This is a genomic window from Micromonospora sp. NPDC049559, assembly GCF_040676675.1.
GTDB lineage: Bacteria > Actinomycetota > Actinomycetes > Mycobacteriales > Micromonosporaceae > JBFAPK01.
Genome location: NZ_JBFAPK010000026.1, coordinates 1 through 57,671 on the forward strand (window position 1 = coordinate 1; position 57,671 = coordinate 57,671).

At 74.4% G+C, this 57,671-nt stretch carries 46 protein-coding genes and 1 pseudogene (1 of these 47 running past the window's edge); 18 read left to right on the forward strand and 29 right to left on the reverse strand.

What is annotated here, in order from left to right:
- Window positions 1–303: 303 nt before the first annotated feature.
- Both AB0J86_RS24920 and AB0J86_RS24925 read left to right on the forward strand, forming a co-directional pair.
- Window positions 304–1,284 carry an LLM class F420-dependent oxidoreductase gene (locus AB0J86_RS24920; protein WP_363860112.1) on the forward strand — a complete coding sequence of 327 codons (981 nt, stop codon included), beginning with the start codon at window positions 304–306 and terminating at the stop codon, window positions 1,282–1,284.
- Complete coding sequence (locus AB0J86_RS24925; RefSeq protein ID WP_363860021.1) at window positions 1,284–2,087, forward strand: SDR family oxidoreductase; 804 nt, start codon at window positions 1,284–1,286, stop codon at window positions 2,085–2,087. The genes AB0J86_RS24920 and AB0J86_RS24925 overlap by 1 nt, the downstream gene beginning before the upstream one ends.
- A 254-nt stretch (window positions 2,088–2,341) precedes the next feature.
- Here AB0J86_RS24925 and AB0J86_RS24930 read toward each other — a convergent pair whose 3' ends face one another.
- From AB0J86_RS24930 to AB0J86_RS24965, 8 genes are all read right to left on the reverse strand, one after another.
- Window positions 2,342–4,678 carry a transglutaminaseTgpA domain-containing protein gene (locus AB0J86_RS24930; RefSeq protein ID WP_363860113.1) on the reverse strand — a complete coding sequence of 779 codons (2,337 nt, stop codon included), beginning with the start codon at window positions 4,676–4,678 and terminating at the stop codon, window positions 2,342–2,344.
- Between the two features lie 41 nt (window positions 4,679–4,719).
- Window positions 4,720–5,874, reverse strand: a complete 1,155-nt coding sequence (locus AB0J86_RS24935) for a DUF58 domain-containing protein (protein ID WP_363860022.1) — start codon at window positions 5,872–5,874, stop codon at window positions 4,720–4,722.
- 12 nt (window positions 5,875–5,886) lie between these two features.
- Window positions 5,887–6,882, reverse strand: coding sequence for a MoxR family ATPase (locus AB0J86_RS24940; protein WP_363860023.1), 996 nt, complete (start codon window positions 6,880–6,882; stop codon window positions 5,887–5,889).
- 61 nt (window positions 6,883–6,943) lie between these two features.
- On the reverse strand, window positions 6,944–9,541 hold the full coding sequence (locus tag AB0J86_RS24945) for a fibronectin type III domain-containing protein (protein WP_363860114.1): 2,598 nt from the start codon (window positions 9,539–9,541) through the stop codon (window positions 6,944–6,946).
- Window positions 9,542–10,049: 508 nt separating this feature from the next.
- Entirely contained in the window at window positions 10,050–11,477 is a 1,428-nt protein-coding gene (locus AB0J86_RS24950) for a tetratricopeptide repeat protein (RefSeq protein WP_363860024.1), read from the reverse strand.
- A gap of 61 nt (window positions 11,478–11,538) precedes the next feature.
- Window positions 11,539–11,877 (reverse strand): YciI family protein, encoded by a 339-nt coding sequence (locus AB0J86_RS24955; protein WP_363860025.1) that lies wholly within the window; start codon window positions 11,875–11,877, stop codon window positions 11,539–11,541.
- A 159-nt stretch (window positions 11,878–12,036) separates the two neighbouring features.
- Window positions 12,037–12,816: an SDR family oxidoreductase gene (locus AB0J86_RS24960; RefSeq protein WP_363860026.1), complete on the reverse strand. Its 780-nt coding sequence runs from the start codon at window positions 12,814–12,816 to the stop codon at window positions 12,037–12,039.
- Between the two features lie 245 nt (window positions 12,817–13,061).
- Window positions 13,062–13,562, reverse strand: a complete 501-nt coding sequence (locus AB0J86_RS24965; protein ID WP_363860027.1) for a helix-turn-helix domain-containing protein — start codon at window positions 13,560–13,562, stop codon at window positions 13,062–13,064.
- Between the two features lie 196 nt (window positions 13,563–13,758).
- On the opposite strand from AB0J86_RS24965, the gene AB0J86_RS24970 reads away from it, so the two are divergent.
- Complete coding sequence (locus AB0J86_RS24970; protein WP_363860028.1) at window positions 13,759–14,931, forward strand: thiolase family protein; 1,173 nt, start codon at window positions 13,759–13,761, stop codon at window positions 14,929–14,931.
- A gap of 10 nt (window positions 14,932–14,941) precedes the next feature.
- Here the strand turns inward: AB0J86_RS24970 and AB0J86_RS24975 are convergent, their stop codons facing one another.
- Both AB0J86_RS24975 and AB0J86_RS24980 read right to left on the reverse strand, forming a co-directional pair.
- Window positions 14,942–16,039: a Gfo/Idh/MocA family oxidoreductase gene (locus AB0J86_RS24975; RefSeq protein ID WP_363860029.1), complete on the reverse strand. Its 1,098-nt coding sequence runs from the start codon at window positions 16,037–16,039 to the stop codon at window positions 14,942–14,944.
- A gap of 196 nt (window positions 16,040–16,235) precedes the next feature.
- A complete protein-coding gene (locus tag AB0J86_RS24980) occupies window positions 16,236–17,669 on the reverse strand; it encodes an endo-1,4-beta-xylanase (RefSeq protein WP_363860030.1) in 1,434 nt (477 codons plus the stop codon).
- Window positions 17,670–18,202: 533 nt separating this feature from the next.
- On the opposite strand from AB0J86_RS24980, the gene AB0J86_RS24985 reads away from it, so the two are divergent.
- The 3 genes from AB0J86_RS24985 (at window position 18,203) to AB0J86_RS24995 (ending at window position 22,669) form a co-directional block, all read left to right on the forward strand.
- Window positions 18,203–20,797: a polysaccharide lyase family 8 super-sandwich domain-containing protein gene (locus AB0J86_RS24985; RefSeq protein WP_363860031.1), complete on the forward strand. Its 2,595-nt coding sequence runs from the start codon at window positions 18,203–18,205 to the stop codon at window positions 20,795–20,797.
- A gap of 192 nt (window positions 20,798–20,989) precedes the next feature.
- Entirely contained in the window at window positions 20,990–21,391 is a 402-nt protein-coding gene (locus tag AB0J86_RS24990) for a YciI family protein (protein WP_363860032.1), read from the forward strand.
- A 3-nt stretch (window positions 21,392–21,394) separates the two neighbouring features.
- Complete coding sequence (locus AB0J86_RS24995; RefSeq protein WP_363860115.1) at window positions 21,395–22,669, forward strand: sigma-70 family RNA polymerase sigma factor; 1,275 nt, start codon at window positions 21,395–21,397, stop codon at window positions 22,667–22,669.
- Window positions 22,670–22,693: 24 nt separating this feature from the next.
- On the opposite strand, the gene AB0J86_RS25000 is transcribed toward AB0J86_RS24995, so the two are convergent.
- From AB0J86_RS25000 to AB0J86_RS25025, 6 genes are all read right to left on the reverse strand, one after another.
- Window positions 22,694–25,093, reverse strand: a complete 2,400-nt coding sequence (locus AB0J86_RS25000; RefSeq protein ID WP_363860033.1) for a sugar-binding protein — start codon at window positions 25,091–25,093, stop codon at window positions 22,694–22,696.
- 453 nt (window positions 25,094–25,546) lie between these two features.
- Complete coding sequence (locus AB0J86_RS25005; RefSeq protein ID WP_363860034.1) at window positions 25,547–26,404, reverse strand: hypothetical protein; 858 nt, start codon at window positions 26,402–26,404, stop codon at window positions 25,547–25,549.
- Window positions 26,405–26,556: 152 nt separating this feature from the next.
- Window positions 26,557–26,967 carry a VOC family protein gene (locus AB0J86_RS25010; protein ID WP_363860035.1) on the reverse strand — a complete coding sequence of 137 codons (411 nt, stop codon included), beginning with the start codon at window positions 26,965–26,967 and terminating at the stop codon, window positions 26,557–26,559.
- Window positions 26,968–27,018: 51 nt separating this feature from the next.
- On the reverse strand, window positions 27,019–29,409 hold the full coding sequence (locus AB0J86_RS25015) for an excinuclease ABC subunit UvrA (protein WP_363860036.1): 2,391 nt from the start codon (window positions 29,407–29,409) through the stop codon (window positions 27,019–27,021).
- 76 nt (window positions 29,410–29,485) lie between these two features.
- Window positions 29,486–29,875 (reverse strand): VOC family protein, encoded by a 390-nt coding sequence (locus AB0J86_RS25020; RefSeq protein WP_363860037.1) that lies wholly within the window; start codon window positions 29,873–29,875, stop codon window positions 29,486–29,488.
- A gap of 5 nt (window positions 29,876–29,880) precedes the next feature.
- On the reverse strand, window positions 29,881–30,330 hold the full coding sequence (locus AB0J86_RS25025; RefSeq protein ID WP_363860038.1) for a helix-turn-helix transcriptional regulator: 450 nt from the start codon (window positions 30,328–30,330) through the stop codon (window positions 29,881–29,883).
- Between the two features lie 160 nt (window positions 30,331–30,490).
- Here AB0J86_RS25025 and AB0J86_RS25030 point away from each other — a divergent pair, with 160 nt between their 5' ends.
- On the forward strand, window positions 30,491–32,350 hold the full coding sequence (locus AB0J86_RS25030) for an ABC transporter ATP-binding protein (RefSeq protein ID WP_363860039.1): 1,860 nt from the start codon (window positions 30,491–30,493) through the stop codon (window positions 32,348–32,350).
- Entirely contained in the window at window positions 32,347–34,107 is a 1,761-nt protein-coding gene (locus AB0J86_RS25035) for an ABC transporter ATP-binding protein (protein ID WP_363860040.1), read from the forward strand. The genes AB0J86_RS25030 and AB0J86_RS25035 overlap by 4 nt, the downstream gene beginning before the upstream one ends.
- A 15-nt stretch (window positions 34,108–34,122) precedes the next feature.
- Here AB0J86_RS25035 and AB0J86_RS25040 read toward each other — a convergent pair whose 3' ends face one another.
- The 7 genes from AB0J86_RS25040 to AB0J86_RS25070 form a co-directional block, all read right to left on the reverse strand.
- Window positions 34,123–34,446, reverse strand: coding sequence for a plasmid stabilization protein (locus AB0J86_RS25040; RefSeq protein WP_363860041.1), 324 nt, complete (start codon window positions 34,444–34,446; stop codon window positions 34,123–34,125).
- A gap of 224 nt (window positions 34,447–34,670) precedes the next feature.
- Window positions 34,671–35,504, reverse strand: a complete 834-nt coding sequence (locus tag AB0J86_RS25045) for an S-methyl-5'-thioadenosine phosphorylase (protein WP_363860042.1) — start codon at window positions 35,502–35,504, stop codon at window positions 34,671–34,673.
- Between the two features lie 2 nt (window positions 35,505–35,506).
- Window positions 35,507–36,064 carry a hypothetical protein gene (locus AB0J86_RS25050; RefSeq protein WP_363860043.1) on the reverse strand — a complete coding sequence of 186 codons (558 nt, stop codon included), beginning with the start codon at window positions 36,062–36,064 and terminating at the stop codon, window positions 35,507–35,509.
- Complete coding sequence (locus AB0J86_RS25055) at window positions 36,061–37,284, reverse strand: molybdopterin-dependent oxidoreductase (RefSeq protein WP_363860044.1); 1,224 nt, start codon at window positions 37,282–37,284, stop codon at window positions 36,061–36,063. The genes AB0J86_RS25050 and AB0J86_RS25055 overlap by 4 nt, the downstream gene beginning before the upstream one ends.
- On the reverse strand, window positions 37,281–37,868 hold the full coding sequence (locus AB0J86_RS25060) for a methyltransferase domain-containing protein (protein ID WP_363860116.1): 588 nt from the start codon (window positions 37,866–37,868) through the stop codon (window positions 37,281–37,283). The genes AB0J86_RS25055 and AB0J86_RS25060 overlap by 4 nt, the downstream gene beginning before the upstream one ends.
- Window positions 37,869–38,047: 179 nt before the next feature.
- Window positions 38,048–38,767, reverse strand: coding sequence for a DUF2064 domain-containing protein (locus AB0J86_RS25065; protein WP_363860117.1), 720 nt, complete (start codon window positions 38,765–38,767; stop codon window positions 38,048–38,050).
- 56 nt (window positions 38,768–38,823) lie between these two features.
- A complete protein-coding gene (locus tag AB0J86_RS25070) occupies window positions 38,824–39,501 on the reverse strand; it encodes a glycosyltransferase family 2 protein (protein WP_363860045.1) in 678 nt (225 codons plus the stop codon).
- A 149-nt stretch (window positions 39,502–39,650) separates the two neighbouring features.
- Between AB0J86_RS25070 and AB0J86_RS25075 the strand changes: the two genes are divergently transcribed.
- Window positions 39,651–41,147, forward strand: coding sequence for a hypothetical protein (locus AB0J86_RS25075; RefSeq protein WP_363860046.1), 1,497 nt, complete (start codon window positions 39,651–39,653; stop codon window positions 41,145–41,147).
- Here AB0J86_RS25075 and AB0J86_RS25080 read toward each other — a convergent pair.
- A complete protein-coding gene (locus tag AB0J86_RS25080; protein WP_363860047.1) occupies window positions 41,127–42,200 on the reverse strand; it encodes an NAD-dependent epimerase/dehydratase family protein in 1,074 nt (357 codons plus the stop codon). The genes AB0J86_RS25075 and AB0J86_RS25080 overlap by 21 nt on opposite strands.
- A gap of 172 nt (window positions 42,201–42,372) precedes the next feature.
- On the opposite strand from AB0J86_RS25080, the gene AB0J86_RS25085 reads away from it, so the two are divergent.
- Together AB0J86_RS25085 and AB0J86_RS25090 are read left to right on the forward strand one after the other, a co-directional pair.
- The gene (locus tag AB0J86_RS25085; RefSeq protein ID WP_363860048.1) at window positions 42,373–43,068 is read left to right on the forward strand and encodes a response regulator transcription factor; all 696 of its coding nucleotides are present in this window, start codon (window positions 42,373–42,375) and stop codon (window positions 43,066–43,068) included.
- Window positions 43,061–44,083 (forward strand): ATP-binding protein, encoded by a 1,023-nt coding sequence (locus tag AB0J86_RS25090; RefSeq protein WP_363860049.1) that lies wholly within the window; start codon window positions 43,061–43,063, stop codon window positions 44,081–44,083. The genes AB0J86_RS25085 and AB0J86_RS25090 overlap by 8 nt, the downstream gene beginning before the upstream one ends.
- Before the next feature lie 69 nt (window positions 44,084–44,152).
- Here AB0J86_RS25090 and AB0J86_RS25095 read toward each other — a convergent pair whose 3' ends face one another.
- Complete coding sequence (locus AB0J86_RS25095) at window positions 44,153–45,427, reverse strand: hypothetical protein (RefSeq protein ID WP_363860050.1); 1,275 nt, start codon at window positions 45,425–45,427, stop codon at window positions 44,153–44,155.
- Window positions 45,428–45,625: 198 nt separating this feature from the next.
- Between AB0J86_RS25095 and AB0J86_RS25100 the strand changes: the two genes are divergently transcribed.
- Both AB0J86_RS25100 and AB0J86_RS25105 read left to right on the forward strand, forming a co-directional pair.
- On the forward strand, window positions 45,626–46,162 hold the full coding sequence (locus tag AB0J86_RS25100; RefSeq protein ID WP_363860051.1) for a VOC family protein: 537 nt from the start codon (window positions 45,626–45,628) through the stop codon (window positions 46,160–46,162).
- Complete coding sequence (locus AB0J86_RS25105; RefSeq protein WP_363860052.1) at window positions 46,155–46,958, forward strand: MerR family transcriptional regulator; 804 nt, start codon at window positions 46,155–46,157, stop codon at window positions 46,956–46,958. Before AB0J86_RS25100 ends, AB0J86_RS25105 begins: the two co-directional genes overlap by 8 nt.
- A gap of 48 nt (window positions 46,959–47,006) precedes the next feature.
- On the opposite strand, the gene AB0J86_RS25110 is transcribed toward AB0J86_RS25105, so the two are convergent.
- Window positions 47,007–48,128 (reverse strand): HoxN/HupN/NixA family nickel/cobalt transporter, encoded by a 1,122-nt coding sequence (locus AB0J86_RS25110; protein ID WP_363860053.1) that lies wholly within the window; start codon window positions 48,126–48,128, stop codon window positions 47,007–47,009.
- A 202-nt stretch (window positions 48,129–48,330) separates the two neighbouring features.
- Entirely contained in the window at window positions 48,331–49,551 is a 1,221-nt protein-coding gene (locus AB0J86_RS25115; protein WP_363860054.1) for an ROK family transcriptional regulator, read from the reverse strand.
- A 196-nt stretch (window positions 49,552–49,747) separates the two neighbouring features.
- Between AB0J86_RS25115 and AB0J86_RS25120 the strand changes: the two genes are divergently transcribed.
- Window positions 49,748–50,401 (forward strand): maleylpyruvate isomerase N-terminal domain-containing protein, encoded by a 654-nt coding sequence (locus tag AB0J86_RS25120; protein ID WP_363860055.1) that lies wholly within the window; start codon window positions 49,748–49,750, stop codon window positions 50,399–50,401.
- Between the two features lie 38 nt (window positions 50,402–50,439).
- Here AB0J86_RS25120 and rho read toward each other — a convergent pair.
- Both rho and AB0J86_RS25130 read right to left on the reverse strand, forming a co-directional pair.
- Window positions 50,440–51,633 (reverse strand): annotated as a pseudogene (gene rho, locus AB0J86_RS25125) (transcription termination factor Rho); the annotation flags it as partial.
- A gap of 667 nt (window positions 51,634–52,300) precedes the next feature.
- Entirely contained in the window at window positions 52,301–52,888 is a 588-nt protein-coding gene (locus tag AB0J86_RS25130) for a TetR/AcrR family transcriptional regulator (RefSeq protein WP_363860056.1), read from the reverse strand.
- Between the two features lie 55 nt (window positions 52,889–52,943).
- Here AB0J86_RS25130 and AB0J86_RS25135 point away from each other — a divergent pair, with 55 nt between their 5' ends.
- The 4 genes from AB0J86_RS25135 to AB0J86_RS25150 all read left to right on the forward strand — a co-directional run.
- Window positions 52,944–53,579: a GNAT family N-acetyltransferase gene (locus AB0J86_RS25135; RefSeq protein ID WP_363860118.1), complete on the forward strand. Its 636-nt coding sequence runs from the start codon at window positions 52,944–52,946 to the stop codon at window positions 53,577–53,579.
- A gap of 189 nt (window positions 53,580–53,768) precedes the next feature.
- Window positions 53,769–55,184, forward strand: coding sequence for a condensation domain-containing protein (locus AB0J86_RS25140; RefSeq protein WP_363860057.1), 1,416 nt, complete (start codon window positions 53,769–53,771; stop codon window positions 55,182–55,184).
- 594 nt (window positions 55,185–55,778) lie between these two features.
- The gene (locus tag AB0J86_RS25145) at window positions 55,779–56,771 is read left to right on the forward strand and encodes an ABC transporter ATP-binding protein (RefSeq protein WP_363860058.1); all 993 of its coding nucleotides are present in this window, start codon (window positions 55,779–55,781) and stop codon (window positions 56,769–56,771) included.
- Window positions 56,768–57,671 carry the 5' portion of an ABC transporter permease gene (locus AB0J86_RS25150; RefSeq protein WP_363860059.1) on the forward strand. 458 nt of this gene lie beyond the right edge of the window, so 904 of the gene's 1,362 nt are visible here — the first part of the coding sequence; its start codon is at window positions 56,768–56,770; the stop codon falls past the right edge of the window. Before AB0J86_RS25145 ends, AB0J86_RS25150 begins: the two co-directional genes overlap by 4 nt.

Below are 57,671 nucleotides of genomic sequence, written 5' to 3' on the forward strand. Positions count from 1 at the left end.
TCGGTGTCGGGTAGCGCCTCTAGTGTTCAGGTGACGGCACCGCACCACGCCCAGCGGCCGCGAGGTGGCGCAGCCGGCCGACGGAGGCAGCCGTGACTGGTACGCCAGAGACGTTGTCCGCCGCCTCGATAACGTCTCCGGCGTACCACCGACGCGGCGCCAAGCCCGACGGAGCGCGCGTGCGGCCGGGCGTGCCGAAACGACCCGGAAACGACGGCGGAAACGACCGGGGACACGGACCGGGAGATCTTGCACCTCGGCCGGATCGACAGGCACGATCGACCGGTGACAGCACGCTGGGGGATGACCGTGCCACTGAGCGGGGTGCCGCTCGCCGACCATGCCAAGGTCTACGCGGCCCTCGCCGACGCCGGCTTCACCGACCTGTGGTCCAGCGAGGTCGCCGGCACGGACGCGTTCACGCCGCTGGCGCTCGCCAGCGTCTGGCAGCCGAGGATGCGCCTCGGCACGGCCGTGGTGCCGGTCTACACGCGCGGCCCCGGGCTGCTGGCGATGAGCGCGGCGGCGCTGGCCGAGGCCGCCCCGGGCCGGTTCGCCTTCGGCATCGGCGCCTCGTCGCCGGTCCTCGTGCAGGACTGGAACGCGAGCCGGTTCGCCGAACCGTACCGGCGGACCCGCGACATGCTGCGGTTCCTGCGCGCGGCGCTGCGCGGCGAGACCGTCGACGAGGTCTACGACACCTTCACGGTGCGCCGCTTCCGGCTGGAACGCCCGCCGACCGTACCGCCGCCGATCCTGCTCGCCGCGCTGCGCCCCCGGATGCTGCGGCTCGCCGCCGCCGAGGCGGACGGCACCATCCTCAACTGGCTGGCCGCGGCCGACGTACCGCGGGTCCTGGCCGAGTTGGGGGAGCGGCGGGAGGGCTTCGAGGTGACCGCCCGGGTCTTCGTCTGCCCGACCGAGGACGCCAGGCACGCCCGCACCATCGGCCGGCGCCTGATCACCACCTACCTCACAGTGCCCGCGTACGCCGAGTTCCACCGCTGGCTCGGCCGGGAGCCGGTGCTCGCCCCCATGTGGCAGGCGTGGGGGCGGGACGACCGGCGCGCCGCCGGCGAGGCCGTACCCGACGAACTGGTGGACGCCCTCGTACTGCACGGGGCGCCGGAGGACTGCCGGGCGCAGGTGCAGCGGTACGTCGACGCCGGGATCGACGTACCGGTGATCGCCCTACTGCCCACCCCGGAGTTGGCCGCCGGCGGTGCCGCCGCGCTCGCGACGGTGATCGCCCGACTCGGACCCACGCCCGCGCAGGCCCTCTGATGCGCCTCGGAGGCAAGGTCGCCGTCGTCACCGGCGGTGCGGGTGGCATCGGGGCCGCGCTGGCCCGCCGTTTCGCCGCCGAGGGCGCCGAGGGCGTGGTGGTGGCGGACCTGGACGAACCGGCGGCCGCCCGGGTCGCGGCCCGGATCGGCCCGGTCGCGGTGGCCGTCGGCGTCGACGCCGCCGACGAGGAACAGGTACGCGCCCTGGTCGCCACCGCCGAGCGGCGGTACGGCCGGATCGACCTTTTCTGCGCCAACGCGGGCATCACCGTCGGGGCGGGACTCTCCGCCCCGGACGCGGACTGGCGGCGCGCCTGGGAGATCAACGTGATGGCGCACGTCCACGCCGCCCGTGCCGTGCTGCCCGGCATGCTCGCCCGCGGCGAGGGCTACCTGTTGCAGACCTGCTCGGCGGCGGGGCTGCTCACCGCGATCGGCGACGCGCCGTACACGGTCACCAAGCACGCCGCCGTGGGGCTGGCCGAATGGCTGGCGATCACGTACCGGGACCGGGGCATCCGGGTCAGCGCGCTCTGCCCGCAGGGCGTGCGTACCCCGATGCTCGACGACGGGCTGGCCGCCGGCCACGCCGGCGCGGTGGTGACGGCGGCCTCCGGGCCGGTCCTCGAACCCGAGCAGGTGGCGCAGGCGGTGGTCGACGGGCTCGCCGACGAGCGGTTCCTCATCCTGCCGCACCCGGAGGTCGCCGAGTACGCCCGCACCAAGGCCGCCGACCCGGACCGCTGGCTCGCCGGCATGCGTTCGCTGGTCCGCCGCCTCACCGGCAACCAACCGGGATAGCCGAATGATCCGAGCAACCCCGGATCATGTCGGGGTCGGCGGCCGATCGCTCCGGTCAAGCCTGGTCCAGGTCGGGGCTGGTGGCCGACCACTCCGGTCGCGGTCCGGCCCGGTCCAGGTCGGGCTTGGTGCCGTAAGTTCCGGTCGCACCCGGCCCAGGTCCGGGTTGGTGGCCGGATTGCCCGCGACGGGATCAAGCCTGACCGCCCAGAGCGGGTAATCCGGCCACCAACCCTCCACCGCAAGTGCGACGCTCAGCGGCGCCAGCGCAGCGGCCCCGGATGCAGCGACCAGACCAACCGCCGCCACCACGACCGCCGCGCCCGCAGCGCCGTCGCGTACGCCACCGCCTGGCTCCCGGCCCGACGCGCCTGCTCCTCGTCGGTGCCCCCGGGCGCGAAGGTGGCCAGGTTGACCAGGCTCGCGAGGTCGTCGATGGGCGGTACCGGCGGGCGGGGCGGCTTCACGGGCTCCGCCCCGACCTCGCGGGCGTGCTCGGCCACCTCGCTCGCGGCCAGGTGCTCGGCGGCGGGCCGGCCGGCGAGCCGCAGCGCGTCGGTCACCTCCCACCAGGCCCCGACGATGCGCTGCCCCGGCGGGCCATCGTCGAGGCGCCGCCGCCGTTGCGCCCGGCGCAGACCGGTGACGGCCAGCACCAGCCCGCCGAGGAGCAGCAGCAGGAGTCCGCTGCCGCCGCCGGCCAGTACCGGTCCGGAGAGCCCGCCGCGTCCGCGCGGTGCCGGTGCGGCCTGGGCGGAGGCGGAGGCGGCCGGGGTGGCGCTGGGGGTCTGCTCGTCCGGTGACGGCGGCGGGTCGTCGGGCTTGGGCTTGAAGTCCTCCTCGACCGGGCGCGGCTGGGTGTTGGGGCGCGGCAGCGGGTCGAACGCGACCCAGCCGAGGCCGTCGAAGAGCACCTCCGGCCAGGCGAAGGCGTCCGCGGCGCGGACCGGGCCGTCGCCGGTACGCGACTCGAAGCCCACCACCACCCGGGTCGGCAGCCCCATCAGCCGGCCGAGCACGGCGAAGGTCGCGGCGAACTGCTCCGAGGTGCCGCGCTGGCCGCCGCCGTTGCGCGGTCCGAAGAGGAAGAAGTTGAGGTTCGGGTAGGCGTGCCCGCTGGGGGCGTCGGCGACGATCCGGTAGTGCTCGGAGAGGAACTCCTCGATCGCCAGCGCCCGCGCGTACGGGGCGCCGTTGTCGGCGGCGAGCTGCTCGGCGAGGCGCTGGATCTGCTCGGGCGCGCCGTCGGCGACCCGCAGCACCCGGGCCACCTTGTCGCCCGCCGGTACGTTCGCCGTGGCGAGCAGGTTCAGGTCGGGCTTCTCCTGCGCGGAGCTGACCGTGTAGCGCACCCCGGCCGCCAGGCCCTCGGGCCGGATCAGCGTGCCGCTGCCCGGGTCGTACGCGATGCGGGCCCCCGTGACCTCCTCGGGGGTCGCCACCGCCGGCAGCAGCCGCCCGCTCAGCTCCTCGATCGTGATCTCCTGCCGGATGTGCTCCACCGAGGAGTCGGGGTTCACCGGGGCGCTGGGCAGGATCCGGCCGGCGTTGCGGTAGGTGGCCCCGACCCGCCAGGTCGCCCCGTCGTAGTCGTTGAGGACGGCGAGCCGGATGCGTACGCCCTTGTCCGCCTCGGCCGCGTCCGGCGGCGGCGCGCCGTCCTGGCCATCGTCGTCGGCGCCGTCGTCCGTACCGTCGCCGGTCCCACCGTCCAGGTTGCCGTCGCCGGTTCCACCGTCCGGGTTCGCGCTCGGCCCGGCCGCTCCGGCGCCGGTGCCGCTGCGGCCGGTGGTGCGGACCTGGAACAGCTCCTGGTTCGGGTTCAGCGCCCAGCCGGAAATGCGAATCAGCGGGTTCTCGTCGAGGCTGTCCACCTGGGGCGGCTGCACGTACCGCCGGGGGTCGACCGGGCGGCTGCTGACCTGCCGGGCCACCACCGGCGCCACCACGGCGGTCGCCGCGATCACCAGGGTCAGCCCGATCGCCGTGGCCGCCAGCAGGCGCAGCCGGGCGGCGGCGGGCAGGCCGTCCGTGCCGGCCGGTCCCGTGCCGGCCGGCGTGGTCACCGCGGCCGGCCGGCGGGTGGTGGAGGCCAGCCCGACCGCGGCCGCGGCGGCGAACGCGACGGCCGGCCAGAGCGCCGGGTCGGCGTTCGGGCCGACGACGTAGAGCGCCCCGGCGAAGAGCACCGCCGGCGGCAGGTAGCCGAGCAGCACCCGGTTGGCCCGGAGGATCACCTCGGCGCCGGCCAGTCCGGCGAGCCAGGCGGCCACCACGGGAACCAGCACGGTGTCGGGGGTCGGCTCGACCGGGATCATGGCGGTGAGCAGGCGTGGGATGCCGTTGCGGGTGGCGTCCACGACCACGTCGCCGAACGGGTCGGTGAGCTGGGCGCGGCCGGCGGCCAGCCACATCGCCAGCGCCGCGTAGCCGGCGAGCGCGACGGCCGACAGCGGCGCGACCAGCCAGGACGGCAGCCGCCGGGCCGCGACGCTGATCAGTACCGAGCCGGCGGCGGCGCCGGCGACCAGCTGGGTCAGCAGCGTGCCGGCGTAGACCCGGCCGAGCGCCACGCCGGAGAGCGCGATCATCGCGATCAGTACCAGCGGCAGCGGTACCGCCCGCAGCAGCCTCACCACCGCTGCACCCCGTCCCACTCGGCGGCGAACTCGGTGCCGTCCGCGGCGTCGATCATGACCATGCCGGCCGCGCCGCCGGGGCTCTGCCCGCTCGCGCCGAAGACCGCGACCACCACCGACGGGTACGCCCCGTGCAGCGCGCCGAGGTAGCCGAGGTCCTCGCGGCCACCGGGGCCGGTGAGGAAGACCAGCGTGTCGCCGATCCGCTCCTGGCGCAGCCGGTCCGTGGCGATCCGCAGCGGATCCTGCCGCGTCCCGCGCGACCCGGCCTGCAACTCCACGGCGGCCAACCGGTCCAGGTAGTCGCCCTCGGTGCCGTGCTCGGCGACCAGCAGCAGCTCCGCCGGCAGGTCCTCGCGCCGCGCCGCGGCCACCACCGAGGCGGCGGCCTCGCAGGCCGACTCGAACGTCTCGGCCGTACCGTCCACCACCTGTGGGTGCGCGGCGGCCCGGTTGTCCAGCAGCACCACGATCCGCGGCAGGCTGGTGTCGACGTGCTCGCGCACCATCAGCTCGCCGACCCGCGCGCTGGTCCGCCAGTGCACCCGGCGCAGCTCGTCGCCGACGACGTACTCCCGCAGCGAGTCGAAGGTGATCGAGCCGTGCGGCACCCGGTCGATCCGCCCGTCGAGGCTGCGCGCCACCCCGGCCGGTACGGCGGTGAGCGTGTGGATCCGGGGATGGACGAGCACGGTGGCCGTCCCGCCGTGCGAGTGCGCCAGCGTCATCAGCCCGAGCGCGTCGCGGCCGGTGACCCGCAGCGGGCCGATCGGCACGACGCCGCGCCGGGTGGTCGGTACGGGGTAGCTGACCGTGGTGTCGTGCCCGGGGCGCAGCCGTAGCAGCGGTACGGGGATGGCGAGCCGGCCGCAGCGGTCCTCGGCGATCAGGTTGGTCGAGCGGACCCGACCGGTGTTGCGCACGGTCAGGGTCATGGTGGCCGGCTCGCCCCGGCCGACCCGGTCCGGCTCGGCCACCCGGGTCACCCGCAGTCGCGGACGCCACAGGGCGTAGCCGAGCGCGCAGGCCAGTGCGATGACCGCGGCGGTGCCGAGCAGCGCCAGTTCGGAGTAGCCGAACCAGAATCCGGCCACGAGCAGGAGGACGGCACCGGCCAGCAGCCCGATGCCGCGCGTGGTGATGGTCATGTCTCCCCGGAATCAGACCCCGGTGCGGGCAGGCTGCCCGGTGGGCAGCGGTACCGGCACCGACGCCACCGCCTCGTGCAGGACCTGGGCGGCGGTGGCGCCGCGCACCTGGGCATCGGGGGAGAGCAGGATGCGGTGGGCGAAGACCGGCTCGGCGAGCGCCTTGAGGTCCTCGGGCAGCACCCACCCGCGACCGTCGATCAGGGCGTACGCGCACGCGGCCCGGGTCAGCGCGATCACCCCTCGGGGGCTCACCCCGACCCGGACCTGCGGGTGGGTACGGGTCGCGGCGGCGAGCCGCACGGCGTACGCGTAGAGCGGGTCGGCGATGTGTACCCGCTGCGCCATCCGCACCATTTCGCCGACGGTGTTCGTGTCGGTGACCGGGTCCAGCCCCTCCGGGGAGCGTACGGTGGCGCCGCGCAGCACCTCGATCTCGACGGCCTCGTCCGGGTAGCCGATCGAGAGCTTCACGAGGAAGCGGTCCAGCTGCGCCTCGGGCAGCCGGTAGGTGCCGTCCATCTCGACCGGGTTCTGGGTGGCGACCACGAGGAAGGGCTGCGGCACCGGGTGGCGTACGCCGTCGACGGTGACGTTGCGCTCCTCCATCACCTCCAGCAGCGCCGACTGGGTCTTCGGCGACGCCCGGTTGATCTCGTCGGCGATGACGATGTTGGCGAAGACCGGCCCGGGGTGGAACTCGAAGCCCCGGGTCGCCTGGTTGAAGATCGTCACGCCGGAGACGTCGGCCGGAAGCAGGTCCGGCGTGAACTGGATGCGCCGCCACTTGCCCTGTACCGAGGCCGCGATCGCCCGGGCCAGCGTCGTCTTGCCCACCCCGGGCACATCCTCCAGGAGGATGTGCCCCTGGGCGAAGAACGCGGTCAGCGCCAGCCGTACGACGTGCGGCTTGCCCAGTACGACCGCGTTGACGTTCGCGGCGAGCCGGGCCGCCAGCTCGGCGAAGCCCTGTACGTGCTGCTGGCTCAGCGGCTCGTGATTGTTCACTGTGGGTGGTGCTCCTCGGCCGGTGGTGCGGTAGGCGGTCGTACGGTCGGCGGTGCGGCGGTCAGCAGGCGGGTAGCCGGCTGCTCGGGTTGTCGCCGCCCTCCAGGTTGAGCCAGGCCCACGGGATGTAGTTCTGACCCTTGTACTCCACCTTGATCCAGATGCTGCTCTGCTTGTTGTTGTTGTAGATCCAGGCATCGATGCTGGTGCCCGTGGCCCGGCAGATCGTCTTGAGCCGGGTGCCGGGCTCGGCCCAGCCGACCTGCTTGCTGTCGTCCTGCCGGGTGACCGAGAAGATCTCGTTCCCGTTGCGGCCATCGCGGTCCGAGTTGCAGTAGGTGCGCTGGTCCCCGTCGGGCCCGTTGTGGCAGGTGGCGACCCCGTAGATGGCGTCGGTGGTGGTGTCCGCCTTTCCGGTGCCGGTGCCGGCCGCGTTCTTCGCGGTGACCGTGAAGCTGTAATCCGTGCTCGACGTGAGCCCGCTGACCGTGATGCTGGAGCAGTTCGTGCCGGCCGCCGGGCCCTTCGGGGTCACCTGGCAGGTCACGTTGCCGCCGCCCGCGTCCACGGTGAAGCGGATGGTCGCGGAGTTGGTGCCGGGGTCGACGCCCGTGACGGTGACCCGGGGCGGCGCGACGGTACGAGCAGTGGCGGTGGCGGCCGTCCCAGCGCCCGCCTCGTTGACCGCCTGCACCTTCACCTGTACGGACTGCCCGTCGCCGAGGCCGGTCAGCTTGGTCTGGGTGTCGGTCACCTCGATCTTGCGGCTGCCCGCCTCGACCAGGTACTTGGTGATCGGCCGGCCGTTCTCCTTCGGCGGGGACCAGGTCGCGTTGATCGCGCCGGCCTCGCCCGAGACGGTGGTCGCGCGCAGGTTCACCGGCGCGGAAGGCTTGGTGAACGGCACCACGCTGTTGCTGATCGGCGACGCCTTCGAACCGGCGCCCTTCTGGTTCACCGCTACCACGGTGAAGGCGTACTGGTTGCCGTACTCCAGGTCGCCGGCGGGGATCACCAGCTCGGTCTTGGTCGACTCGCCCGCCGGGGCGGTCGCGCCGGCGGAGATGGCGGTCACCGCGTACTTGGTGATCTTGTAGCCCTGGCCGTTGGCGGCCGGCCACTTCACCAGCACGGTGCCGTCGGGCCGCTCCTGCGCGGTGACGCTGATCGGCGCGTCCGGCACCTCGGAGGTCGGCACCACCGGGTTGCTGGTCCGCGACGGGCCGGCGCCTTTGGCGTTGACCGCGTGCACCGAGAAGCGGTAGGTCTGACCGTTGGTCAGGCCGGTGACCTCCAGCGAGCGCTGGTTCGCGCCGACCTCCCAGGTGCGCCCGGCCCCCTCCACCACGTACTTCGTGATGGTTGCGCCGTTCGGCGACGCCGGGCGCCAGTTGACCCGGGCCTGCATGTTGCCGGCGGAGGCGGTGACGCTCTTGGGCGCGCTCGGCTTGCCGACCGGCGGCTTGCGCGGCGGGGGCGGCGGCGGAAGCTCCGGCGGCGGGTCGCCGCCGAGGATGTCGTTGGCGTACTTGTTGACCTCCCGGACGGTGTGGTGGTCGTCCACCACCCGGGCGTTGGCCGAGTTCGGCGCGTTGATGAAGAGGTGGTTCTCGCGAACCTCCAGCTCCAGCGGGCCGTTGGCGCCCTTCACGTCGATCTTGTTGAGCAGCTGGCCGACGGTGTCGAGCGCGTAGACCGTGCCGGTCGCCTCGTCGGTGCAGTAGAAGCGGCCGGCCCAGGAAACGGCCGGGGCCAGGTCGCCGCCCTCGCCGGGGACCGTGAACTGCTTGACCGCGCCGTCGGCGCCGACGACGTAGACCTGCCGCCCGTCCTTGACGGTCACCGGGATCTCCAGACCGGTGATCCGGGTGGGCATCTCGCCGGGGCCGTTCAGGTTGAGCGTGACGTCCCGCCGCTCCTCGCCGCGTACCGTGCTGAGCTTGCCGGCCGTGCGGTCGAGCACGGCGATCCCGTTGTCGAGGGCGGCGAGCGCCAGGTCGTGGTTCGGCGGGGCGATCTCCAGGTTCTTCACCTTGGTCGGGCTGAGCCCGCCGCCGCTGCCGCCGGCCGACGAGACCGGCTGGGAGGGGAGCTTGGCCGCCGTGATCGCGGAGACCGTGCCCTCACCGGGGACCCCGATCCAGAGCTTGCCCTCGCCGTCGAAGGTGCCGGCGGTGATGCCCGGCGGGTAGTGGATCGGCTCGCCGACCGGTGCCAGCGAGCGGGGGTCGAGCTGGCGGACCAGGCCCTGCACCGCGTCGACCACGAACGCCGAATCCTCGTGCAGCATGACGTTGACGCCGAGCCCGGCCGTGGTCCGGGTGTTGGCCACGATCTGCAGGGTGGCCAGGTCGAGCGAGCTGACCATGCCGGTGTTGAGATCCCGCAGCACCAGCAGCCGGTCGGTCTGCGCCACCTGCATGGCGTGGCTGCGCGCCTGCGGCACCTGCAGCCGGGTGTCGACGCGGCCCGTGATCCCGTTGACCCGGGCCATCTCGCTCTTGGCCGCGCTCCACAGCCAGGCGCTCGCGTCGTAGCTGGCCACCGCGTTGTCGGCGGCGCCGAGCCCCAGCACGGTCAGCCCCATGGCGGTGAGCAGCGCCATCACGGTGCCGATCGTGACCAGACCGCCGCGCAGCCGGCGACGCTTGCGGGCCACTGCCTCGCTCGGGGGTGCCCCCGGCGTGCCGTCGGTGCCGCTGCCGCTGCCGTTGTTCTCCGTGGTGCCGTTGTCTGTGGTGACCACAGCCGGCCGCCCTCCCCGAATCGCGAACCGTTGTCGGCCCCGTCCGCGCCGTTTGTCGGCGCACCGCCCAGAAGCCGGGTGCCATCATATGGCCTGCGTATTCTGGCCGGGTACCCGCAATGTCTCCTTGTGGACAGCACGGTTGCTCGCTGTGGACAAACCGGGCCCGAATTGTGGACAACGCGGTGGGGATCGGACCGTCGCCGCAGCTCGGCCCGGGGCGGTGCAAATTGCGGGCTGTGGATGGGCGAGGGCCGCGCGCCGACCCGCCACCGGCTCGATCGCAATTGGCCGCGGGTTTGATCGGAATCAGGCGCCCGGCGTGACGGTAATCAGCCGCCGGTTTGATCGGAATTCGCCACCGGGGCGCACGGGAACTCGCGGGCGACGAGTTCCCGTGCGGCGCGTTCCCGTGCGGCCGTCAGCGCGGGGAGGCGGTACCGCCCCGCCGGGTGCAGACCTGGCCGGAGGTGGCGTAGTTGTCCGTCGAGTAGACGGCCAGCACGGTGAAGCAGTAGTCGAGCCGGGGGTTCAACCCGTTGACCGTGTAACTGGTCCCGCCCGGGTCGATCGTCGCGAGCGCACCCAACTGGGCGCCGGCCCGGCCGCCCGCGACGATGAAGGGCACCGTGCCCGAGGTCGGGTCGGTCCAGGTGACCGTGATGCTCTCTTTGTCGTCCCGCAGCCGCAGGTCGGTCGGCGGATCCCCGAGGGCCGAGGGGCCGGCGCTGGGCTGGCCCGGGTTGTCGGTCGGCGCGGAGCGGTCCGGCAGCAGGGCGACCACCACGAGCACCGCCACGACCATCGCGGAGACGGCGGCCACCGCCGCCACGGCGGCGGCGACCGTGGCGCCGCGAGAGCGGGACGAGACCGTGGGCGCCGGCGGGGCCGGCGGTGGCGGGGGCGCGGCGACCATCGGGTACGGCGCCGCCGCGCCGACCTGCCCCGCCGGGTACGCCACGCCGGGCTGGGCGGGCTGTCCCGCGTACGCCGCTCCGGCGGCCTGTTCCGTCGGGTACGCCCCGACGCTCCCGCCCGCCCTGGGCGCCGGTGGGACGGGCGGCAGCGTGACGGCCGGCGGCAGCTCGGAGGCGACGGGCGGGACCGAGGCGACCGGCGGCGCCGAGGCGACCGGCGGAACCGGCGGCGCGGGCTGGACCGGCTGGATGGGCTGGACCGGCTGGACCGGCGGTGGGGGGTACGCCGGCTGCGCGGCGGGCCGCTCGTACGCCGGCTGTTCCGGTGCCGGCTGGACCGGCGGTGCCGGGGCGACGGGCGGTGCCGGGGCGACGGGCGGTGCCGAGGCCGGCCCGACCGGCGCGGCGGGGGAGGGGACGAACGGCGGCGCGGAGGTGATCGGCGCGGGTGGCGCCGAGGTCACGGGTGCCGGCGGGGCGGACTGCGGGGCCGGCGCGCCGCCCGGCTGCTCGCCGAGGTAGTCGCGGGCGGCCCGTACCGCGAAGTGGTCCTCGCCGAGCACCGCGGGCCCGAACCTGGCCACTCGGGTGTAGTTGCGCCGGGCCTCGTGCCGGTTGCCCAGTTCCTCGGCGACCCCGCCGAGGTCGAACGAGATCGCCAGCAGCAGCGGGTCGGCGTCGCCCCAGCGCCGCTGTCCGGCCGCGAGCGCCTCCTCCAGTACGCGGCGCGCGGCGGCCGGATCGTCGGCCTCCCGGTGCAGGCGGGCCAGCAGGTGCGCGGTGGCGAGCACGTCGCGGTGGTCCTCGCCGTAGGCGGGCCGGCCGGCCTCGATGGCCTGCTCCAGCAGCAGGCGGGCGGCGGGCGAGTTACCGGCGTCGTGCATCGCCTGTGCGTTGCGCTGGATGGCGGGCAGCGGTGGGGGCTGGGACACCCCGCCATGCTGCCTGCCCGTGGGGTGTGCGCGCCACTCGCCGGGCGGCATTCCCGCGAGATCAGACGTCCGCGTCGGGCATGATCTCCCGGACCTCCTGCGCGCAGCGGCACGCGGCGGCGATCCTGGCCGCCCACTCCAGCGCCTCCTCGCGCGAGGGCACATCGATGATCGAGAACCCGCCGACGACCGCCTTGGTCTCCGGGTACGGGCCGTCGGTGACGGTCCCGTCGGTGGCCACGATGCTCGCCCGCTGCCTCCCCAGGCCACCACCGAAGACCCACACGCCGGCGTCCTGAGCCGCTCGCACCACCTCGTGCGAGGCCTTGGCCACCTCGGGCAACTCCTCCTCGGGGAAGGTCATCGCGCCGTCGTCGAACGAGATCAGGTACCGCGTCATCCATGGCTCCCGCCGGGGCGATGGTGACGTGGTGGTATCCGGGCGTGCTGTGCAGGTCCTCGGGATTGTGCCGAATGATCGTCATTCGGGCAGCGTGCCGGTTGCGGCCCGCGCCGGCCACCGAATAAGGACCCGCTCGGGCGGTCCCACCGCGGGCTCTCACTCGGGCAGCAGCACCGCGGCGTTGGCCAGCAGTCCGCCGTCGACGGGCAGCGCGATCCCGGTGACGAAGCTGGCGCGGTCGCTGGCCAGGAAGGCGATCGCCTCGGCGACCTCGTCGGGCCGCGCGACCCGCCCCATCGGGTGCATCCGTCCCCAGGACTCCACCAGCGCCTGGGCGCCCGGGTCGGTGCCGTCGGAGAAGGCGCGCGCCGAGGCCCGCAGCATGGGCGTGTCCACCGAGGCCGGGCAGACGGTGTTGGCCCGTACCCCGTTCGCCGCCTCGTCGACGGCGATCGAGCGGGCGAGCGCGTTGAGCGCACCCTTGCTGGTGGTGTACGCGGCGACGGTGGCCTGGGTGACGAATGCCTGCACCGAGGAGACGAAGACGATCGAACCGGTTCCGCGGGCGCGCAGGTGCGGCAGGGCGTGCTTCGCGGCGTGGAAGGCGCCGGTCACGTTGACGGCGAGCACCTTGTTCCACTCCTCGGCGCTGGTCTCGGCCGCCGTGCCGTACCGCTGGATCCCGGCGGCGGCGACGAGGATGTCGAGCCCGCCGTGGCCGCCGGCGACGTCCGCCACGAGCCGCGCGGTGGCGGCCTCGTCGGTGACGTCGAGCGGGACCTGCTCGACGTCCGGCAGCGGGGCCTCGGGCCGGGACGGCGGTATGCCGGCGGCGACGACGGTGGCGCCGCGGGCCGCGAGCAGCCGGGCGGTGGCGCGGCCGATGCCGCTGAATCCACCGGTGACGATGGCGACCTTGCCGTCGAACTCCGCCACGATCCACTCCCACGTCTCTCGGAGGTGCGGCCCACTCTAGGCCGTGTCCTGTGGATCAGGCCGGCAATGCTGGGCGGGACGCGGCCCGGGCCGGGTGTGACGTGGGACGGTGCCCGATCGCGCGGCCCGGCCGACGCCGAATCACGCGGCCCGGCCGACGCCGACCGGCCGACGCCGACCGGCCGACGCCGACCGGCCGACGCCGACCGGCCGACGCCGACCGGCCGACGCCGACCGGCCGCGACCTACCGGCCGGTCCGGACGGCGGCGCGCCGCTCCTCGTTGACCGTCACGGCGAGGTCCTCGAGTTCGACGTCGTGCCCGGACTCGCTGCGTGGCCGGATCGCGACCGGGGCGCCCGTCGCGCGCTCCACGACGCGCAGCGGCGCGCCGTGGGGCTGGAGGTACTTGTCGCCCCACTGCATGAGGGCCAGTACGGCGGGGAGCAGGTCCCGGCCCATCGGCGTCAGCACGTACTCGTGACGGGTCCGCTGCCCCGGCTCCCGGTACGGCCGCCGCTCCAGGACGCCGACGTCCACCAGCTGCTTCAGCCGGGTGGCGGCCACCGCGTCGGTGATGCCGACCCGCTCGACGAAGTCGTCGAAGCGCGTCGTGCCGTAGTACGCCTCGCGCAGCAGCAGGATCGCCGACCGGGCGCCGACGGCCTCCATGGCCTTGCCGATCGAGCAGTCGTCCGCCCGCCAGCTCGCCCGGTCCTTGAGCGGTCCTTCGAGGGTCATGGCCATGCCACCATCCTAGCCTGGCTCGCGGATTCCATAGCCAGACTGCTAGAGTCTGGCTACTGTTCCATAAAGTCAGCTGTCGGGCTGGCCGGGCTCCGTCGCCCCGGATCGTCCGCCGCTGAGGTCGGGGATCGACCACACCGGCGGCCGGACCGGGCAACCGGCCCGCGCCCGGCGGCGCGCCGCAGGGAGGACGCCCGTGAGGGACGCGGTCATCGTCGAAGCCGTCCGTACGCCGATCGGCCGGGGCCGGCCGAACGGGAGCCTGCACGAGGTGCACCCCGTCGACCTGCTCGCCCACAGCCTGCGCGCCGTGGTCGACCGGACGGGCATCGACCCCGCCCTGGTCGACGACGTGATCGGCGGCGTGGTCACGCAGGTCGGCGAGCAGGCCGCGAACGTCACCCGCCGGGCGGCGCTGGCCGCCGGCTTCCCGGAGTCCGTACCCGCCGTGACCGTCGACCGGCAGTGCGGCAGCAGCCAGCAGGCGATCCACTTCGCGGCGCAGGGCGTCATCGCCGGCGCGTACGACGTGGTGATCGCCGCCGGTGTCGAGTCGATGAGCCGGGTGCCGATGGGCGCCAACCTGGTCGGTACGGCCGACCCGTACGGCCCGGCGCTCGCCGAGCGGTATCCGGACGGGCTGGTCCAGCAGGGCATCTCCGCCGAACTCATCGCCGCCCGGTGGCGGCTCGGGCGTACCCGGATGGACGAGTTCGCGCTCGCCTCCCACGACCGGGCCGCGCGGGCCACCGAGAGCGGGCTCTTCAAGCGGGAGATCGCGCCGCTGCCGCGACTCCACCGGGACGAGGGCATCCGCGTCGGCAGCGACCTCGACACGCTCGCCGGGCTGCGGCCGGCCTACTACGACGAGGAGATCGCCCGGCGGTTCCCGCAGATCGGCTGGAACGTCACGGCGGCCAACGCCAGCCAGATCAACGACGGCAGCGCCGCGGTGATGATCACCACGAGCGAACTGGCCGCCCGGCTCGGGCTCACCCCGCTGGCCCGCCTGCACAGCTTCGCGGTCGCCGGTGACGACCCGCTCTACATGCTCACGGCCGTGGTCCCCGCCACCCGGAAGGTGCTGCGCCGCGCCGGCCTCGACCTCGCCGACATCGACCTGTTCGAGGTCAACGAGGCGTTCGCCGCCGTCGTACTGGCCTGGGCGGACGAGACCGGCGCCGACCTGGACCGGGTGAACGTCCACGGCGGGGCGATCGCGCTCGGGCACCCGCTCGGCGCCAGCGGCGCCCGGCTGACGGCCACGCTGGTGCACGCCCTCGCCGAGCGCGGCGGCCGGTACGGGCTTCAGACCATGTGCGAGGCGGGCGGGCTGGCCAACGCCACCATCGTCGAACGTCTCGGCTGAGCGGACCCGGTCACGGCCGGTCCCCGGTCGGGTCGGTGATCCAGTCCGGGTCGTCGCCGGACATGCGCTCGTAGAAGGCCGACCCGGGTCCCAGCTCGGCCGGGCGCACCGGCCGGCCGGTGCGGGCGGAGGCGTAGACGGCCGCGACCAGTCGCATCGTACGGGCCGACTCCCCGGCCGTGACCGGTGGCGCCGCGCCGGCACGCAGGGCGCGCACCACCGCGCTGAACTGCGCCCGGTGCCCGCTGTTGTGGCCGGTCTCGCCGGCCTTCCAGGCGTCCAGCACGGGCTGTTCGAAGCCGGGGGCGGGCGTGATCCGCCAGTCGTCGTCGCCGTAGCCGTACAGGTGGGTGAGTTCCACCGTGGCGCGTTCGAAGTCGAAGCGCAGGTAGCTCTCCTCGCGCGGGGAGAGGACGCTGTTGACCACGCTCGCCACGGCGCCGTTGGCGAAGCTGACGTGCGCCATCGAGAGGTCCTCGGTCCGCACCCGGCGCGCCTGCCGTCGTACCAGGGCGGAGACCTCGGTCCACTCGCCCAGGATCGCGGTCAGCAGGTCCATCTGGTGGATGCCGTGTCCCATGGTCGGCCCGCCGCCCTCGGTCTCCCACCGGCCGCGCCACGGTACGTCGAAGTAGGACTGTTCCCGGAACCAGGTGGTGTGGCAGACGGCGAGCAGCGGGCGGCCCAGCACCCCGCTGTGCAGCAGGGCCCGTAGCCGCCGGGCGCCGGAGCCGAACCGGTGCTGGAAGACCGTGGCCAGCCACGGTCCGGACTCGCCCTGGGCGGCGGCGAGTTCGTCCAGTTCGGCGAGGCTGAGCGTGGGCGGCTTCTCCACCAGCACCGAGACGCCGGCCGCGAGGGCGGTCCGGGCGGACGCGCGGTGGGCGCCCGGGGGAGTGCAGACGTGCACCAGGTCGGGCCGGGTCTGAGCGAGCATCCGGTCCAGGTCGGTGTAGTGGGCGGGGATGCCGAAGCGCCCGGCGAAGTCGCGTACCCGTTCCGCGTCGACGTCGACCGCGCCGACGAGCTCGACCGGTTCGTCCAGGGAGAGCAGTGCCTCGGCGTGGACGCGGGCGATGTTGCCGGTACCGACGAGCCCTATCCGCATCACTGGCCACCGTTCTTCCGCGGCTGCTACCGGCGTGACGGGAGGCGCCCCGGCCCGCCGGAGCTGTCCGGGCGGGAAGTTCCGGAACCTTTCCGTTACGTGGTCGTAAACCTATGACCGGCATCGGCGTGCGTCAAGGTGGGCACCGGGCCGGTGCGGAGGACGATCACGCCCTCCGCACCGGGGGTCGGTACGGTCAGCTGGCGGTGCAGGTGGGCGTGATGCCGGTGGCGCTGCCGGTGCCCTGGAAGCCGAACTCCGTCGACTGTCCGGCGGTCAACCGGCCGTTGTAGGCGACGTTGCGGAACGACACGGCGCCGGTGGTACCGCTCGCCGAGGCGTTCCAGGTGTTGGTGACGGCCGCCCCGCCCGGCAGGGTGAGCGAGACCGTCCAGCCGTTGGTGCCGCTCGATCCGGCCGTCACCCGTACGGTGGCCACGAAGCCGCCGTTCCAGGAGTTGAGCGAGACCGAGGCCGAGCAGCCGGCGCCGCCCGGCGGCGTGGTCGGCGGGGTCGTCGGCGGCGTGGTGGGCGGCGTGGTCGGCGGGTTGCCCGGCGGGGTGGTGGTCGGCGGCGGCGTGCCACCGCCCGCGTTGAGCGCGTTCAGCGTGGAGGTGTACGCCGGCTTCTTGTTGCCGCTGCCGTCGAAGAGCAGCGGGGTGCCGCTGGCACGCCAGGAGTCGGTGTCGCGGATGCCCCAGACGGTGATGCCGGCGCAGCGGGAGACGGCCAGGCACGCCTGCACCACCCGCTGGTAGTTGTTGGCCTGCGCGGTGCCCGAGCCCTCGATGTCCAGCTCGGTGATCTGGACCTCGACGCCGAGGTTGGCGAAGCGCTGGAGGTTGGCCTGGTAGTCGCTCGGTACCGGGCTCTGCGCGTTGAAGTGGGACTGGAAGCCGACGCAGTCGATCGGTACGCCCCGGGACTTGAAGTCCTGCACCATGGCGTAGACCGCGTTGGACTTCGCGTTCTGCCCGTCGGTGTTGTAGTCGTTGTAGCAGAGCTTCGCGCCCGGGTCGGCGGCGTCGGCGGCGCGGAACGCGGCCTCGATCCAGTCGTTGCCGGTGCGCTGGAGGTTCGAGTCGCGCCGGGCGCCGGTGTTGCCGTCGGCGAAGGCCTCGTTCACCACGTCCCAGGAATCGATCTTGCCGCGGTAGTAGGTGGCGACCCGGGTGATGTGGTTGAGCATCGCGTTGCGCAGCGCGGTGCCGGAGAGGCTCTGCGCCCAGCCCGGCTGCTGCTGGTGCCAGGCGAGCGCGTGCCCGCGGATCCGCATGCCGTTGCTCTGGGCGTGGTTGACGATGCGGTCGGCGTTGGAGAAGTTGAAGCTGTTCTGCGACGGCTCGGTCGCGTCCCACTTCATCTCGTTCTCGGCGGTCACCGAGTTGAACTCGCGGTTCAGGATCCCGACGTACACCGAGTCGCTGAGCTTGTTCGCCGCGACCGCGGTGCCGAAGTAGCGGCCCTTCTCCGCGGCGGACGCGCCCAGCGTGGTGCCGGCGCTGGCGGTGCCGGGCAGGGTGAGGGCCGCGCCGGCGACGAGCGCGCCGGCCGCGGCGAGCACCATGGCCACGCGCGGTCCGGGCCCCATTCTCTTCTGTCGGTCCGGACGGACCGGATCCATGCTCATCTGGTGTGCCTTTCGGACAGGGTGGGGTTGGTGGATGGGTACGTCAATCGGTGCTGGTGCCCCTGCCGCTCCAGGGCCCCGATCCCGCGCAGACAGCCCGGATGCCTGCGGCGCGGTTGGTGCCACGAAAGGTCGTGCAATCGACGTACGGCGATGCTAGCGGAAACTTTCCGGAACGTTCAACCGTCGTGGCGCCGCCGGCCCGCGTCCGGCCCTCCCGCCGGTCCGTCCGGCGCTCGGGCGCGCCGTCGAGGGGCGCGCGGACGTCCGCAGCTCCGCTCCCGATCGTCGCGGCCCGGCCGATCGAGGCCGCCCGGCAGTTCCGGCGCTCGTGTTTCGGAAGGTTACCGGTAGTTTTTCGGCGACCGTCCCGGACCGCTCGTCGGACGGGCCGGCGGTGGGGGGACGTCCCGCTCCGCCGGACGCACCCGCCGCGCGGGAGCGCGCGAGGGCCGGCCCGGGGAGTCGTTGACCTTGCGGCGGGCCGTTGGTTGAATGCGGCAAACGCTTTCCATCGATCTCCGGAGCGTCCCGTGCAGATTCCGCGCCGTACCGTGCTCTCGGTCGTCCCCACCGCGGCCCTGCTCGCGGCCGTCCCACCGCTGCGTGCCCGGGCCGCCGCCGCGCCCGCCGGGTCCGCCCCGCCCGGCGCGGCCGACCACCGCGCAGCCGCGCGCTCCGGCGCGGCCGGCGACCACGCGGTGCTGCTGGGCAACATGGTCGCGCTCTTCGCCGGTACCGCCGAGTCCAACGCCCGGCCGGAGGTCGCCGCGAAGCTCGCCGCCATCGGCGCGACCGCCCGCGCCCGGCTCGCGGCGCTGGACCAGGCCGGGACGGGCGAGCTGTTCCGGGGCGTACCGCTCGGCACCGCCGACGCCAACCTGACCACCTCGTTCCAGTACCTCTACGAGATCGCCCTCGCCACCCGGGTGCCCGGTCCCGCCGCCCCGGACCTCGGCGCCGACGTCGCGGCCGTGCGGCGGCGGGTCGTCGACGGGCTCGACTGGCTGTACGAGCGGTACTACGGCGACCAGGCGAGGGGGTACTACGGCAACTGGTTCAACTGGGAGATCGGCATCTCCACCCAGGTGAGCCGGATCCTGGTGCTGCTGGCCGACCAGCTCGCCGCGGACCGGCCGGAGCTGGTCACCCGCTACGTCGCCGCGATGGACGGCTACCTGCGCAATGGCCGCGACGGCGACGTCGACCTCGACTCGCGCTTCCACACCGGCGCCAACCTGGCCGACATCACCGGCAACCGGATCCTCCAGGGCGCCGTGACCGGCGACGACGCGCGGGTCAGCAAGGCCGTCGCCGACCAGCTCACCGTCTTCGCCACCATCGACCCGTACCAGCTGCGGCACGGCGTCACCGACGGCTACTACGCCGACGGCTCGTTCATCCAGCACGCCTCGGTCGCCTACACCGGCTCGTACGGCAAGGCACTGCTCACCCGGGTCGTGCAGACCATCAAGATCCTCGCCGGCACCCGGTACGTGACCACCGAGGACCTGGTCCGGGTGGTGCGGGGCTGGGTGGTCGACGGCTTCGCCCCGTTGATCTTCGAGGGCTGGCTGATGGAGATGGTCAAGGGCCGCGCCGTCTCCCGGACCGGCACCGGCTACGCCGACGTGGCGTCCGTGGTCGAGGCCGTCGTCGACCTCTCCGGGCACGCCACCGGCGCCGACGCCGAGGCGCTGCGCGGCTACGTCGCGTTCCTGCGGCGCAACTCCCGCGCCGCGCTCGACCCGGCCGGCTTCGTCTCCCCGGTCAGCGTCGCCCGCTACGCCGACATCCTCGCCGACCCGGCGCTGCCGGCCCGCGACCTGGTACCGGCCGAACGCCACGTCGCCTTCGCCGCGATGGACCGTACCGTGCACCGCCGCCCGGGCTATGCCTTCGCGCTCGCCCGCACCTCCCCACGGATCAGCAAGTACGAGTACATGAGCGGCGAGAACCTGCTCCCCTGGTTCCAGGGCGAGGGTGCCCACCACCTCTACCTCGCCGGCCAGGACCAGAGCCAGGCGTACGGCGTCGACTACTACGCGACCGTCCCGCCGTACCGGCTCGCCGGCGTCACCGCCCCGGTCGAGGAGCGCCGCAGCGTCCCCGAGCTCTACGGCACCGCCTGGTACGACCGGCCGGAGCTGGGCTTCACCTCCTCGTCCGAGTCGCAGAACACGTACGTCTACTTCCCGCGCGGCGCCGGCGGCCTCTCCGGCGGCGCCCGCCTCGGCGCGTACGGCAGCGCCGCGTTCGTGCAGGCCGACGACGTGGCGTACGCCGCGAAGCGGGCCGGGCAGCTGCCGGACGACTTCGTCGCCTACCGCAACGCCACGGCCACCAAGTCGTGGTTTCTGCTCGACGACGAGATCGTGGTGCTCGCCGCCGGCGTGGGGGACCGGGCGGGACGGGCCGTGACCACCACGGTCGACAGCCGGATCGCCGCGCCCGACGACCGGGTGACCCTCGTCGGGCGGCGGCCCGGCGGCGCGGCCTGGTCCGGCACCGGCACGGCCCCGCTGTCCTGGCTGCGCTACGCCAACGCCACCCGGGGCGGTGCCGTCGGCTACGTCTTCCTCGACCGGCAACCGGTCACCGTCGCGCTCGACGCGGTGAGCCGCAGCCGGCGCGTGGTCCGTACCGCCAATCCGGACACGACCGTCGCCAAGCAGGTCTTCTCGGTGCTGTTCGAGCAGGCGGCCGGCTCGCCGCCGCGCGCCATGGCGTACGCGATCGTGCCGAACGCCACCGAACGGCAGCTGGCGACGTACCCGGGACCGATCGGCGTGCTCGCCAACTCGACCCGGGTGCAGGCGATCCGGCACCACGGGCTGGGGCTGGTCGCCGGCAACGTGTTCGCCCCGGGCCGGTACCAGGTCGAACGCTTCTCCCTCGACGGCCCGACCGCGCTGCTCGCCCGGCGGGCGGCCGACGGCACCACCTCGATCGCGATCGCCGACCCGACCACCGAACGGGACACGGTCTCGGTCCTGGTACGCGGCCGGCGGCTGCGCGCGCTCGCGGCCGACGAGGGGGTACGCGTCGACCAGGTCCGGGACGGTACCCGGATCGACGTCACCACCCGGCACGCCTACGGCCGCAGCTTCACGGCCCGGCTGCGGTAGATCCACGCCGAACCCGTCGCCGCGGCCCGGGCCCGAGAACCGGCCGGCCGTGCGACGGAACGCCGCGACCGACCGGCGCGGGAAAATTCTCGCGGATTTCTTCTGCGAGGATGTCGAGAACGGACCGCGCGGCTTCTACCTCATCGTGAGAGCGTCGGAGCGGACCGGCGCCGGGCACGGAGGAGGCAGGACATGAAGTACATGCTGCTGATGCAGTTCAGCGCCGCGACGGCGGACTTCCCGTCCATCGACACCTGGGCGCCGGACGAGATCAAGGCGCACATCGCGTTCATGCGCGAGCTGAACGGCAAGCTCAGCGCGGACGGCGAGCTGGTCGACGCCCAGGGGCTGGCCGGACCGGACCAGGCCAGGGTCGTACGGGCGGCCGGCGGCGGCGAGCCCCTGATCACGGAGGGGCCCTTCGCCGAGACGAAGGAGTTTCTCGCCGGCTACTGGATCGTGGACTGCGAGACGCCCGAGCGGGCGGTCGAACTCGCCGCCTACATCTCCACCGCCCCCGGCCCCGGCGGTCGCCCGCTCAACATGCCGATCGAGGTACGCCCGGTCCTGTCGGCGCCGCCGGTGGAGGTGTGATCGCTGACCGGTGGTGAGGCACGCCTCGATGACCTGCTGCGCGAGCTGGCGCCGCAGGTCATCGGCGTGCTCACCCGCCGGTTCGGCGACTTCACCCTCGCCGAGGACGCGGTGCAGGAGGCACTGCTGGCCGCGGCGACCCAGTGGCCCCGGGACGGTACGCCGGACAACCCGCGCGGCTGGCTGATCCAGGTCGCGTACCGCCGAATGGTGGAACAGGTCCGCAACGAGCAGGCCCGGCGCAACCGGGAGGAGCTGGCGGCCCGCCGGGAGCCGGACGACCGGCAGTGGGCGGCCCCGGCCGACCTCGACCTCGCCGCGGAGCGCGACGACACCCTGATCCTGCTCTTCCTCTGCTGCCACCCCGCGCTCTCGCCCGCCTCGGCGGTGGCGCTGACACTGCGGGCGGTCGCCGGCCTGACGACCGCCGAGATCGCCCACGCCTTCCTCGTCCCCGAGACGACGATGGCGCAGCGGATCAGCCGGGCCAAGCAGCGCATCAAGGGCTCGGGGGTGCCGTTCCGGATGCCCGACGCGCAGGACCGGTCGCGCCGGCTGGAGGCCGTGCTGCGCGTGCTCTACCTGATCTTCAACGAGGGGCACACCAGCAGCGCCGGCCCGCGCCTGCACCGGGTCGAGCTGGCGGCCGAGGCGATCCGGCTGGCCCGGGCCCTGCACGCGGCGCTGCCTCGGGACAGCGAGGTCGCCGGACTGCTCGCGCTGCTGCTGCTCACCGAGGCGCGCAGCCCCGCCCGGACCGGCCCGTCCGGCGAGCTGATCTCCCTCGCCGAGCAGGACCGCGGTCGCTGGGACGCGGCGGCCATCGCCGAGGGCGTCGCGCTGGTCACCGCGGCGCTGCCCCGGGGCCCCGTCGGGCCGTACCAGCTCCAGGCCGCCATCGCGGCCGTGCACGACGAGGCGCCGACCGCCGAGCAGACCGACTGGCCGCAGATCCTCGCCCTGTACGGGGTGCTGGAGCGCGTCGCCCCCGGTCCGGTCGTCGCGCTGAACCGGGCCGTCGCCACCGCCATGGTGCACGGCCCGGCCGCCGGACTGGAGGCGCTGGCCGCCCTGGACGGCGACCCGCGCATGGCCGGGCACCACCGCCTCCACTCCGCCCGCGCGCACCTGTACGAGATGCTGGGCGACCGGGACCGCGCGGTCGAGCACTACCGGGCCGCCGCCGGCCGGACCACCAGCCTTCCGGAGCAGCGTTACCTCCAGCTCCGGGCCGCCCGGCTCGCCACCGGGGTGGAGCCCGCCCGGCTCGGCCCCTGAGCCGGGCGGTCGCGAAGACTCACGCTAGTTCGAGGTTCCGTGGGGCTTCCCCGGGAACCGGTAGTCCTTCCACGGCGCGATGGTGCGGTAGCCGCCGTAGTAGCGGTTGTAGGCGTTCTCGGCCCGCGCGCCCCGGTCGTCGAACGGGTCGTCGTCCAGGAACGCGGCGGTCTCCGCCGACATCGGCCGGCCGTAGAAGTAGTGGTCCAGGTACTCGGCGGTCCGCCGCCGCTGCGGCGTGTCCTCGGCGTGCGGCTCGCCGGCCGGAACCGGCCGTACGTTGAACTTGACCAGGTCGTCCGCTGGGTAGCCGAGCGTGTCGTAGACGAACTTCGCCGCCTGGAGGCCCAGCGGGTCGCTCTCCGCCCCGTCGTTGTAGTCGTTGACGGTGTTGTGCAGCACGATGGCCCGCGGTGCCAGCGTCGCCACCAGCTCGTGCTGGTCGAACGGGAGCCGGTCGCCGTACCCGTAGGCGCCGTCGAGCCGCTGGTAGAAGCGGCCGGGCGTGAGGAAGCGGCGGAACAGCTCCGTGGTGCGGCCCGGGTTGTGCCGGATGGTGTCGCCCATCATCTCGGTACCGCTCGCGGTGCCCCAGCTGAACCGCTGTCCGATGTAGACGTACCGGTACGGGGACGGGCCGGTCGCGCCCGCCGCGCTGGGGACGCAGACGTCGATGCGCTCGTCGAAGACGGCGGAGAGGAAGGCGTACTTGCCGTTGATCGAGTGGCCGGTCACCGCCAGCTTGTCCGGGGCCACCAGCGAGCCGGCGCCGGCGCCGTACGTGTCGCCCGACCTCGCCAGCAGCTCCAGCGCGTCGACCGCGCGGGAGGCTCCCCAGGCGGCCCCCATCTCGTTGCTGATCTCGTGCGGGTCGCCGTCGCGGGTGTACGGGAAGAAGGTGCGGAACGTGCCGGCGCGGGGCCCCCAGGGGCTGTTCCGGTCGTCCGTGGTGACGCTGGTCGGGACGGTCAGCACGGCGAAGCCGGCGTCGCCGTACTCGGGGAGGTACCCGCCGAAGCTCAGCACCGCCGGTACCGGGCCCCGGTGGCCGGCGGCGTCCCGCGCGGCCTGCGTCGGCGGGTACAGGGTGAAGGTGATCGGGGCGGTCGTCGCCCCGTACGTGATCGAGACGGTGAGGGCGAGACCGGCCGGCGCCGGCGGGACGGTCCGGGGCGGTACCGGCGTCACGCTGGTGATCGAGGTCTTGTCGGGGGCGCCGGGCTTGTAGCCGTACTCGTAGAACTGGGCCAGGTCCAGGATCTCGTCGCGCCGGCCGCCGTCGCGGAACCAGTCGTCGGCGCTGGTGACCTTCCTGCCGTCGAAGTACGTCCACGGGTCCGGGAGCGTGAACCTCGACGGCAGGTCCATCGGGTCCGGGTACTTCTGGTCGATCCAGCGGAGCCCGTCGACCGCGTCCCGGAGCCGCCGGGTCGCGCGGTCCACCACCGGCTGCCGGGTCGAGCCGACGGTCCGCTTCGCCTCGGCCAGCGCCGCGTCCAGCCTCCGCTGGCTTTCCGCCGTCCAGACGCCCTTCACCAGTGACGGGGACTCGACCCAGCGGATCGTGTCGCGCAGGGGCCAGTCGCTGAACGCGAACTTCGCGTGGCCGTCCCAGCCGGCGAGCGTGACGGTGCCCCAGTCGACCGGGTGGTCCTGGCTCAGCGCCGGGTAGGCGTTGTCCCGGTGGCTCCAGAAGACGTAGTTGGTCCGGGCCACGCCCTCGGCGGGGGAGTCGCTGAGCGCGACCTCGACGCCGAACCTCGTACCGTTGCGCAGCTTCGCGCCCTCGATCTGCAACGCCAGCTCGACGGTGTAGCCGTCCGTCGTCTCCGCCGCGGCGTAGCCGGAGATCCGGTTCGTGTACTCCCGGTTCTCCGGGTACGCGTGCACCGAGGAGTGGTTGTTGACGAACTGGTTGAACTGGTACGTCAGGTTGCCGTTGGCGCTGATGGTGAAGAGGCCGTCGTCGTCCTCGAACTTGTCGACCTTGTCGTTCCAGAAGTCCAGCCCGAAGACCACGCTGTCGCGCAGCGCGGGGTCGTTGGCCGCGTCCTGCCGGAGCCCCTTGTCGGTGGCGGCGCCGCGCGACCTCGTCGCGTCGTGCACCTCGACCAGCAGATAGAGGACCGGGCCGTCCCAGACGGAGCGCAGCTCGCCATGGGTGGCGGTGGTCGCGTCGGCGGTCGCGGTGGCGTTCTTCGCGTGCGCGATCCGGGCCGGCCGGGCCGAGTCGTACGCCCGGTCCGCGCGGCCGTCCACGGTCACGCTCTTCGTGGTGAACTGGGACCTGAGCTGCTCGGACGGCATCGGGCCGGCCGGGTCCGGCGCGAAGTGCGGCCCGGAGCGCGAGGCGCCCGAGGCGGCTCCGGTCGAGCCCAGCAACAGCAGCACGGTCGCCACGGACGAGGCGATTCTCTTTCGCAAGGTACGTCCTCCAGGGAGGCTACGGGCGGGTCCGGGGGCAGGGCCTCTGTCGGTGGTGTCCCACGCCCGCGAGACCGGCGGGCAGTGCCACCGCCGGGGACGCGACCGGAGCGCGGCGTGGCGGTGCGGTGGGGGTGGGAAGGCGGGGTACGCGGTCATGGGCAGCCCTTCGGGGAATGCCGTCAACTGCTACCGGCGAGGAACGTTCCGTCGCGCCGGTAGCGCTCCTGGGGGAGAGCGCCAGCGTTTGAAACGTTTTAACAAAGCTGAAACGGAACCATAATCACGCCCGCCGACCGCGTCAAGATCCCGCTTCACCCCGGCGAACGGTGCCGATCAGCGAGTCCGCACATATCCTGATATCCACTCCGGAGGGTCCGGCCTGCCCTTGAACCGTTCCAGAAGGGCGCGAAGGAAGAGGGCCCGGAGCATCCGCGTCCGGGCCCTCGGGGATCAGGCGGTCGCGCAGTTGGCGTACGCCGTCACCCACCAGTTGCTGGCGTACGCCTCGGCCTCGTACGCGCCGACGGTGACCGAGGTCGGTGCGGTACTGGCGCCGCCGTTGGGCCGGAAGTCGTCCACGACAACCTCCCCGGTCGCGCCGTTGACCTCGAAGCCCGAGCCGACCAGCACGGTTCCGGCCGGGCAGGAGGCGGTGGCGCTCTGGTAGTCGGTGCTGCTGGAGGTGCTGGACGCGGAGGCGCGCACCAGCCCGGGCAGGGTGTTGGCGCAGACGCCGTAGGTGGTGACCGCCCAGTTGCCGGCGTACGCCTCGGCCTCGTACGCGCCGACGGTGACCGAGGTCGGTGCGGTGCTGGTACCGCCGTTGGGCCGGAAGTCGTCCACCACGGCCTCGCCGGTGGCGCCGACCGAGAAGCCGAGCCCGATCAGGCCGTCGCCGGCCGAGCAGGTCGCCGGGACGCTCTTGAAGTCGTTCGAGTTGCTGGAGCCCGACGCGGTGATGTGCAGCAGTCCGGCGGGCTCGGTGGCGCAGACCGCGTACGTGGTCAGCGTCCAGTTGCTGGCAAAGGCGTCCTCCTCGTACGCGATCGCCGAGACCGAGGTGGTGTTGGGGCGCAGGTAGGTCACGGTGACCTCGCCGGTGGCGCCGTTGATCTCGTAGCCCCCGCTGAGCGCGACCGTGTCGACCGGGCAGGTCGCGGTGACGCTCCGGACGTCGTCGGAGTTGGAGGCGCTGACCTCGGAGATGCGTACCAGGCCGGGTACCGCGGCGGCGGCCGGCCCGGCGGGGATGACGACGGCCGCGGTGGTGAGCGCGGCCAGGGTGAGTGTGATCGGGATCTTTCGCACTGCTTTCTCCTCCCCCACGTACCCGGCACGGACGTACCGGGTGACATGGGTTAGGAGTCGAGGCGGCGGGGCCTGATACGTGTGCGGGCGGGACCGGTCCGGCGTTGTCGGGAACCGGTCGCCGCCCGGTCACGCGGTGGGCGCCGGGCGGCTCAGCGCAGTTCCTGGATGCGGACCAGGTTGCCGGCGGGGTCGCGGAAGGCACAGTCGCGGACCCCGTACGGCTGCTCGGCCGGCTCCTGGACGACCTCGGCGTCGCTGGCCTGGAGCCGCTCGAAGGTGGCGTCGAGGTCGGTGGTCGCCAGGACGATGCCGCCGTAGGTGCCCTTGGCCATCATCTCCACGATGGTGCGGCGCTCGTCGTCGGTGATGCCGGGGTCGACGGCCGGCGGGTGCAGGACGATGGAGGTGCCCGGCTGGTCCGGCGGACCGACCGTGATCCAGCGCATCCCCCGGTACCCGACGTCGTTGCGGACCTCGAAGCCGAGGGCGTCACGGTAGAAGGCCAGGGCCGCGTCCGGGTCGTCCTGCGGCAGGAAGCTCGCGTGGATGGTGACGTTCATGCCGGTCACGCTACTGGCGGCCACGGCCCGGTGCTTCTCGATTCCTGACCGTCACCGCCCCACGTACGCCCCGAGGTGCTCGCCGGTGAGGGTGGAGCGGGCGGCGACGAGGTCGGCGGGGGTGCCCTCGAAGACGACCCGCCCGCCGTCGTGGCCGGCGCCGGGACCGAGGTCGATGATCCAGTCGGCGTGCGCCATCACCGCCTGGTGGTGCTCGATGACGACCACCGACTTGCCGGCGTCGACGAGCCGGTCGAGCAGGCCGAGCAGCTGGGCGACGTCGGCCAGGTGCAGGCCGCTGGTCGGCTCGTCAAGGACGTAGACGCCGCCGCTGGCGGCCATGTGGGTGGCCAGCTTGAGCCGCTGCCGCTCGCCGCCGGAGAGCGTGGTGAGCGGCTGGCCGAGGCTGAGGTAGCCGAGCCCGACGTCGACGAGCCGGCCGAGGATGGCGTGCGCGGCCGGGGTGCGCGCCTCGCCGGCGCCGAAGAACCGCTCGGCCTCGGTCACCGACATCGCGAGCACCTCGCTGATGTCGCGACCGCCGAGACGGTGTTCGAGTACCGACGCGTCGAACCGCCTTCCCTCGCACACCTCGCAGGTGGTGGCGACCCCGGCCATCATGCCGAGGTCGGTGTAGATCACGCCGGCACCGTTGCAGTTGGGGCAGGCGCCCTCGGAGTTGGCGCTGAACAGCGCCGGCTTCACGCCGTTGGCCTTCGCGAACGCCTTGCGGATCGGGTCGAGCAGCCCGGTGTACGTCGCCGGGTTGCTCCGCCGCGAGCCGCGGATCGCACCCTGGTCGACCGTCACCACGCCGTCCCGCCCGGCCAGCGAGCCGTGGACCAGCGAGCTCTTGCCCGAGCCCGCCACCCCGGTGACGACGACCAGCACCCCGAGGGGGATGTCGACGTCGACGTTCCGCAGGTTGTGCCTGGTCGCGCCGCGGATCTCCAGCGTTCCGGTGGCGGCCCGTACCGTCTCCTTGAGGCGGGCCCGGTCGTCGAAGTGGCGGCCGGTGACGGTGCCGCTGGCCCGCAGCTTCTCGACGGTGCCCTCGAAGCAGATCATGCCGCCCGCCGCTCCGGCGCCCGGGCCGAGGTCGACGACGTGGTCCGCGATCGAGATCAGCTCCGGCTTGTGCTCCACGACCAGCACCGTGTTGCCCTTGTCGCGCAGCCGCAGCAGCAGGTCGTTCATCCGCTGGATGTCGTGCGGATGCAGGCCGACGGTGGGCTCGTCGAAGACGTAGGTGACGTCGGTCAGCGAGGAGCCGAGATGACGGATCATCTTCGTCCGCTGGGCCTCGCCGCCGGAGAGCGTACCCGCCGGCCGGTCGAGCGAGAGGTAGCCCAGCCCGATCCCGACGAACGAGTCGAGGGTGTGCCGCAGCGCCGCCAGCAGCGGCGCGACCGACGGTTCGGACAGGCCCCGCACCCACTCGGCGAGGTCGCTGATCTGCATCGCGCAGGCGTCGGCGATGCTGATCCCGTCGATCTTCGACGACCGCGCCGCCTCGCTCAGCCGCGTGCCGCCGCACTCGGGGCAGGTGGTGAAGGTGACCGCCCGCTCCACGAAGGCGCGGATGTGCGGCTGGAGCGAGTCGACGTCCTTGGCGAGCATCGACTTCTGGATGCGCGGGACCAGGCCCTCGTACGTCAGGTTGATCCCGTCGACCTTGATCTTGGTCGGCTCCTTGTAGAGCAGGTCGTGCAGCTGCCGCTTGGTGAACTTGCGGATGGGCTTGTCCGGGTCGAAGAAGCCGCAGCCGGTGAAGATACGCCCGTACCAGCCGTCCATGCTGTAGCCGGGGATCGTCAGCGCGCCCTCGTTGAGCGACTTGTTCTCGTCGTACAGCTGGGTGAGGTCGATGTCGTTGACCGACCCCCGGCCCTCGCAGCGCGGACACATGCCGCCGGTGATGCTGAAGCTGCGCCGCTCCTTCACCGTCCGGCCGGCGCGCTCCATCGTGACCGCGCCCGCTCCGCTCACCGAGGCGACGTTGAAGGAGAACGCCTGGGGAGAGCCGATGTGCGGCCTGCCGAGGCGGCTGAAGAGGATGCGCAGCATCGCGTTGGCGTCGGTGGCGGTGCCGACCGTGGAGCGCGGGTCGGTCCCCATCCGCTGCTGGTCGACGATGATCGCGGTCGTCAGCCCGTCGAGCACGTCGACCTCGGGCCGCGCCAGGGTCGGCATGAAGCCCTGCACGAAGGCGCTGTACGTCTCGTTGATCATCCGCTGCGACTCGGCGGCGATGGTGCCGAAGACCAGCGAACTCTTGCCGGAGCCGGAGACGCCCGTGAAGACCGTGAGCCGGCGCTTCGGGATCTCGACGCTGACGTTCCGCAGGTTGTTCTCGCGCGCGCCGTGCACCCGGATCAGGTCGTGGCTGTCGGCGACGTGCGGCGCGGACGCCCGCGTCTGGGTCCTCGTGGCCGTGCTCATCTCTCTCCCTCCGCCCGGGCGTCCGGGTCGCCGGCGCGCCGATCCCCGGCGCCGCGCCGGCGCCGGGTTCTGTCGTTCATCGATCCTGCAGCAGCCCGAGGACGTTGCCGTCGGGGTCGGTGACCGTGGCCACCAGCCGGCCCCCGCCGACGTCGCGTACCGGCTCCTTCACCGTGGCGCCCGCGGCGGTCACCTCGGCCAGCTTCGCCTCGATGTCCGGTACGTGCCAGTAGGCCACCGGCGAGGTCATGGCCTGCGGCCCGCCGGCCGGTACCAGCCCGATCTGCTGGCCCTCGGCCTCGAAGCCGACATAGTAGGACGAGTCGGTCTGCGGGGGCACGCCGAGCAGGGCGGTGTAGACCGCCTTGGCCGCGGCCAGGTCGGATACGGGGTGCAGCACCGTCTTGATGCCCTGCGTGGTCGAGCCGGTCATGGTCCCTCCCGGGTTCGTGTCGGCGATCTCCATGCCGGTCAGGCTAGTTGCGGCTGCCTGGCCCGGGCTTCTCGATTCCTGACCGGTCTGGTCACCTGCTTCGCCAGGCACGACGGGATCCCGGCGGTCGCGCCCGTCGCCTGCCGCCGGTACGCGCTCGGCGGCACGCCGACCAGCTCCGTGAAGCGGGTGCTGAAGGTCCCCAGCGACGAGCAGCCGACCGCGAAACAGACCTCGGTGACGCTGAGGTCGCCGCGACGCAGCAGCGCCATCGCCCGCTCGATCCGGCGGGTCATCAGGTAGCCGTACGGGGACTCGCCGTACGCGAGCCGGAACTGGCGGCTCAGGTGCCCGGCCGACATGTTCACGCCTCGGGCGAGCGCCTCGACGTCCAGCGGCCGCGCGTACTCCCGGTCGATCCGGTCGCGGACGCGGCGCAGCCGCGCCAGGTCGCGCAGGTGCTGCTCGGCGGAGGTTCTGCTGGTCACCCGCGTGATGGTGCCACGCCGCGCCGGAGTTGCCCAGCGCGGCGCGGCGCGCCGGGGTCTCCTCGCCCGCAAGCGCGGGCGCCGGCCACCGAGCGCCGGCGGGCGGGGCGGGGCGGTAATCGGGTCCCGGCGGCCCGGAGGTGATCGATAGCCTGGGCCCGTGCCCCCGCGATTGCCCCATCCCGATCCCGGCGTCCCGGACACCGCGGGGCCGCTGCGGTACATCTGGTGGCTGGTCCGGTGCCAACCGTGGCGCGTGCTGCGCGGCGGCCTGATCGGTACCGCCTGGATGGTCGGCCTCTCCCTGCGGCCGTACCTGATCTCCCGGGCGGTCGACGACGGGCTGCGCGCGCACGACACCCGCGCGCTGCTGCTCTGGGTGGCCGCCATCGTCGCGGCCGGGGCGGGACTCGCCTACCTGGGGATCATGCGACACCGGACGATGACGTTCGTGCGGGAGGACGCCACCGCCCGCTCGGCGGGCGTGCTGCTGCGCCAGCTCGCCCGCATCGGCGCGGTGCTGCCGCGCAAGCTGGCCGCGGGCGAGGTCGCCACGGTCGGCGGGTACGACATCGGCCGTACCTCGCAGGTGCTCACGCTGACCGGACCCGGTGTGGGCGCCGTCATGGCGTACGCGGCCGTCGCCGTGCTGCTCTGGACAACGGCGCCGGCGCTGGCCGCGTTCGTACTGCTCGGCGTGCCGGCGATCGTGGTGGTGCTCGGGCCGCTGCTGCGGCGGCTCGAACGGGCCGAGTCCGCCTACCGGCGGCAGCAGGGCGAACTCACCACCCGGGCCGGCGACATCGTGGCCGGCCTGCGCGTGCTCGCCGGCGTCGGCGGCCGGCACCTCTTCGCCCGCCGGTACGCCGACCGGTCCGGTGGCCTGCTCGCCGAGGGGTACCGGGTGGGCGCGGTCAACAGCTGGATCGACGCGCTGACGCTCACGCTGCCGGGGGTCTTCCTCGCGGCGGTGGTCTGGTTCGGCGCGCGGATGGCGGCCCAGGGCGAGATCACCATCGGGGAACTGGTCGGGGTCTACGGCTACGTCGCGATCCTCGTCGTGCCGGTCTGGTTCTTTATCGAGGGGAGCTACCAGCTGATCCAGGGGCGGGTCGCCGCGCGCCGCATCGTCGACCTGCTCAACCTGACCCCCGACGAGGTCGGGGGACCGGCCGTCGCCGCCGCGCCGCCGCACCCGGCCGAGCTGCGCGACCCGGCGAGCGGCCTGACGGTACGCCCCGGCCGGCTGCTCGGCGTCGCCGCCGACGACCCGGCCGAGGCCGTCGCTCTGGCCGACCGGCTCGGCCGGTACGTGACCAGCGACGTGACCTGGGGAGGTGCCCCGCTGACCGGGGTCGACCTGGACGAGGTGCGGGCCCGGATCCTCGTGGCCGACCACGACTCGTACCTCTTCGCCGGGACCCTGCGGCAGATCCTGCGTACCGGCCCGGGCGGCGGACCGGACGGGCCCGGCGGCGGACCGGACGGACCCGGCGGCGGGACGGGCGGACCCGGCGGCGGTGCGGCCGGCGGCCGGCACGGCGACGCCAGCCGGGGTGACCCCGACGACGACACCATCGCCGCCGCGCTGCGCGCCGCCTCGGCCCGGGACGTCGCCGACTCGCTTCCCGACGGACTCGACACGCCGATCGCGACGCGGGCCCGTACCCTCTCCGGCGGCCAGCGGCAGCGCGTCCGCCTCGCCCGCGCGCTGCTCGCCGAGCCGGAGGTGCTGATCCTCGTCGACCCGACCTCGGCGGTGGACGCGCACACGGAGGCGCGGATCGCGCGGCGGCTGGGCACGGCCCGGGCCGGGCGTACCACCGTCGTGCTGGCCACCTCGCCGCTGCTGCTCGGCCGCGCCGACGAGGTCGCCCACCTGCGCGACGGCCGGATCGTCGCCACCGGCTCCCACGCCGAGCTGCTCGAACGGGACCCCGGCTACCGGGCGCTGGTCGCCCGGGACAGCGGCTCCGGCTCCGGGGACGAGCCGATCGGGGCGCAGGAGGCGCTGCGATGACCGGGTCGGCGGAGGCGGCGCAGGGGACGAAGCTACCCGTGGCGGACCGGCGGGCCGTCCGCGACGCCACCCTGGCGCTGCTGGCCCGGGACCGGCGCGCCGTGGCCGTCGTGCTGGTGCTGCACGTCGGCGCCGCCCTCGCCGGGCTCGGCGCGCCGTGGCTGCTCGGCCGGATCGTGGACGAGGTCTCCGCCGGGGCCGGCGTCGCCACCGTGGACCGCCTGGCGCTCGCCATCGGCGGCTGCGTGCTGGCGCAGGGACTGCTCGCCCGGTACGCCCAGTACGCCGGCCACCGCTTCGGGGAGCGGGCCGTCGCGCGGCTGCGCGAGGAGTTCGTCGCGCGGATGCTCGCCCTGCCCGTCTCGGTGGTCGAGCGGGCCGGCACCGGCGACCTGGCCACCCGCAGCTCGGTCGACGTCTCCACGGTCGGCACGACGGTACGGGACGTGCTACCGGTGATCGTGATCGCGGCCGCGCAGCTGTCGCTGCTCTTCGGGGCGGTCTTCCTGCTGCACCCGCTGCTCGGTCTCGTCGCGCTGGCCGGACTACCGTCGATCTGCCTGGTGAGCCGCTGGTACCTGCGCCGGGCCGGTGCCGCCTACCTCGCCGAGGGGGCGGCGACCGCGGAGCTGACCGAGGCGCTGACCACGACCGCCGAGGGCGCCCGTACGGTCGAGGCGCTGCGGCTGCGCCGGGACCGGATCGAGCACGGCACCGCCCGCATCGCCGAGATGTGGGCCACCCGGCGCGCCACGCTCGCGCTCCGCTCGGTCTACTTCCCGGTGGTGGAGGGGAGCTACGCGCTGCCGGTCGCCGCGGCGCTGCTCGTCGGCGGCCTCTTCCTCTCCCGGGACCTCGTCACCCTCGGCGAGGTGGTCTCCGCCGCGCTCTATCTGCAGCAGGCGATCGACCCGCTGGACCGGCTGCTGCTCTGGCTGGAGCAGGCGCAGCGCGGCATCGCCTCGTTCGCCCGGGTGCTCGGCGTCGGTCAGGTACCGCCGGAGCCCCGTGGCCGGGCCACCGCGCCGCCGGGGGAGCGGCTGGTGGCACGCGGCGCGCGGTTCTCGTACGCCGGCGGCCGGGACGTGCTGCACGGCATCGACCTCGACGTACGCCCCGGCGAGCGGCTCGCCGTCGTCGGCCCCTCGGGCGCCGGCAAGTCCACGCTGGCCCGGCTGCTCGCCGGCATCGACGCGCCGCGCGAGGGCGAGGTGAGCATCGGCGGGGTCGCCGTCACCGACCTGGACCCGGCCGAGCGCCGCCGCCGCATCGCCCTGGTCACCCAGGAGCACCACGTCTTCATCGGCTCGCTGCGCGACAACCTCGCCTTCGCGGCGCCCGACGCCACCGACGAGCGGATGCGCTCCGCGCTGGCGGCGGTGGGCGCGGACTGGTACGTCGACCTGCCGGACGGGCTCGATACGCAGCTCGGCGACGGCGCCCGGGACCTCGGCGCCGCCGAGGCCCAACAGCTCGCCCTCGCCCGGCTCGTGCTCGCCGACCCGCACACGCTGATCCTCGACGAGGCCACCGCGGCGCTCGACCCGACCACCGCCCGGCGTACCGAACGGGCGCTCGCGGCGGTGCTCGCCGGGCGTACCGTCATCGCGATCGCGCACCGGCTCAACACCGCCCACGACGCCGACCGGGTGGCGGTGCTGGAGGACGGGCGGATCACCGAGATCGGCAGCCACGACGAGCTGGTGGCCGCGGGCGGCAGCTACGCCGCGCTCTGGCGCTCCTGGCACAGCTCCTGAGCCCGGGGGCCCGGCTCAGCGGCCGAGCGCCTTCTCCAACTGGGCCTTGTTCATCGACGAGCGGCCCTTGATGTTGCGCCGCTTCGCCTCGCCGTAGAGCTGGTCACGGGTCGGGCCCTGCGCGCCGCTGTGCGAGCGCTTGCCGCCCCGGTGGCCGGAGGAGACGTCCTTGACCGAGGAGCGGCTGGCGGTCCGCGACTCGCCCGCGCGGGCGCGTTCCTTGTTGACGGTCCGGGCCGCGATCTCCTCGGCGCGCTCGGTGGACTCACCCCGCTTCTTCGCGCTGGCCTTGATGTGCTGGTACTGGCGTTCCCTCTTCGGGCTGGATCCGGCGGGCATTTTCCGCTCCTTTCCGTGGCCGGCACAGCCTGGTGGCTGCGGTCCCTCGACGAAGACGACATGCCCGGACCGGCCCGGCGGCAAACGGCCCGAGCATGCCGGAGCGCCGGGGTCGGCCGTGCGTGGGCTGGTCCCCGCCTGCCGGGGTCGGCCCGTGCCGAGGTGCCGACCCGTGCCTGCCCGGGTGCCGGGGGCGGCCGCGCCGGGACCCGGACCGGGGGCGGTCAGGGCAGCGTGATGCCCGTGCGCAGGCCGGCGAGGGCGCGGGCGCAGAGGCAGTCCCGAGGTCCGGTGGGCAGCGCCTTCACCACGTCGACCAGCAACTCCCGCAGGCGTTCCACGCTGCGCCCGAAGACCCTCAGCACCTCCTCCTGCGTGACCCCCTCGCCGACCTCCACACCCGAGTCGAGGTCCGTCACGAGCGAGAGCGCCGTGTAACAGAGGGCCAGCTCCCGGGCCAGCACCGCCTCGGGGTGCCCGGTCATGCCGACGACCGACCAGCCCTGTTCGGCGTACCACCGCGACTCGGCCCGGGTGGAGAACCTCGGGCCCTCGACGACCACCATCGTCCCGCCGTCCACCGGCCGCCAACCGGTGGCCGCCGCGGTCTCGACGACCACCCCGCGCCCGACCGGGCAGTACGGGTCGGCGAACGCCACGTGCACCACCGCCGGGACCTGCCCGTCCGTCCGGGGCAGCCCGTCGTAGTACGTCTGCGTGCGACCGCTGGTGCGGTCGACCAACTGGTCCGGTACGACGAGCGTGCCGGGCCCGTACTCCGGCCGGAGCCCGCCGACCGCGCCCGGGGCGAGCACCTGGCGTACGCCGACCGACCGCAGGGCCCAGAGGTTGGCGCGGTGGTCGATGCGGTGCGGCGGCACGGTGTGACCGCGCCCGTGCCGGGGCAGGAACGCCACCGGCCGGCCGGAGAGTTCACCGAGGAACAACGAGTCGCTCGGAGGGCCGTACGGCGTCTCGACCGGTACCTCGGTGACGTCGTCGAGAAACTCGTAGAGGCCGGATCCGCCGATCACGCCGATCGGTGCGGGCTGGTTCATGGTTACCTCCCGGGGGTGTGTGGATGGGCGGCGTCGCGCCGGTCGTCACGCGCGGCGCTCGGGGCGTCGGGCCGGGCGCCGCGTGGGGCGGCGTCCGGGGCGTCGGGTCGGGCGCCGTTCCCGGCGTCGGGTCGGGTGTCGCGTGGGGTGTCGGGTCGGGCAGCGCGCGGGGCGTCGGGTCGGGCGGTGACGGCGGCGACCGAGATCCCGCCCCAGAGCAGCGCCAGCCAGACCGCGAGCCCGAGCGGGTAGTCCCGGTCCTGGAGACCGGGGTTGGGCGGCGCGGGCGCGGGCCGCCACAGCAAGGGCACCGCGACGAGCAGCAGGATCGCGGAGACCACCAGCCCGGCGGTGAGCCAGGCCCGCCGGACCGGGTCGCCCACCAGCCGGCGCAGGGCCAGCCCGACCACCGCGACCAGCGGGGCCACCAGGGCGTCGTGCAGCAGCGGGCCGCCGACCAGCCAGGGCAGCGCCGGCCCGAGCTGCCCGCGCAGCAGCCACCCGCCGTACCCCAGCGCGGCGCCACCGAGGACGACCAGTAGCAGCCGGATCGTCCTCACCCGAGCACCTCCAGCCGCGTCACCCACTTGGTCTGCAGCACCCCGGGTCGGCTCGGGGCGACGAGCCGGCACGGGTAGCCGTGGTCGGGGGTCAGCACCTCGCCGTTCATGCGCAGCGCGAGCAGGGTCAGCGGGTCGGCGGCGTGCCGCGCCGGCAGGGTGCTCGTGGCGTACAGGCCGGCGGCCTCCAGCGACGACACCCGCAACGGCCGCCCCGTGGGCGCCCCCGCGTGGGTGAGCAGTTCGGCGACGGGTACCCCGCGCCAGCTCGCCGAGGCGCTCCAGCCCTCGACGCAGGCGATGGGGAGCTCGGCGGTGCGCTGCGGCAGGGCGGCCAGCTCGGCGAGTGACAGGGCGTGCCGGCCACCCGGCCAGACGATCTCCAACCGCCAGTCGACCGGTACGACGATGCCGGCCGCGGTGGCGGTGCGGTTGACCGGTACCCCCTGCGGGGCGGCGGCGGAACGCCAGGCCAGCGGCGAGACCCGGCGCAGCCACGGCACGGTGACCCCGGCCGTGGCCAGCACGGCCACGCCGGCCGCGCCGGCCGCGGTACGCAGGAACGCCCGCCGCCCGGCCGCCGCCTCGTCCGGCGTACCCGTTTCGACCGCGGGGTGCGGCGGCGACGGCCGGTGCGCGCCCGACCCGGGCGGCGCGGACGCGGCGGGATCCGGTTGCCGGACCGGCGCCGCGAGCGCGACGCGGATCGCCGGCAGTTTCACCGCGACATGCAGCAGCAGCGCCCCGACCGCCAGGAACGCGACCGCGTAGTGCGCCGTCGGGAAGAAGAACCGCCACGGGTACGACTGCGCGACGTTGAAGACCCCGGTGACCAGCTCGAAGAACGCGGCGCAGACCAGCACCAGGATCGAGATCCGCTCCAGCCCGTGCCCGGCGAGCCGGACCGGCCGGCGCAGCGGCGGCCGGGCGAAGAGCCGCGGGTAGACGCTCCAGAGCTTGGCCAACAGCAGCGGGATCGCCGCCACCCCGGAGAGCACGTGCATTCCCTGGGTGATCCGGTAGAGGTTCACCGGCCGGGTCGGCCAGACGAACCAGCCCGGCGGGTGCTGGACGCCGTGGCTGAGCAGGCCGGTGACGAAACAGAGCCCGAACGCCACCCCGAGCCAGAGCCCGAGCCGGGCCGCGACCAGCGGCGAGTGCGCCGGTGCGGTGAAGTCCCCGGGCGCGGGGACGCGCGGACGGATCAGCGGACGGATCATCGGCGGACCAGCTCCGCGAACCAGCGGTGGCCGCGGTGGAACCGCGCGGCGACCCGCAGCCCGGCCGCGGCGGCGGTACGCCCCACCGCCTCGACCCCGACCCGCGCCCACCGGAACGACGGCCCGCGGTACCGGTCCTCGCCCGCCCCGCCCGAGGCGACGTGGGCGAGTCCCCGCCACAGCCCGGTGCCCGGAGCCTCCACCTCCACCAGCACCGTGCCGTCCGCCCGGATCAGGGCGGAACAGCGGCGTAGCAGTGCGATCGGGTCGCCGCCGATGCCGATGTTGCCGTCCATCAGCAGCGCGTGCGACCAGCGGCCCTCGCCGGGGAGCGGGTCGAAGACGTCGCGCCGCAGCGCCGCCGCGCCCCGGGTCCGGGTCAGGTGCACCGCCTCGGCGGAGATGTCCACCCCGAGGGCGACCAGGCCGCGTCGGGCCAGCGCCTCGGTGAGCCGACCCGGGCCGCAGCCGAGGTCGACGGTCGGGCCGGCACACCGGGCGACGACCGCCTCGACCGCCGGTTCCGGTGCTCCGTACCAGCGCCGCACCGGCAGCCGCGTCCGCCGTCCGTCGGTCTGCACCAGCCAGGGCCCGAACCGGCCCGGCCGCCCGGGGGTAACGGGCGCGGCGAGTCCGCCGGCCGGCCGGCGGAGACCGCCGAGCACCGCCTCGAAGCCGCCCAGGTCCCGTGGGTCATCGGGCGCGGTCCCTGGGTCATCGGGCGCGGCGGACCCCGGTGCCGCCCGCTGGATCGCCGCCTGGTTCACCGCCGCACCTCCCGTACCAGCCGCTCCTCCACCGCCTGCACCGCCCGGGCGAACCGGCCCCGCGGCACCTCGGCGGCGACCGCCCGCGCGGCGGCCCAGTCGTCGACGTCGCACCGGACCGGCAGGGTGGCGGGGCGCAGCCCGCGCCCGGCCAGCGCGGCCACGGTGCGCCGGCCGGTCTCGCCGGTCGACATCGGTACGCCGCGCAGCGCCGTGGCGTGTGCGGGATCGCGCAGCCCCAGCGCCCACCAGCCGCCGTCGTCGGCCGGGCCGAGCACCGCATCGTGCCGGGCGAGCCGGCGCAGCGCCGCCGCGAGCACGGCCGGGCGTACCTGGGGTGTGTCCATGCCGATCTGCAGCACGGGCCGGCCGGGGAAGGCCGCCCCGGCGTCGGCGTGCGCGTTCGCGAGCCGGTCGGCGAAGGTGTCGCCCCGCTGCGGCAGCAGGTGCCAGCCGGAGAGCGCGGCGGCCAGCTCCGCGGCGTACCGGGCGGCGGCGAACTCGCCGGTGTGCGCGAGCACGGGGATGGTCGATCCGGTGGCGCGTACCGTCGCGAGGGTGTCGAGCAGCGCCGCGGCGGCGATGTCGGCCGCCTGCACGGGGCTCGCGGGTGGACAGAGCCGGGTCTTGGCCAGCCCCGGTACGGGCGCCTTCGCGACCACGAGCAGGACCGCGTCTCGACCGGTCGGCCGCCCGGTGCGTGTCGGCGGCCGCACCGTGGCGCTCGTCGGCCGCCGCACCGTGGCGTTCGTCGGCTGCCGCTCCGCGGCGCTCACCGGGCGACCCCGGCGCCGTCGCGCAGCACCGAGGCGAAGTCCCGGGTGGCGCGCAGGGTGCCCCGCAGCGAGCCGGAGACCTTCGACCTCGTCCCCACGGCCCGGGGCGCGTAGCGGACGTCCCGCTCGACGATCCGCCACCCGTGCGCCGCCGCGCGCAGCAACAGCTCCAGCGGGTAGCCGAAGGCGCGGTCCGCGACGCCGAGCCGCAGCAGCGGTTCCCGGCGGGCCACCCGGACCGGGCTGATGTCGCGTACCGGCACGCCCCGGCGCCGCAGCAGCGCCGCGACCAGCGCGTTTCCGGCCCGGGCGTGCCACGGCCAGGCGTCGGCGGAGACCGGGCGCCGGCGGCCGACGGAGAGGTCCGCCCAGCCCTCGGCCACGGGCGCGACCAGCGACGGCAGCTCGCCCGGGTCGAACGAGCCGTCCGCGTCGAGCACGCAGACCAGGTCGGCCTCCGCCGCCAGCAGGCCGGTGTGGACGGCGGCGCCGTAGCCGCGCCGGGGCTCGGGGACGACCCGCGCCCCGTACCGGGCGGCGATCTCGGGCGAACCGTCGGTGGAGCCGTTGTCGACCACGACGGCCCGGTATCCCGGCGGCAGTCCGGTCAGCACGGCCGGGAGGGCCGCCGCCTCGTCCAGGCACGGCAGCACCACGGCGATCGTTGCGTTCATGCCGGTCACGCTAGGTCCGCACGGGGTACGGGCGGGCCGGTCGCGCCCTTACGGATCCCTTACGCCGTACCGGTTCCTTACGAGTCGCTGACGTCGGCCGCGCCGCCCTTCCGGGCCGGGCGGAGGGGCTCGTATCGTCGGCCGTCGCCATGACCACCATCACCCGGCCGGTACGACGCCGGCACGCCGACCTGTTCACCGTCGCGGTCGAGGTCGCGCTGCTCGGCGCGGCGGTCGCCGCCGGTGCGCTGCTCAACCGGCGCGGCGTACGGCTCTACGCCGACGCCGCCCCGCTCTACGCGATCTGGCGGCCGCACGCCGGCTGGGGCACCCCGGCCGCGGTGCTGGTCGCCGTGGTGCTCGTCTGGTGGGGACCCCGCTGGGCCCGGTACGCGCCGTGGCCGCGACTGCTCGCCGCCGGCTACCTCGCCGCGCTGGCCTGGACGCTGTCGCTAGCCCTGGTCGACGGCTGGTCGGCCGGGCTGACCAGCAAGCTGACGCCGCAGGCCGAGTACCTGCACGAGGTCGCCGGGGTGACCGACGTCCGGGCGATGCTCGCCGGATTCGCCGGGCGCATCCTCGACTTCCAGCCGGGCTCGTGGTCCACCCACACCGCCGGCCATCCACCGGGCGCGCTGCTGATCTTCGTCTGGCTGGACCGGATCGGGCTGGGCGGGGGCACCGCCGCCGGTGTCGCGTGCGTGGCGCTCGGGGCCACCGTGTCGGTGTCGGTACCGGCGGCCCTGCGCGGGCTGGGGGCCGAGGAGGCGGCCCGCGCCGCCTGGCCGTTCCTGGTGCTCTTCCCCGGCGCGGTCTGGATCGGCGCGTCCGCGGACGGGATCTTCGCCGCGGTGGTCGCCGCCGGGCTGGCGCTGCTGACGTCGCGCGGCCGGTGGGCGGCCGTACCGGGCGGGCTGCTGTTGGGTTTCGCGCTCTACCTGTCGTACGGGTTCCTGCTGGTCGGCGTGCTGGCGTTGACGGTGGTGGCGCTGCGGCCCCGGGACCGGCTCGGCGTGCTGGCGGTCGCCGCCGGCGCGGTGGCGCTCGTCGTCGGCGCGTTCTCGTTCGCCGGATTCTGGTGGCTCGACGGGTACCACCTGGTGGTGCGCCGGTACTACCAGGGCTGGGGCGCCGAGCGCCCGTACGGCTACTGGGTCTGGGCGAACCTGGCCGCGCTGCTGCTCTCGGCGGGTCCGGTGCTCGGGCCGGCGCTGCGCCGCGCGGTCGTGGCCGTCCTGCCCGCCCGGACCGACCGGCCATCGGCGGGCCGCCCGTGGCGGTGGCGCACGCCGGCGGCGTGGCGGGATCCGGCCGCGCGCAAGGCGTGGCGGGACCGGGGCCTGCGCGCGGCGTGGCGGGACCGGGGCCTGCGCGCGGCGTGGCGGGATCCGGCCGCGCGCGCGGCGCTGTGGCGCCGGGTGACGAGCCGACCGGCGGCGTGGTTGCCGATCGCGGCGGCCGTGGTGGTGGTCGCCGCCGACCTGTCCGCGCTGAGCAAGGCGGAGGTGGAGCGGATCTGGCTGCCGTTCGAGGTCTGGCTGCTGGTCGCCACGGCACACCTGCCGCGCGGACACCGCCGCGGGTGGCTGGCGGCCCAGGCCGCCACCGCGCTGGCGGTGAACCACCTACTGTGGACGGTGTCCTGACCGGGCCGCGGGCGCCCGCAGCGGCGCGGTGGCGAAGGCGGCCACGCCCTCGGCGAACCCGGTGCGCGCGGAGAAGCCGAGCAGCCGCGCGGCCCGGGCCGGATCGGCCACCACGTGCCGCACGTCCGCCGGCCGGCCCCCGCCGACCACGACCGGGGCCGGACCGCCCATCGCCGCCGCGAGTTCCCGGGCCAGCTCCCCGACGGTGTGCGGCTCGCCCGAGCAGACGTTCAGCGGGACCAGGCCGTCCGGCGCCGGAGCGGTGAGGGCCAGCACGTTCGCGCGCGCCACGTCCGTCACGTGCACGAAGTCGCGCCGTTGCCGGCCGTCCTCCAGCACCCGGGGCGCCGCGCCGCCCGCCAGCGCCGACCGGAAGATCGACGCCACCCCGGCGTACGGGGTGTCCCGCGGCATCCTGGGCCCGTACACGTTGTGGTAGCGCAGCGCCCAGACCCCGCCGCCGGTCTGCCGGGCCCACGCCGCCGCGAGGTGTTCCTGGGCCAGCTTCGTGGCGGCGTACGTGCTCCGCGGTTCCAGCGGCGCGTCCTCGGGCACCAGGCCCGGCCGCAGGCGGGCGCCACAGTCCGGACATACCGGCTCGTACCGGCCAGCGGTCAGGTCGGCCGGTCGCCGCCCGGCCGGCCGGACCACGCCGTGCGCGTCGCAGTGGTACCGCCCCTCGCCGTAGACCACCATCGAGCTGGCCAGCACCAGGCGGCGTACGCCCGCCGCGTGCATCGCCGCCAGCAGCGAGGCGGTGCCCAGGTCGTTGTGCGCGGCGTACCCGGGCGCGTCCGACGGGTCCAGCCCGTGTCCGACCATCGCCGCCTGGTGGCAGACCGCGTCGACCCCGCGCAGCAGGCCGCCGAGCAGCTCGACGTCCCGCACGTCGCCCGTGACCAGCCTGTGCCGCACGGCCCAGGGCGGCGCCGTCCCGCCGTGCGCCTCGGGTAGCAGCGCGTCCAGCGCGACGACCTCGTGCCCGTCCTCGGCGAGCAGATCGGCGACGTGCGAGCCGATGAAACCGGCGGCACCGGTGACAAGTATCCGCATTCGCCCCACCGTAGGACGTGCCGGAGGCCGGGCGGCGCTTCGCGGGACGGTCGTAAGCATCTCGCAAGATCTGGCCGGGCGGGACCGCGCCGCGACGTGGCTACGCTGGTCCGATGGCTGCGAATCTGGCGCGCGCGAGCGGACGGCGGCCCGGGCGTGCGGGGGTCCGGGGGTGACGCAGCGCGTCCTGGTGGTAGACGACGACCAGACCGTCAGCGACGTGGTCTGCCGGTACCTGGAGTACGCCGGCTACCAGGTCAGCCACGTGGGCGACGGGAGGGCCGCCCTGGCCGCGGTCGCCCGGCAGGCGCCGCACCTGGTCGTACTCGACCTGATGCTGCCCGGGATGGGCGGCCTGCAGGTCTGCCGCGAGCTGCGGGCCACCCCGGGCGGCGTACCGATCATCATGCTGACGGCGCTCGGCGACGAGGCGGACCGGGTGCTCGGCCTGCAACTCGGCGCGGACGACTACCTGACCAAACCGTTCTCACCGCGCGAACTGGTGCTACGGGTGGGGTCCGTGCTGCGGCGCTCGGGCGGCGAGCCGACAGGCGCCGAGCCCGAGGTGCTCACCGACGGCGACCTGGTGGTGCGGACCGGGCCGCGCCTGGCGTACCTGGCCGGGCGGGAACTGGTGCTGACGCTGCGGGAGTTCGACCTGCTCACCCACCTGGTACGGCACCCGTCCCGGGTCTTCACCCGGGCCGAGCTGCTCGAACAGGTCTGGGGGTGGAACTTCGGCGACCAGTCGACGGTGACGGTGCACGTACGGCGGTTGCGGGAGAAGATCGAGGCGGATCCGGCCGTACCGCGCCGGATCGTCACGGTATGGGGTGTCGGCTACCGCTACCAGCCCGCCGATGCGTGACCTCGCGCTGATCTTCGCGATCGCCCTGGGCGCCGCGCTCGTCGTCGGTCTCGCGGGCGCGCTGCTGCTGCGCTTCCTCCGGCACACCTCGATCACGGTGCACCTCTGCGTGCTGCTCACGGTCACGGTGGTCGCGGTCGTGGTCGGGGTGGCGGCGGTCGCCGAGGCGATGTTCCTCTCCCGGCACGACCTGGAGGTGGTCCTGATAACCGTCGCGGCGGCGGCGACCGTCAGCCTCGCCGTCGGCGGGCACTTCGGGCGGCGGCTGGCGCTCGCGGCGGTCTGGGCCGACCAGGCCCGGGAACGGGAACGGCGGCTGGAGAAGGGCCGGCGGGACCTGGTGGCCTGGGTCTCGCACGACCTGCGTACCCCGCTCGCCGGGCTGCGCGCGATGGCCGAGGCGCTGGAGGACCGGATCGTCAGCGACCCGGAGACGGTCGGGGAGTACCACCGCCGGATCCGGCGGGAGACCGACCGGATGACCCGCCTCGTCGACGACCTGTTCGAGCTGTCCCGGATCAACGCGGGGGCGCTGCAGCTGTCGCTGACCGCCGTACCGCTCGGCGAGGTCGTCTCGGACGCGCTGGCGGGCGCCGCGCCGCTGGCCGCGGCCCGGCGGATCCGGCTGGTCGCCGCCGAGTCGGGGTGGCCGACGGTGGCGGCCAGCGAGCCCGAGCTGGCCCGGGTGATCGCGAACCTGCTGCTCAACGCGGTCCGCTACACCCCGCCCGACGGTACGGTCCGGATCGAGGCGGGGCGCGAACGGGATGCCGCCTGGCTCGCGGTGAGCGACACCTGCGGCGGCATCCCGCCGGCGGACCTGCCGCGACTGTTCGAGGTGGCGTTCCGGGGCGAGCCGGCCCGTACCCCGGCGCAGGCGAACAGCGGTGGTGGCGCCTCGGGCGGGCTCGGGTTGGCGATCGTCCGCGGGCTGGTCGAGGCGCACGGCGGCCGGGTCGACGTCCAGAACACCGGCGACGGCTGCCGGTTCGTCGTCCACCTCGCGGCCGCCTGACCCGAGCAGGCCGGGTCGACCGGGCGGGGCGGACCGGGCCGAACTGGGCCGGACGTCACGCCCGGCACGCTAGGGCTGGCTGTGCTCGCCGACGTACGGCTGTGGCTGTGGCAGAGGCTCCGGCTCGCGGGCGGGCGCGGCCGGACCCTCGATGGTGGGCTGCTCGGTCGTCGTCTCCACCGCCGCGTGGCTGCCGTTGCCGTTGCCGTTCCCGTTGCGCGGGACCACCACCATCCGGTACTCGCCGGTCTCGGCGCTGATCGCGGCGGCGGCGATCACGGCGGCAGCGGCCCGGTCGGCCACCCGCTTCGCCTCGCGCTGCACCCGGGCCCGTACCTCGATGGCATGGCGCTCGGCGGAGTCCGCCGCCTGCCGCGCCTCCTCCAGCCGGTTCAGGTCGGCGGCCAGGTCCTGGCGCACCTCACCGAGGCGCTGCTGCAACTGGACGACGTCGCGCTCCACCGTCGCCTTCTCGCCGCGCGCCTGGGCCAGCCGCTGCTGGGCCTGCTCCTGCGCGGCCTGCAACTGGGCCAGCGCCTGCTGGCGCGCCTCGATCTCCTCCTGGATGACCGTGAGCTGCTGCTCGTTCGCGGCGGCCTGCTCCTCGGCGCGGCGACGCAGGTCGGCCGCGTACTGCTGCGCCTCCGCCTGGAGCGCGTTGTTGCGCTGCTCGGAGAGGGTACGGCGGCGGTTCAGCTCCGCCTCGGCCGCCTCCTGCCGTTCGGCGATCTCCCGCTCGATGTTGGTCTTCCACTGCAGCAGTTCCTGCTGGGTCTGGGCGCGGGCCGCCTCGACCTCCTGCTGGGTCTGGGCGCGGGCCGCCTTCACCATCGACTCGGCCTCGCTGCGGGCCTGCTGCAGCAGGCGCGCGCTCTCCTCGGCGATCCGCTTCGCCTCCTGCTCGGCGCGTTCCCGGGCGGTCTCGCCCTCGTTGCGGATCTGCTCGGCCTGCTCGCGGGTCTCGGCGAGCAGCCGCTCCGCCTCGGCCTGCCGATCGGCGGCGGACTGGGCGGCCTCGGTCAGCACCTGCTCGGCCTGCCGGTCGGCCAGGCTCAGGATCTGGTGGACCAGCGGGCCCACGTCGCTCACGGTCGCCCGGTCCGGCTGCGCCGGCCGCTCCCGCAGCTCGGCCAACTCCGCCTGGAGCTGCGCCAGCTGCGCGTTCAGGTGCTGGATCTGCCCGTACGCGAGTTCGCGGTCCGCCGCCAGCTTGGAGACCTCACCCACCACGTGGGACACGTACTGGTCCACCTGTCGTTTGTCGTAGCCGCGCAGCGTGGACTCGAAGTTCGGTCGCGAGTTCCGCTCCTCTCGCAGGTCGAACAGTCCCTCGCCCTGAGACATGCGGCTTCCTCCATCGATCGGCGTCGGCGACGTACGGCGCGCCACGGGGGATGACGGCTCAATCGCCGGACTATACCGTCCGCCCGGAAATGCGGGCAGTTCCGGCCGCCGGCCGCGACGTCCCGCATCGCGGGGCCCGGGCCGGACTCGCGGATCCGGCTTGACCCTGACGTTGCGTGAGGCTCGAGGGTGGGGCGCATGAGCGACTACTACGACGCCTTCGAGATGAGTCCCGTCCCGACGCCCGGCCCGGACGCGGTCGCGCCGGAGCCGTTCCGGGGCATCTACGGAATGCCCGCGTTCGTCACGATCCCCACGGGCGACCTGCCGGCGTCGGTGGACTTCTGGATTCGTGGGCTCGGGTTCTTCGAGCTGTTCGGCATCCCCGGTCGGCTCGTCCATCTGCGCCGGTGGGCGTTCCAGGACGTACTCCTCGTCTCGGCGGCGAGCGTTCCGGCGCGGCCACCGGCGATGAGCGTCAGCTTCGCGTGCGTGCTCGGCCAGGTCGACTCCCTCGTCGAGGCCGTTCGCGCGTTGGACCCGAACGCGGTCGACGGCCCACGGGACACCCCGTGGAACACCCGCGACGTGGAGGTGATCACCCCCGAGAAGGCACGGGTCGTGTTCACCGCGGCGAAGCCCTTCGACCCGGCCAGTCAGGAGGCGCGCGACCTCGAAGCCGTCGGGATCAGGCCACCGGGGGTCGGCCGCGGCGACAATGGCGAGCGTGCCTGACACCACCGACGCCGACGGCCTGACCGTCGGTCAGGTCTCGACGCGGCTGGGCGTGACGGTCCGCGCGCTGCACCACTGGGACGAGATCGGGCTGGCGCGACCGTCGCTGCGCACGGCTGCCGGATACCGGCTCTACACCGCCGCCGACCTGGAACGCCTACAGCGCATCGTCGGCTACCGGGAGATCGGTCTCGGCCTGGACGGGATCCGGGACATCCTGGACGAGTCGGCCGTGGACGTGCCCGCCGCACTGCGCGCGCAGCGCGCCCAGGTCGCCCACCGGATCGACCGCCTCCAGCAGCTCAGCGCCGGCCTGGATCGGATGATCGAGGCACACGAGCGCGGCCTGCTGCTCACCGTCGAGCAGCAGGCCGCGATCTTCGGCCCCCGGTGGAACCCGGACTGGCCCGCCCAGGCCCGTCAGCGCTACGGGGACACGGCGCAGTGGCGGCAGTACGCCGAACGCGCGGCCTCCCGCGGCCCGGAGGAGTGGCAGGCCGTCGCCGAGACCGTCGCCGACCTCGACCGCGCCCTCGCGGCCGCGATGGACGCCGGCGTCGCACCGGGTAGCCCGGAGGCGAACCGACTCGTCGAGCGGCACCGCGCGGTCTTCACCTCGTACTTTCCGCTCACCAGGCAGATGCAGGTCTGTCTCGCCCGCGCGTACGAGGCCGATCCGGCGTTCGCGGCCCACTACAACGGCATCCGTGCCGGCCTCGCCACATGGTTCCGGCAGAGCGTCGACGCCAGCGCGCGCGCCCACGGCATCGACCCCGACACCGCGACCTGGCAGTAGCGCGCGGGCCCGCACCCGTGGGAGCGTCCGGCCCGGCGGGCGCCGCGTTCACTCCGTCGGGTTGGCCGGCGCCAGGTGCCGGTTCCACCGCTGCTCGATGCGGCCGAAGCGCCACACGCCGAGCGCGACGATCCAGGTGACGAAGAAGAGCCCGACGATGACGTAGCCGACCAGGTTGAGGTCGAGTCCGGCGATCCAGCCGACCGGACCGTCGGTGATCGCGAGCTTCTCGGCCAGGATCGAGACGAGTTCGATCACGCCGATGATCAGGGCTACCGCGACCGAGAGACCGGTGATGGTGATGTTGTAGTAGACCTTGCGGACGGGCTTCGAGAAGGCCCAACCGTAGGCGAAGTTCATGAACGAGCCGTCGATCGAGTCGAGCAGGCTCATGCCGGCGGCGAAGAGGACCGGCAGGGTGAGGATGGCGTACCAGGGCAGGCTGGACGCGGCGGCGCCGCCGGCGATGACCAGCAGGCCCACCTCGGTGGCGGTGTCGAAGCCGAAGCCGAAGAGCAGCCCGACCGGGTACATGTGCCAGGGCTTCGTCACGGCCCGGGTGGCCCCGCCGAGGATCCGGTTCATCAGGCCGCGCCGGTTCAGCTGCTCCTCCAGCTCGGCCTCGTCGTAGGAGCCGCCGCGCATCGCCCGGAAGACGCGCAGGATGCCCACCAGCACCACCAGGTTGACGACCCCGATGACGACCAGGAAGGTGCCGGAGACGGCGGTACCGAAGACCCCGGTGACCTGGTGCAGGGTCGAGTCGTCGTCGCCGAGCTGGCCGGCGAGGGTCCGGATGCCGAACGACAGCAGCAGGCAGAGGCCGAAGACGATCGAGGAGTGGCCCAGCGAGAACCAGAATCCGACCGAGAGCGGGCGCTTGCCGTCGGCCATGAGCTTGCGGGTGGTGTTGTCGATCGCCGCGATGTGGTCGGCGTCGAAGGCGTGCCGCATGCCGAGCGTGTACGCGGTCAGCCCCAGGCCGATCCCGAAGACCTCGTGCCCGACGACGTAGCGCTGCGGGGCGACCAGCGCCACGAGGGTCACCCAGCCGACGACGTGCAGGACGATCACCACCGCGGTCATGCCGGCGACGCTGCGCCACTCCGCGGCCGTGAGTCGCCCGCGCCGGGCGGAGCGCGGCGGGGCCGGGGTGGTGCTGCTGCTCATGGGGCGCCTCGCAGGTGAAACTGGCTGCCGGGATGCTGGCCCGCCCACCCTAAAATGATCATCTTTGCTGTTGCAACATATGTGCAACAGCATGTGAGTTGACGCACCGTCCCGTAGCCGGTGGTCACGGCACACGGCCGCCGACCACGCGACGCGGTCGGTGATCAGGGGACCGGTCGCTGTCACGCGACGCGGTCGGTGGTTACGGCACGCGGCAGCCGGAGCGGGGCCGGGGCGCCACGCGGGCCAGCGTGCCGAGCGGGTCGGCGAGCAGGCGGGCGAAGCCGAGTTCGGCGGCGCCGATCAGGGTGGCGTCGTCGGCGAGCGCCGACGTGCGCAGCCGTACCCGCTCCCGGGCGACCGGCAGCACGTTGGCCGCGATCCGGGCGCGGACCTGCGGCGCCGTCCCCGGGTACACGTCGCGCTGCATCCCGCCGAAGATGACGACCCCCGGGTTGAACAGGTTGATCAGATTGGCGACCCCGATGCCGAGCCAGTCGCCGATGCGGCGCAGCGCCGCCGAGGCCGCCGCGTCGCCGCCGTCCGCGTCGGCCACCACCTCCCGTACGGCGGACCGGCCGAACAGCTCGGCCGGGCGGCCGGCGGCGTCGAGCAGCGCCCGCTCGCCGGCCTCCGCCTCCAGGCAGCCGTGCGAGCCGCAGCCGCAGGGCCGCCCGTCGTACGGGTTGACGACCATGTGGCCCAGCTCGCAGCCGTACCCGCCGTCGCCGTCGAGCAGCTTGCCGCCGACGATGATCCCGCCACCCACGCCGACGTCCCCGTGCAGGTAGATCAGGTTCTGGTAGCCGACGCCCGCCCCGCGTCGCTGCTCGGCCAGGGCGCCCAGGTGCGCCTCGTTGCCGACCGCCACGGGCAGGCCGAGCCCCAGCCGGCGGCCGAGTTCGGCGCCGAAAGCCTGGTCCACCCAGCCCATGTCGGGTCCGAACCGGACCATGCCGTCGCCCGGCCGGATCATCCCGCAGTACGACGCGCCGATCCCGACGCAGACCGCCTCCGGGGGCGCCGCCCCGTGCAGTTCGCGGCCGAACCGCGCGAGCACCTCGACCACGCGGTCGAGGTCGGCCCCGGCGCGCGGGCGTACCGCCTCCCTGCGCTCCAGCACCGTGCCGCCCAGCCCGACGCGGGCGGCGACCAGCCGGTCCACGGCCACGTCGACGGCGAGCACGTACACCCGGCCGGACTCGGGCCGTACCACCAGCGACGGCCGTCCGGCGCGGCCGGTCTCCGTGGCCGGATCCTCCCGTACCAGCCCGGCGGCGGTGAGTTCCGCGGTCAGCGCCAGGATGGTGCTGCGGTTCAGGCCCATCCGCCCGGCCAGCTCCGCGCGGGAGATCGGCCCGCCCAGGTGTACGTGTCGCAGCAGCGCGCCGACGTTGCGCCGGCGGATCTCCTCCTGGACCAACCCGACCTCCGGAACTCGTCGGGATTCCTCGCTGCGCGCGGAGTCCGTACGTGCCCTCGCGCGTCTGCATCGTAGAGCACCGGGCCGACCGGGCCCGGTCCGCTCGCGACCCGGCGACCCGGCGACCCGGCGACCCGGCGTCCGGGCGGTCGCCGGCGAGGCCCGCCGGGCCGGCGCGCGCTGTTAACGTCCGGTGGTGGACCTCTTCTCGCGCTCCTGGGCGGCGCTGCGCGCGGCGGTCGCCGGGCTGCCGGACCGGGACTTCGCGCGGCCGTCGGGCTGCGCCGGCTGGCTGGTCCGCGACCTCGTCTGCCACCTGGTCATCGACGCGCAGGACGTCCTGATCACCCTGGCCACCCCGGTGGACGCCGAGCCGACCCGCGACGCGGTGACCTACTGGGAGGTCGTCGAGGCCCCGACCGGCGACGACCCGCTCGACGCGCTGACCGTCCGCCTCGCCGCCGCGTACGAGGAGCCGTGGCTGCTCAGGTTCCACCTCGACGACGTCGGCTCCGCGGCCGGGCGCGCGGCCGGACTCGTCGACCCGGGCCTGCGGGTCGGCACCCGGGGCCAGGTCCTCACCGCGGGCGACTACCTCTCCGCGTACGTGCTGGAATGGACGCTGCACCACCTCGACCTGATCGCCCATCTGCCCGACGTCGCGGGGCCGCCCCCGGAGGGCCTGTCCCGTTCCCGCGCGATGCTCGAAGAGATCGCCGGGGCCGCGTTCCCCGCGCCCCTCTCCGACGAGGACGCGCTGCTGGTCGGCACCGGACGCCGGGCACCGACCGCCGCCGAGCGGGCCGGACTCGGCGAACTGGCCGCGCGGCTCCCGCTGGTCCTCGGCTGACCCGTCCAGCCCCGCGACCGAGGTCACCGCCGGTGCGGTCAGCCGGGAACCGCGGCCGGTACCGGCTCGCGGGGCGCCGCCCGGCCGGTGTCGGCGGCCGGCGCGGACCGGGCCAGTTGCAGCAGGAACTCGGCGTTGCTGCCGGTACGCCCCAACCGCTCCAGCAACTGCTCCCCGCGCTGCGGTGAGTCCGCCCCGCGCAACGCCCGGCGCAGCCGCCGTACCAGGGGCAACTCGTCCGGGGTGAGCAGCAGTTCCTCCCGGCGTGTCCCGGAGGCGTCGAGGTCGACCGCCGGGAAGACGCGCCGGTCCGCCATCGCCCGGAGCAGCCGGAGTTCGCTGTTGCCGGTGCTCTTGAACTCCTCGAAGATCAGGGTGTCGCCGGTCGAACCGGTCTCCACCAGCGCGGTCGCGATGATCGTCAGCGAGCCGCCGTGCTCGATGTTGCGGGCGGCGCCGAGGAACCGCTTCGGCCCGTGCAGCGCGCCCGCCTCGATGCCGCCCGAGAGGACCCGCCCGCCCGACGGCGCCGCCAGGTTGTACGCCCGGCCGAGCCGCGTCAGCGAGTCGAGGAGCACGACGACGTCCCGTCCCGACTCGACGAGGCGCTTCGCCCGCTCGATCGCGAGTTCCGCCACGGCGATGTGGTCAGCCGGCGGCCGGTCGAACGTGGAGGCGACGATCTCGGCGTCGACCGTACGCCGCATGTCGGTGACCTCCTCCGGGCGTTCGTCGATCAGTACCGCCATCAGGTGGCACTCCGGGTGGTTCGCGGCGACGGCCCGGGCGATCGCGTGCAGGACCACCGTCTTGCCGGCCTTCGGCGGCGCGACGACCAGCGCCCGCTGTCCCTTGCCGATCGGCACCAGCAGGTCGAGGACCCGGGTGGTCAGGTTCTTCGGCCCGGACTCCAGCCGCAGCCGTTCCGTCGGATGCAGCGGAGTCAACCGGTAGAACTCGGGGCGCCGGTCGATCTCCGCCGGTGCCACGCCGTTCACCGCGTCGAGCCGTACCAGCGGGGCGTGCCGGTCGCGGCGGTTCCTGCCGCCGGACGGTCCGGCCGCCCGCGACGGCGTCCGGGCGGCCCCCGTGATCTCGTCCCCGGAGCGCAGGCCGTACCGGCGGATCTCGGCCGGCGCCACGTACGCGTCGCCCGGGCCGGGCAGATATCCGTCGACCCGGACCAGGCCGTGGTCGTCGCGGATGTCGAGCAGCCCGCTGACGGGCAGCAGCCCGTCGCGGTCGCCGGCGTCCGGCCGGCGTGATTCGAGGTCTGTCATGCGTTGGACTCCCACTTCGCGGTGTTGGTGGAGGGATTCGGCGCTTCGCACGGGCGGCGGGCGCTCGCCCGGGGACCTTCGCGGTCCGGGCCGGTGCGGCTCCGGACGGGGGCCGCGCGTCGCGGCGGACGCGGCGGCCCCCGGGTACGGCCACCCGCCTCGACGAGGCGGCGGCTCCGGCTGCGGCCACCCGTCCCGACCGGGCGGAAAACCGTCCCGACCGGGCGGAAAAACGGTCGGGAGCGCGGGCGGCGGTCGGGGCGAGACTTGGTCGGCGTACCGGTGGAACCGTCGGCGGCGATCGACGGCCGGCGCGCGCGGGCGAGGCGGCGCGTACGCGGGGCTCCCGGCCGGCTCGGTGTGCCCGGGCCGACGGTGCTCCGGGGCCGGTCACCGCGCGAGCGGAGCGCTCGTCGAGCGGCTGAGGTCGGAGCGGTCGCCCGCCGCGTCCATCCGGACGGCGATACCCGCCAGAATCAGGAAGACGGCTCCCAGCAGCGGGAAGACACCCGCCAGAATCGCCGAAGAGCCGCCTCAACGTTAACCGACCGCCGGACCGGAGACAACCGCACCCGCCGACTCGCCCCCCGACCGGCGGCCGGGGTGACCCCGGTACGCCCTACCCCGGCAGCCCGTCGACGTAGCGCCGCACCGCCGCGGTCGTCCGCGCGACGTCGCCGGTGGCGAGCAGGTCCAGCAGCGCCCCGCGCAGTACCGCCAGGGTGAGGGTGGCGCGTGCCCGCCGGTCGTCGGCCCGCTCGGCCGAAGCGGATTCCCCGGCGGTCAGCACGTCGAGCCAGTCCCGCACGGTCGCCTGCGCGAAGTCCGCCCAGGCTCCCCGTGGCACCACGAGGGAGTGGGCGTACGCCTCGGCCCAGAGCAGCAGCAGGCCGCGGTGTTCGGGGGCCGCCATCCAGCGCCACAGCTCGGCGACGGCGGCGCCGGTGCCGGCCACGGCGGGATCGGCGGTGCGTAGGCGCAGCCGCGCCAACAGCTCCAGCTCCTCCGCGCGGGCCCGGCCGAGCAGCGCGCGTACCAGCCCGTCCTTGCTGTCGAAGAGCAGCAGGAGGACGCGGGGGCTGGAGCCGATGGCGGTGGCCAGCGGCCGCAGCGACATCTCCGCCAGCCCGTGCGTCAGCACGTAGGCGTACGCGAGTTCGAGCAGTTCCTCGCGCCGGGCGGAGGGCGGCTTGACGGCGTCGGTCATGTGGATATCCTCACTGAAACAGTCGTTTCAGTCAACGAGACGCGAGGTGAGCGGGATGGATGGCGCCGAGGTCGTCGTCCGGCGGCTGGGCCAGCCGGGCGACCTGGGTTGGGTGATCATGGCGCACGGTGAGCTCTACGCCGCCGAGTACGGATGGGACAGCAGCTTCGAGGCGCTCGTCGCCCGGATCGTGGCGGACTACGCCGACGACCACGACCCGTCGCGGGAGGCCGCCTGGATCGCGGAGGTCGACGGCCGACGGGTGGGTTGCGTCTTCTGCGTGGCCGCGGACGACGACGGCGGTGCGCCCGACGAGGCCGGCACGCGTCACGGGGGCGCGGACGACGCGGCCGGTCCGCGCGATGCCGCCGGTCCGCGCGACGACGGCGGTGCGGGTGACGGTGGACGGACGCCGGCCGGCGGCGCGACCGCGCAGCTGCGCATCCTGCTGGTCCATCCCGATGCCCGAGGGCGTGGACTCGGGGGACACCTCGTCGACACCTGCCTCGGCTTCGCCCGCGACGCCGGCTACGCCTCGGTGCGGCTCTGGACGAACCACCCGCTCGCCGCGGCGCGCCAGATCTACCTGCGGCGCGGCTTCAGGCTCACCGACGAGCAGCCGCACCACAGCTTCGGGGTCGACCTCGTCGGCCAGACCTACGAGCTGGACCTGCGCGTGGTGGCCGCATAGGGGGCGCCTCCGGAGCGCCGGCGCCGGTTGACATCGCCGGTCGGCGATTGGAAGCATTCACGATCGTCGTGGCGATTTTCGGGGAGCCGCCGGGGCCGGACGGGACGGGCGTGGGTACGCCGCGACGCCGTCGGCGGCGGCCACCTCCGACGGCGCGCCGGGCGGCTACCGGGGGAGGGGTGCGCGGGGATGACCTCGGAGACGCTGCCGGTCGAGTTCCGCGCGGGCGAGCGCTGGAGCGGGCCGCTGACCTGGGGGCAGCTCGCGATCTGGGAGGTGGTCCGCTGGCTGCCGCCGGGTGACGCCTCGCTCAACCTGCTCCACGTCGGCGACGTACCGCCGGGCCGGACGACCCGGGACGTCGCGGACGCGCTGCGCCGGCTGCTGGAGCGCCACGAGGTGCTGCGTACCCGCTTCGCCCCGCCCGCGGACCCGGAGCCGCGACAGACGGTCGAGCCGCGACAGACGGTCGAGCCGCACGGTCGCCTCGACGTCGCGCTGGTCGACACGGCCGGCCGGCCCCGGGAGCGCGTCGTGGACGAGCTGGTGTCGCGGCTGCGCTCCCGTCCGTTCGACCCGGCCGCCGGGCTGCGACTGCGCGCCGCCGTGGTCACCTCCGGCGGCGCCCCGGTCGCGGTCGTGTTGGTCTTCGACCACCTGGCCGTGGACGGGTACAGCGTGGAGATCGTCGGCCGGGATCTGCGGCTGCTGCTCACCGACGGCGCCGAGCTGCCGCCGCGGGCGCTGCAACCGCGCGGGCGGGTCGCGTACGAGACCAGCGACGCGGCCCGGCGGCGGGCCGAGCAGGCGCTGGCGTACTGGACCGACGGCATCCGGGAACTGCCCGGCGCCATGCTCTCGGTCGACCCGGGTCCCGAGCGCCGACAGTGGGCGCGGATCACCTCCCGCGCGCTCCGCCTCGCCCTGCGCGAACTCGCCGACCGGCACCGGACGAGCCTCGCCATGCTCGTGCAGGCGCTGACCGGGCTGCTGCTGGGCTTCTACCGGAACGAGTCGCGGATCGGCATCCGGCTCATCGTCTCGACCCGCTTCACCGCCGAGACCAGGGACTACGTGGGCGCCTTCAACCAGAACGGCCTGCTCCGGCTGGACCTCGGCGCCGAACCGCTGGCCGGGTTCCTCGCCCGGGCCCGGATGGCGAGCATGCGCGCGTACCAGTCCTGCGAGTGCGATCCGCTGCTGCTGGAGGAGCGGATCGACGCCATCCGCGCCGAACGGGGCCTCGCGGCCGGCGCCTACTGCTTCATCAACGACGTCCGCCCCTTCGACGAGGTGCGCGCCGAGGGCGGGGGCGGTGGCCGCGACGGCGGGGGCGGGCCGGACCTGTTCGCTCGGATCGAGGCGGCCCGGCGACACACGAGCGTCACCGCGCTGGACCGTGACGGCCGGCAGAAGGGCGCGAAGTTCTTCCTCTTCCTGAACGCGCTGGTCGACGAGGCGCGGCTGACGCTGGCGGCGGACGGGCGGTTCCTCGCCCCGGGCTCGGCCCAGACCTTCCTGTCCGATCTGGAGTGGCTCGCGGTCGAGGCGCTCTCGGGCGACCGTACGCTGCCGGAGCTGGCCGCCGCCTGGTCGCGGCGGTAGTGGGCCGGCGCGACCACGCCGTACCCGGAGACGCCGCCCGGTGCGAGGGCGGCGAGAACGTAGCCGATCATCTCCCCCCAGGGGATCCCGATCCGGGCGTCCAGGGCCCGGCTCGGCTTCCGGGGGTCGTACCGCACCGCCAGATCGCCCCCGACCGGCACCCCACCCTTCCACGCTCGGACGGTCACCTCACGGGTCAGCGGCGGAGGCAGCTGCACGACCACGCTGCCTCTCCTGATCTCCATCACGCGGGCGGTGACGACCTCTCCACGGTTCTGGAGTGTCAGCCCGAGCACGAGGAAATAGGTCGCCGCCGCCAGCAGGAGCGCCGCGAGGAGGGTGTGCAGGACGGCACCGAACAGCTCCAGACCGGGCCGCGACCTCTCGCTCACCAGGATCGGTTCGTACCGGGGAAGGTGCGGCGGTCGCACGGGCTTCGATTGTCGCCGCCGTGCGCCACCAGGCCGCCGGTGTGGTGATCCGTGCACTCGGGCGGTTCGGCCGGCATTCGCCGGATGTTCGGCTGCCCGCCTCGCCGACGCAAATCATGATCTTTAAGTTCCCCTGCTGGCAACGATGTAAAGGGGAACCGACATGGACAGGAGCCCCGCAGCCCGGGCTCGCGGGATCACGAAGTCCTTCGGCGATCTGGTCGCGCTCGACGGAGTCGACCTGGACGTCGCGGCCGGGCAGATCCACGGCCTGATCGGACCGAACGGCGCGGGCAAGACCACCCTCCTCGGCCTGCTGTTGGGGCTGGCCGTCGCGGACAGCGGCCAGCTGGAGATCCTCGGTACGCCCGTCGGGCGGACGCTCGCCGTACCCGACGGCGTCGCGGGCTTCGTGGACGGACCCGGGCTGTATCCCTCGCTCACCCCGCGGCAGAACCTCTGGGCCCTGGCCGCCCTGCGGGGGTACGACGCCCGACGCACCGCCGGCGTCGACGACGCGCTGGAGCAGGTCGGCCTCACCGAGGTCGCCAACGACCCGGTCCGGGGCTTCTCGCTGGGGATGCGCCAGCGGCTCGGGCTGGCGGCCGCGCTGCTCACCGGGCCGCGACTGCTCGTCCTCGACGAACCGGCCAACGGTCTGGACCCCGCCAGCAAACGCCACGTGCACCGCGTCCTCACCGGACTGGCCGCGGCCGGGACGGCGGTGGTCCTGTCGAGCCACCGGATGGACGACCTCGCCGCGCTCTGCTCCGAGGTCACCATCCTCGCCACCGGGCGGGTCGTCTTCTCCGGACCGGTGAGCAAGCTCGCCGCCGAACGGGACGAACTCGACTACCGGCTGCGTACCTCCGACCCGACGGCCGCCCGGCGGGTGGCGGCGGAGACGCCGGGCCTGCGCGTGCTGCCCGGCCGCGACAGCGCCCAACCGCCGGACGCCGACGCGCTCGTCGTCCGCGCGCCGGTGTCGGCCCTCGACGAGTTGGTGGTGCGGCTCGTGGGAGCGGGCGTGGCGGTACGCGAACTCGCGCCCGTGGTGCCGCCGCTCGAGGCCGCGTTCCTGGCCCTGACCGGGACGGAAGCCCTGACCGGGACGGAAATGGTGCCCGCCCAGACCGACCAGGAGGATTACCGATGACCGCGACCGTGACCGCAGCCGCGCCCCGGGCCGGCGCCCGTCCGGCGCCGATGCTGCCCAGCTACCGGTTCGAGCTGGTCAAGCTGCTCTCCCAGTGGCGGATCCGGCTGCTGCTCGGGGCCTGCTGGATCGCCCCCGCGGCGTTCGTGGCCGTGGTGAGCCAGCAGAGCACGCTGCCCACGGACACGGTCTTCGGCCGCTGGATGAACGCGACCGGCTGGGCGGGGTCGCTGGTCGTGCTCGGCTTCTCGTGCACCTGGGCACTCCCGCTGCTGACGGCGCTGGTCGCCGGCGACGTCTTCGCGGCCGAGGACCGGTTGGGCACCTGGCGCCACCTTCTCGTGGCGGTCCGCTCACCGCGGCGGATCTTCCTGGCGAAGGGCCTCGCCAGCCTCACCGTGATCCTGCTGCTCGTGGCCGGACTGGCCGGCTCGGGCATCGCGGGCGGGCTCGTCGCGGTCGGCAACCGGCCGCTCGCGGGACTGGACGGCCGTCTGCTCGCCCCGTCGGACGCGGCCACCACGGTCCTGCTCGCCTGGGCGTGCGTACTGGTGCCCACGCTGGCGTTCGCCGCGGTCGGGCTTCTCGGCTCGGTGGCCCTGGGCCGCTCCCCGATGGGGCTGCTGATGCCCGCGCTGCTCGCCTTCGCGCTGCAACTCGCGCAGCTGCTGCCACTGCCGGTGGCGGTACGGATGGCCCTGCCGAGCCACGCCTTCCTCGCCTGGCGCGGGCTCTTCACCAGCCCGGTGCAGGCGGGACCCCTCCTGATCGGGCTCGCGGTGAGCCTGGCCTGGGCGGTCGCCGCCACCGCGCTCGCGTACCGGCTGTTCCTGCGGCGCGACTTCACCGACCTGTCGTACGACGGGTCGGGGCGGCGCGTCCTCGTGGCGGGGGCGCTGC

Coding starts and splice junctions, on each gene's coding strand:
- AB0J86_RS24920 (WP_363860112.1), top strand. CDS start 304: ATGACCGTGCCACTGAGCGGGGTGCCGCTCGCCGACCATGCCAAGGTC.
- AB0J86_RS24925 (WP_363860021.1), top strand. CDS start 1,284: ATGCGCCTCGGAGGCAAGGTCGCCGTCGTCACCGGCGGTGCGGGTGGC.
- AB0J86_RS24930 (WP_363860113.1), bottom strand. CDS start 4,678: ATGATCGCGCTCTCCGGCGTGGCGCTCGGCCGGGTCTACGCCGGCACG.
- AB0J86_RS24935 (WP_363860022.1), bottom strand. CDS start 5,874: ATGACCATCACCACGCGCGGCATCGGGCTGCTGGCCGGTGCCGTCCTC.
- AB0J86_RS24955 (WP_363860025.1), bottom strand. CDS start 11,877: ATGACGCGGTACCTGATCTCGTTCGACGACGGCGCGATGACCTTCCCC.
- AB0J86_RS24965 (WP_363860027.1), bottom strand. CDS start 13,562: ATGGCCATGACCCTCGAAGGACCGCTCAAGGACCGGGCGAGCTGGCGG.
- AB0J86_RS24975 (WP_363860029.1), bottom strand. CDS start 16,039: ATGCGGATAGGGCTCGTCGGTACCGGCAACATCGCCCGCGTCCACGCC.
- AB0J86_RS24980 (WP_363860030.1), bottom strand. CDS start 17,669: ATGAGCATGGATCCGGTCCGTCCGGACCGACAGAAGAGAATGGGGCCC.
- AB0J86_RS24990 (WP_363860032.1), top strand. CDS start 20,990: ATGAAGTACATGCTGCTGATGCAGTTCAGCGCCGCGACGGCGGACTTC.
- AB0J86_RS25010 (WP_363860035.1), bottom strand. CDS start 26,967: ATGAACGTCACCATCCACGCGAGCTTCCTGCCGCAGGACGACCCGGAC.
- AB0J86_RS25015 (WP_363860036.1), bottom strand. CDS start 29,409: ATGAGCACGGCCACGAGGACCCAGACGCGGGCGTCCGCGCCGCACGTC.
- AB0J86_RS25020 (WP_363860037.1), bottom strand. CDS start 29,875: ATGGAGATCGCCGACACGAACCCGGGAGGGACCATGACCGGCTCGACC.
- AB0J86_RS25035 (WP_363860040.1), top strand. CDS start 32,347: ATGACCGGGTCGGCGGAGGCGGCGCAGGGGACGAAGCTACCCGTGGCG.
- AB0J86_RS25040 (WP_363860041.1), bottom strand. CDS start 34,446: ATGCCCGCCGGATCCAGCCCGAAGAGGGAACGCCAGTACCAGCACATC.
- AB0J86_RS25045 (WP_363860042.1), bottom strand. CDS start 35,504: ATGAACCAGCCCGCACCGATCGGCGTGATCGGCGGATCCGGCCTCTAC.
- AB0J86_RS25055 (WP_363860044.1), bottom strand. CDS start 37,284: ATGATCCGTCCGCTGATCCGTCCGCGCGTCCCCGCGCCCGGGGACTTC.
- AB0J86_RS25070 (WP_363860045.1), bottom strand. CDS start 39,501: ATGAACGCAACGATCGCCGTGGTGCTGCCGTGCCTGGACGAGGCGGCG.
- AB0J86_RS25075 (WP_363860046.1), top strand. CDS start 39,651: ATGACCACCATCACCCGGCCGGTACGACGCCGGCACGCCGACCTGTTC.
- AB0J86_RS25080 (WP_363860047.1), bottom strand. CDS start 42,200: ATGCGGATACTTGTCACCGGTGCCGCCGGTTTCATCGGCTCGCACGTC.
- AB0J86_RS25090 (WP_363860049.1), top strand. CDS start 43,061: ATGCGTGACCTCGCGCTGATCTTCGCGATCGCCCTGGGCGCCGCGCTC.
- AB0J86_RS25095 (WP_363860050.1), bottom strand. CDS start 45,427: ATGTCTCAGGGCGAGGGACTGTTCGACCTGCGAGAGGAGCGGAACTCG.
- AB0J86_RS25100 (WP_363860051.1), top strand. CDS start 45,626: ATGAGCGACTACTACGACGCCTTCGAGATGAGTCCCGTCCCGACGCCC.
- AB0J86_RS25110 (WP_363860053.1), bottom strand. CDS start 48,128: ATGAGCAGCAGCACCACCCCGGCCCCGCCGCGCTCCGCCCGGCGCGGG.
- AB0J86_RS25130 (WP_363860056.1), bottom strand. CDS start 52,888: ATGACCGACGCCGTCAAGCCGCCCTCCGCCCGGCGCGAGGAACTGCTC.
- AB0J86_RS25135 (WP_363860118.1), top strand. CDS start 52,944: ATGGATGGCGCCGAGGTCGTCGTCCGGCGGCTGGGCCAGCCGGGCGAC.
- AB0J86_RS25140 (WP_363860057.1), top strand. CDS start 53,769: ATGACCTCGGAGACGCTGCCGGTCGAGTTCCGCGCGGGCGAGCGCTGG.
- AB0J86_RS25145 (WP_363860058.1), top strand. CDS start 55,779: ATGGACAGGAGCCCCGCAGCCCGGGCTCGCGGGATCACGAAGTCCTTC.